Here is a 57,671-nt window from a genome sequence, read left to right as displayed (position 1 = left end):
AATTAGTAAGAAACAAAATATCAAATAATAATGATTCTTCATTGCTTTCAATTCATTTTAAGGAAAAAGAGAATTTAATTTAAAACGACAAATCCCTCCTCTCAAAAGAGAGGAGGAATAAGATGATTTATCGTGTAATAACATTATCACTGTTCATTGTGGCCTTCCACCAATCATCAGAAGCATGATTTCCACCATACCATGGCATGAACCAACTCCACTTTGCATTTTGTTTCCACTGATTTGGGATATCCGTTACCGTTCCACATTCTGTTAGTGAAATCATCTTCTTGGGGTAACGATATGCTAAAGTATTAAATCTATCAGCCATTTCTTCTGCAGAAAGTGGTACATTTTGTTGACCATAAGCGTCTGTACCGATGACATCTACATATTCATCACCTGGATACCAGTTCGCATCGGCCTTCTCGGAAGTCCATACCCAAATGAGATTATTTAGTCCTTTTTGTTTGAAATAATCATACATATAACGCCAAAGCTTTACGTAAGATTCAGCAGAACCATTGCCCCACCAGAACCATTTACCAGCAGCTTCGTGTAGAGGACGCCATAAAACAGGTATTCCTGCTTGTTTCAGTTGCATCAAATAAGGAGTCAACTTCTCTAAATCGGCCTTCATAAATCTATTTGCCCAGGTGCCATCTTTAACAGCATCATCGAGTGTAAACTCATTTTTTGCAGCATAGAAATCATATTTTACGCTACCAGCAGCTTCTACAGTGACTCCTGTTATGGTATAATCGTGTCCACCAAGTATTAATCCGTTAGCACGCATTTCATTAAGTGTTGTCTGATCAAGTGCCATTGAATAGCTATCACCGCTTATATTAAAGTAATCCCAATTCTTTCCACTTTCATCCACAAAGCCAGCCCAACTACTATTCTTTATAGAGCCTTGAGCACCTGGTTTAACGTTAGTAATTTTCACTATTAACTTACTTCCTATTGAAGCTTTAGCCAATATGTCTTTCGTAGCCTGTGTAGTTAGCTGTATATTACCGCTCCAATCACTCGGAATAACCTTATTCGGACCAGAATAAAGCGATACGGGAACTGCAGAAACATAAGGATTTGATGTTGGAACACTCCAGTGCCAACTTATTGTAACCATACCACCGGCATTGTGCCACGACTGGACCGGAGTGATGTTTGAATAATCAATCCATCCACCAGGAGTACTTGATTGCAGATGAATATAATCGTATCCATTAATTGCTGGGTACTTGCCTGTGAGCTGATGTACCTTTTCTGCATTTTCATTATTCCATGAAACATTTGCCATCGTAGCAGAAAACACCTTCTTACCATAGTTGTCAAGTAACTTCTGATAAAGTGCTTTTGCTTCAGTAGAGGCATTAGGATTAACTGGAGTTTTATCTATTTGCTGCGTCTGTGCTGTGAGATTAGCCTTTATCATAGGTGCAGCAACGCGATTAGGCCCTGTAACAACTCCTTCTGGAATAACCAATTCATAATTCTGATCACGGTCAATATTAGCCATAATCAATAACTGATTAGACGATCCTATGACATTAGCGCTAACAACAGGAGAACCATTTAGCGTGATCTTCGCATAATCTTCTGAGGCAAAGAAAACATTCTTGTCATAGCTAACTATAATGGAATCAAGTCCTGCTTTGATATTTGTTTGCGGAGAAACACTGACAAATTCAGGAGCGCCAACAGATGCAATATAATGTTCTACAGTATCACTACATGCAGAAGTAGCAAGTGATAGTAAAACCAACGCAGCTGTGTTAAATCTATTTTTGAACATATATACTTTTATTTTAGATAAAAAGAATGATGAAATTAAATTCTCCTCCATTTCTGAATGAGGATTAAGCTGGAATACTTTTAATGTATAGCATTAGATGTATTCCAAGCTTATCTTATTCCATTACAGAGGAGTTAGCTATTTGATTGGTACAACTCTGACATTATCTATATCCAATTCGGGAGTACAATCAGTTCCTTCTATACCACCACTCCATAAGAAGAAAGTAAAACCTGTCAGCATATCTTTCGTAATTGTCTTTCCTGCAGCTTGTCCTTCATAAGTCTTATTGAAAGCAGAAAGTGGAATTGTAACTGTAGTCCAATGGCTTCCAGTATAAAAAGAACCAGAGTTCTGCCATGGCAACCATAAGCCTCGTGGAATATCTGCATTGTAATATTGGCTATTTGCAGTTTGAAAAGTAACATTATTGTTCCCTGTAAAAATCATCTGTAAAGCAGAAGCACTCCATGGAGAAGAAGCTGGTACACGACACTCAAACTTCAAAGCCATATCATTGATATCGCAAGTGTCGAGTAACTCTTTAAAACTTGTGATAGAAGATAATTCAGGGAAGCCTGCAGAAGGCTCGGGCCAATAGTTCATTGCAAAGTCATCTTCATCCCAAGTGGCACCTACTTTTCCTAACATATTAGCTCCTCCAAGATAAAGATAGCTTCCATCTATGCCATTATTACGTATGCGTCCGGGACGCCATCCATGCCCTGCAGTTAGTCCACCATGTGAACCATCGAAGTCAAATAATATGTTTCGCGTGTCTTTATAAACGAATTGAGACTTACTTTTACCATAAACACTCTCCACATACACCCGTCCAGATGTTGCTCCTACAGGCACGATAAAGGTTAAACTGTTTTTACTAATCGATTTAATCTCAGTTACAGGCAACTCCCCGTCGTTGAATGTAACCTGTAAAGGCTTATAGGGGTCTTGTATTAAGTAATCTCCTGTAACCGTCACTTCATCACCCGCCGCAGCGTATTCACAGCTCATTGACGAAACAACTGGTGGCGGAACAATGACATGGAAATCATAAGTTGTTGTATCACCAGCACCATTAATCATATAAATCTTATCCGTTACAGCTGATGGAATGTTCTTAGGGATATCAACTAATAACGTGTTATCAGTGATAAAACTTGTATTCAACACAGCCTGCTGATCATTGAACAAGATCTTATGTATACTGCGAAGGTTCTTTCCAACCAAGCATATTGTCTTCTGGAGATAACTCTTTGTGATAATAGAATCTGCACTTTGAGGTAGTCGAATATATTGAACTTCAGGCTTTCCACTTGTTGATTTATATTCATCAGGTTGGTCTTTACATCCCGTAAAGCCCATTGTGGCAAGGCTTGTTAAGGCTACCAACGCGATATGTAAATTCTTGGAACGTTTCATGTCCGTATAATTTTAAATGTTATATATTTAATAAGCGTAAGTTGAACGAACGTCAACATGTACAGGAGTCTTTTGAAGATTTCCATTAAACACTACATCTTGACTTGGGAATGGCAAAGTAAATGTCTGCTCTGACACATTAGGAGCCAGTGTTTCTGTAGCATAATGCATTGTTGAAGCATCTACATTCCACGACTTACTCTCATAATAGTTCTTATATAGCGTATTAAGTCCATAATAAGCTCCTCGTTTTTGCTGTTTCAACTCATTGATAGCACCACTCATATCATAATAACTGCGACGCACAAAGTCATACCATCGGTCACCTTCCATAGCTAATTCAAGCCGGCGTTCTTTCCAAACATCATTCCAAGTGATAGATGTTGGGCGCGCAGCTGATTTAATAGCGCGGCTGCGTACTTTGTAGAAAGCATCTATTGCACTTGCATCCGTGGTACTATTATTATTTCCAATCACAGCCTCTGCATAGACAAGATAAACATCTGAGAGTCGTAATACAGGAGTAGCCAAGCTACTATGCATGTTAGACGCAGAGATTCCATCTACAGCATGTGTCTTATGATCGTAAGCATCGCCATAAAGATGCTTCACACTATTAACACCTGTCGCACTTTGTAATGTCCCAGGACCACCTGAACCATAACCATTACTATCGTAAAGGAATTGTAAGAAATTAAAGCCTTTACGTCCCTGTTCATCTGTTTTGTCTTCCCAGAAGTAATCGTAGAAGTCACCTGCCATCATCATGGTTGCTTTACGACGCTCATCTACATCTGTTCTTGTTGCAGGATCATCTAATGGTGAGACACCAAAGGCTTCCTGTAAGTCGACAGAAGGTCCACTATATCCGCCCCAACAGTCACCAAACTCATCAAAACCTTGCATTGCAAGATCACTCTGAAGCGTATTCTGTACTGTCCAAATACTGGTATCTGCAGTCCAAAGCCAAGAGAAAAGACACTCACGATTCAGTGCATTCTGCAAACGGAAAACATCAGAATAATTCGCCATTAAAGTGCGTCCGCTATGTTCAATTACATCTTTAGCGTATGAAGCAGCTTTATTGAGGTCGTCAGAATTACGTTGTCCATGACCATTTGCATTCACACCACTTTTATAAAGGTACACTTTTGCAAGCAGACCTTCTGCTGAATAATAATCTATACGACCAGGGTTACCAGACTTAGGCAAAAGCTCCATCGCCTTTTCCAATGTCATAATGATATAGTCATATACATCAGACTTCTGAACTCGACTGACATTGCTATATGAACCATCTGCTAACATCGTTGAGTTGTCATGAACAATTGGCACATCTCCAAAAGACCGCACGAGAAAGAAATAAGCCATAGCTTTCCAAGCAAGACACTCTCCCATACATTGATTCTTTACCGACTGTGAAGCTGAGGCATTTTTAAGGTAATTATACACCGTATTAGCATGTCCTATGACTGCCCAAAGAGAGTTAGACATATTCATCAAGTCGGCATCTGTACTATTAACAGTTAGTGTCATATATGGACTTGAGCCCCAGTAATAGTTTCCAGACATCACCTCTCCTACCTTTATAAAGCCTCTTTGAAAGTCATACCATGGAGAATTATATAGATAATTGACCCCTTGTACACATTGACTATCATCTTTGTAGAAATTACCTGCATTGTAAGAGTCCTCAGCTGGCCTATCTAAAAAGTCACCACAAGATGTTGTGAGGATTGCACTTGTAAAGGCGAATGCAATATATAGATATTTAATATGCTTCATTGTAATATAGATTTTATGTTAGAATGTAAGATTCAAACCAAAGGAATAAGTCGTAGGAGAAGGATAACGACCATTGTCTACACCATAAGTATATCCATTAATATCGGCAGTACTTGCTCCAATTTCTGGGTCATAACCATCATATTTGGTTATAGTGAACAGGTTTTGGATATTCATTGATACACGAATATTTTCAAAACCCCACTTCGATATCCACTTCTTAGGCAATGTATAACCTAAAGCTATATTTTTGAAACGGATATATGAACCATCTTCTATATACCTATCACTAATAACATCATTATCATTTGGGTCTGTAATTGTTGCGCGTGGGATACTCGTTCCAGGGTTGGCCACACGTACATTGCTAATATCCGTGTACCAATAATTACCTGCGGCATAGGTCTTTGACGGATCAATAGCTTCTAAACGAGCCCTTCCTGTCACATCTTTTAATTGATTACTCCATAGTGTATTCATGTGAGTAAGTTTCATTTTCATGTAATTATAGACCTTATTGCCATAAGTTCCATTAATGAAGATATTTAAATCGAAGTTCTTATAACGGAAGGTATTAGTCCAACCAAATGTGAATTTGGGCATAGGAGAACCAATATTTGTCTTATCATAATCATCAATTTTACCATCAGGCTTACCATCTGGGCCACTAATATCCTTAAATTTCAAGTCTCCAACCCAAGGAGTTGTATTGCGTTCGAAACTTTTCCCGTCAGCAGGATATTTTGAAGTCTTTGGTGAAAGCTCAAGGTCTTTTAAATCTTTATATACCCCATCTGTAACAAAACCATAGAAACCATAAAGAGATTCGCCTACATTTGAAACACTAATCACATCACTCCATTGTCCATATCCAACAATTGCTGCATTCTTTGTGCCCGAGAGAGCAACTAATTTATTCTTGTTCCATGAAATTTGGAATTCAGAATCCCATTGGAAACGACCAGTTATAGGATGAGTATTTACCGTAAGTTCAACACCGGTATTGCGGATTGTGCCATAATTTCCATAGGGAGGAGCAAGAACAGAAGACACATTGCCAGATGTTCCCATATAAGAAGGTAGTTGAAGTGGCATAAGCATATCCTTAGACTCTTTGCGATACCAATCCAATGTTATATTAACACGTTCATTTAGCAAACCTAAGTCAAGTCCAATATTCCATTGTTCTTGGCTCTCCCATTGTATATCAAGATTAGGAATATTATCAGGACGATAGGACTTTCCTAACAAAGTAGGCATCGCTTTCATGAGCGTTCCCCATTTATATGAACCAATTGCAGAGTTACCTGTTTGTCCCCAACCAGCTCTCAACTTTCCATTGCTGACATATTTACTAAGGACGGATTTCTGGAAGAAACTCTCATTCGTAAATCTCCACGAAGCTGCGAATGAATGGAATCCAGCCCACCGTTTATTAGGACCAAAGTTTGAACTTCCATCATAACGATAGGTGTACGTTGCATTGTAGCGATCATTGAAGGCATAAGTTAGTCGTGTAAAGACAGATGACATGGCCGAACTGCCAAAACCAACTTGAATTGCAGGCGTTCCTGTACCTAAAGCAGGATTGTTTACTGCGTTAGATGGGAGGTTAGTATTTTCCGTTCGATTATTATCATATGTACTTTCCCACATCTCTTGGCCAAGCATAGCCGAGAAATTATGTTTACCAATCGAATTAGAGTAAGTTACATAGTTCTTTAATTGCCAAAACGTTCCCGTTCCTTTTTGTACAGACGCTGCGTTTATTTTACGCTTCCAGCTGCCGAGATCAACTGTTGGCAGGAAACGGCGGCCACGATTCTCACTTAAATCATAACCTAACTCTGCATGCCAGACTAAGTTTTTGATTGGAGTAATTTCAAAGAAAAAGTTACCATTTAGCTTACGACGATCCAATTTAATTTGGTTCAACATCGCCATAGCTATAGGATTTGGATTTGTAAAACCTTCTTTTGATACCGACGAGTAGCTGCCATCTATATTATAAATAGGAATATCAGGCGGCGTTGTTAGCGAATAGTTAATGATTCCGGCATCACTATCTGCGAGCTTAAGATCATCGTGTGTCGTCGAGAAGTTTGCACTCAAACCTAATTTGAGCCATGATTTCAGCTTTGCATCCAAGTTTACGCGCATGCCCAATCGATCGAAATTACTTCCGATAATCGTACCTTGTTGGTTCATATAATTTGCCGAAACATAATACTGAACTTTATCAGAACCGCCCTGTGCTGCAATCTGATGTGAATGCATTAACGCTGTTCTGAAGATAGCATCTTGCCAATTTGTACCTTTACCAAGCAAAGAGGGGTCTGCGAAATGAGGATCTGCAGTTGACGAATTAATTTGACCTGTTGTCACGAAGTCATTGTAGTAATCTGCAAATTCGCGCAAATCCATCACATCTAATCGGCGGTTTTGACGACTTACTGCCATCATTCCGTCGTAAGTAAACTTCGCTTCGCCCGCTTTGCCACGTCGTGTGGTGATTAATACCACACCATTTGCGCCTTGAGCACCGTAGATTGCGGTGGCAGAAGCATCTTTCAAGATTTCCATTGAAACGATATCGTTTGGATTTATCGTAGAAAGTGGGGAGATTGTTGACACCTTACCATTACCTAAAGCATCGCCTAAACCAAACGAAGCCCCACTTGAACCACTACCCTGCACGATAACGCCATCAATTACATAGAGAGGTTCGGCGTTTGCATTGATGGTTGCTTGGCCACGAACGCGGATACTCGTCGAAGTGCCCGGCGCTCCAGAAGTACTTACAGCAGTAACCCCCGCCGCACGTCCTTGCAATGTTTGGTCAAGGGAGGTGACGATAGAACCACGCAATTTCTTCTCATCCATCGTAACAGATGCACCTGAGACATCACTTTTCTTCATCGACCCATAGCCAACGACAACCACTTCGTTGAGCGTTGCATTGTCTTCTGACAAAGTGATCACATAAGAATTTTGAGCAGAGATCTTAACGTCTTTCGACGCATAACCGATATAAGACACTTCAAGCGTGCAGCCCTGTGGAACTGAAAGCGTAAAATTACCATCTAAATCGGTAATTGTTGCGTTATTCGTACCTTTTTGTTTAACTGTTGCGCCAATAATCGCATCTTTACCATCGGTTACTTTTCCCGTAATTTTCCGGGCTTGCTGTGTCACGGCATACACGGTGTTCCCCCCTGTAGCCCCTACTTGTGGAGAATAACTGAGCATTGTCAGCGTCAGACATCCAACAAGTAATGTCGTTTTACTGTTATTTAAATCCATGGGTATTGGGTTAGATTGTTTTCTGCTTTGAGACTTCTGTTGCTGAGCATTTTCAGCCTTCAGTCACATGTTTCGTAATTGGTTTTTATCTGCTTCCAAACACAGCTGCTTTTCGGCCTGTGTTTTTTCGCATATCATTTAGGTAATTTGATTAATGTCATTCCATTTGAGAATGAATCTGGTGCAAAGATAAACATTATCTTATGAAACAAACAATGTTTTTTTATTATATACTGATACTATGTTGACAACAAGCAGTTTTTTATCAAATTCTAAATATCGGCGTCAAATGCTCATCAGCCCACAATGTCGTTCTACAAAAAGATTCAAGCAAAACTGCAGCTTAAGTTTGAGGCTGCAAATCTTTTTGCGAAAATAGTCAAAACCAAACTCTTTTTGCATTAGAAACTGCTATACACTATCAGAATTTGATGCAAAATAACATTAATACAAAAGGAGATGTCCACAAAGACACCTCCTTCTGCATTTCGCTCCATGTTACCAGGCAGCCTAAGACTCCTGAACCTGTTTCAGCTTCTGTTTCCAACGAGAATAGGCTTCCAAATACTGCTCACGACTATTAAAATCAGCTTCTATGACTGCCAATCTCTTTAATGTCGAGAATGCCTCATCCCTATTTTGATAAATTCCGGCTCCCAACCCTGCTCCCTTGGCAGCCCCTATGCTACCATCGGTTTCGAAGAGCTCGATTGAGGCCCCACTGACATTGGCCAACGTTTCGCGAAACAAAGGACTCAGAAACATGTTCGCATTTCCTGCGTGAATCTTGTTGATTTCCATCCCCATTTCCTGCATGACTTCCATCCCATAGCAAAAACTAAAAACGATGCCTTCTTGAGCTGCCCGCAACAGGTGGGCTTGAGAATGTTTGTTAAAATCCAACCCATGCACCGAGCAACCCACAGCCTGATTCTCAAGCACACGTTCGGCTCCATTGCCAAAGGGGATAATAGTCACGCCATCACTTCCGACAGGGATTTTCGACGCCATTTCGTTCATTTCTGCATAGCTCACATTGGGGGTGACATTCCGATGCATCCAGGCGTTCAAAATCCCAGTTCCATTGATACACAGCAACACACCGAGACGATCTTCCGCTGTTGTATAGTTGGCATGAGCAAAGGTGTTAACGCGGCTCTTTGCATCATAGTTCACAGCGCCCAAAACTCCATAAACCACTCCAGAAGTGCCCGCCGTACTGGCTATTTCTCCGGGATTAAACACGTTTAAGCTCACCGCGTTGTTGGGTTGGTCTCCGGCACGATAGCTTATTGGCGTACCAGCCTTCAATCCTAATTCTAAACCGGCTTCTTTCGACACCTCACTCTGAAGGGCGAAGGTCGGCACAAGTTTAGGCAGTAATTCTTCACTAAATCCGAAATAATCCAGCAGGAAATTGGCAGATTTTTTCGTTTTGAAGTCCCACATCATTCCTTCTGACAAGCCACTGATGGTGGTTTGAATTTCGCCACTTAATTTCATGGCAATATAATCGCCGGGGAGCATAATCTTGTCAATCTGTTCAAAAATAGCAGGCTCGTTGTCTTTCACCCATGCCAATTTGGCAGCCGTAAAGTTACCGGGCGAATTGAGCAAATGAGTTAAGCAGCGTGTCTCTCCGAGTGACTTAAAAGCTCGGTCGCCATACGGAATTGCACGCGAATCACACCAAATAATGCTTGGGCGCAACACTTTTTGTGATTTATCTACACAAACGAGGCCGTGCATCTGATAAGAAATGCCGATGGCTGAAATATGCTCGCCGTCAATCTGCGCCTCAGCCATCACTGCCTTCACCGCCAATTTAAGATTGTCCCACCACATCTGCGGTTCCTGTTCTGCCCACCCGGTTTTTACAGCGATGATGCTCGCTTCGCACTTCGGATAGAATGCCGATGCAGCCACGCTCCCAGACTCAACATCGACCAATGAAGCTTTAACAGAACTGCTCCCAATATCAAGTCCTAACAAAAATTTTTTACTCATGGAATTAAAATTTGATTTGTTGTTCACCTTATATTATATATACGATAGCAAAAGTAATGAAAAAACTCAAGTTTAGACACAAAATTGAGAACGTTTTACATTTTATACGCTTGTTGGAAACCAGAAATCATGATGTTTCTGCTCAAACACCCGGGGTAAATGGTCAGAAATTGCTGTTTTTCTGCAAAATACCCGGGGTAAATAAGCAGAATTTGCCAATTTTGTATAAAACACCCGGGGTAAATGAACAAAAATCGCGTGATTCTGACAAAACACCCGGGGTAAATGACCGAAAATCGCGTGATTCTGATAAAACACCCGGGGACAATGAACAAAAATCGCGTGATTCTGACAAAACACCCGGGGTAAATGAACAAAAATCGCGTGATTCTGATAAAACACCCGGGGTAAATGAACAAAAATCGTGTGATTCTGATAAAACACCCGGGGACAATTGCAGTTTTCCGCGAAATTCTGCTCAGGAACAGGGTACAATTATCAGATTTCACGAAATTCTGCTCAGGAACGGGGTACAATCATCAGATTTCGCGAAATTCTGCTCAGGAACTAAGGACAATCATCAGTTTTTAAGATAAAAGCGAACTTTTACCGATGATTTTAATCAGAAAAGCGCATTATGCTGATGCGTGGCGTTGGATTCTATGCAAAACGAAGGCCCATTCTCCCCTATTATTAATGATTCCATGCACCGCAATAAGGACAGCGGCCTTTACGCCGCAGTGCATGGCCACAATTTCCGCAAATGAAGGTTGTGCGGTTTTTTGTAGCATAGCGATAGAGGGCAAAGAAGACATAGGCCACTAACAACAAATAGCCAATGTAATAGAGTGAAAGGATGCTGAAAACAATATAGTCAACGGCACACACGCCGACCAATCCGCAGATGTAAAGCACGGCCTCGCCTGCTGGCAGCTTATGGAAGGTGTCATCTACGGCGGCAATTCCAACGATGAGCATCGCCCACACCGACGAAAGGAAGATGGAGAGCAGCGGTGGAACCGAACAAGGGTTTAACGTCGGATGGAAGTAAAAATGTCGCCATACATCGGGGGCGAAATTCTGAATGCTGGCATAGAATGTCGCTGCCGTTGCAACAATGATTGCCAACAGCGTGGGATAGAACGAATCTATGTCGCGAAAATGAACGAGGTGGGCATTTTTGCGCATCAACTTGCGGATAACATATCCGGCGAAAATCAAGGCGACGATAATCAAGGAGATTAATACATGAATGTCTGAAAAAGTGGAGATAAACTGAGAGATAGGATCATCAGGCACTACTTTTGACAACAAAACCGACTCACGCTGCCAGCCAAACGTGTGTTGGTCACGAGCAACCTGCACCCAAATGGAGTCTATTGAGTCGGAGGGCACAGTGCGAATATCTGCAACCACAAGATGATCGTGTTTGTGAATATAAATCGTGTCGATGGGCAGTAATGCCGACACTTCTTCAGGTTGCTGGCGGATTAAAGCGAAAGAATCGGCCTTGACTATAAAGTTATAGTTGTTTGTGTAATGATGTTTGGCTTGAAATGACAAAGAATCAATTTGTTTTGCACTATAATTGACCACGGCGTCGTGTGTCTTTGGTTTCTGATGATAACATGAGGTCATCATGAAAAAAACCGCTATCCCATAGAGACAGCTAAGAAAATAGATGCGAAACTCTTTTATATAATGATTCATTTGACAATGATTTTGATTATTCAGCGTAGATATTCATCTGACATTCCTTGCAGTCGAATTCCAACCGGAAGCGACGGCCGTCCCCAAGTCTCAGGAAGAGAGGTTCATCCCACGTTGGTCGCTTTCCGCCTCGTTTCTCACAAAAACCTAAGGCAAATCGAATGCAATGGCGGCATTGCATGACTAATGGATTGGCCGAAGCAGACAATTCGAGGGCAGGCTGAACAGAAGTGAGTCCGTGAGTCTTGTAAAACTGCTTTGACAGATGATTTGAAATGTTATAAAGGTAGGAATGTGCTTTATAGGCCTTCGGAACGATGTTTTCAACGTTGGAAGAAGGTTGGTTGTGAACATTTGCTTCAGGCGCAGTTTGCTTTGCTTGCTTCAACTGACTTTCAAGCTGGTCCACTGCTGTCCTGCGCAGCTCAGCTAACAAGCTGGAGGGGACAAAATATTCGTCAGCGTGATTTTCTATCTTGATTTCTTGGCATTCAAAGATAGTATTCCCCAATTTTGCAAGTTGCTTGATGATATTCTCCCGCTGCGACTGACGTGCTGCCTGGTGCTCAAACACAATGTTTGCAGTGGCCTTGATTTCTGCTTCGTGGATTGAGGCACAAAGATAAAAGCCGTCGGCTGTTGCACCGAAACGCATGGCGAGCTGCAGCCTGCGCTTGGCTGTGACGTTAGCCAGCAGCCGAGAGAAAGCCACATCGTTGTTTCGATAAAGCGCCGTTCCCGGCCTTAATCTCTTGGGGAGTTTCAGCGGATAAAGTCTGTTTCCTTCGGCCTTATTGATGCGAAAGCCCTCAAGTTCGTGCGCATCATTGATGAAACAAAGTCCGTCGCCATTTTCAAACGCGGCCGTTCCTAAGACATTAAAGGAGTTTCCACGAATTTCTTTGACTTTTCCAACGTATTCACCCATAGCCTTCGGAGTGTCGAAGTTCGCAATGTTAGACTGATGTCCATTTAGGAAATATGTGGTAAAACCTCGGTTGAAAGTCTTTCTGAGATCAGGTTCGAAGGCGTAATCTACCCTGCCATAAGACGCGCGTGAATATAAATCAGAGTGGGAGTTTACAATCTTGTTCAGTTCTTTATTGTATGCGCTGACAACATTCTTAACGTATTCAACGTCTTTCAATCGCCCTTCGATTTTGAATGAACAAGCACCGCTTTCTGCAAGTTCCTGTAAATGTTCAAGCTGACACATGTCGCGCATGGACAAAAGATGGCGTTGATGTTCAACTTCATGTTGATTGCTGTCGAGTAAATCAAATTTCATTCGACAAAACTGCGCACATTCGCCTCTATTCGCACTACGATGAAAGCAATGTTGCGAAGCGTAACAAACGCCGGAGTAACTCACGCACAATGCGCCATGGACAAACACTTCCAGATCCATTTCAGGCACAGCGTGGTGGATTCTGGCAATCTCGCGAGCAGAAAGTTCACGTGCTAAGACAGCGCGCTTAAATCCCACCTCCTGCAACCACCTTACCTTCTCAGCTGTACGATTATCTGTTTGAGTCGATGCGTGTAGCTCCATTCTGAATGGAACTTTCGCGTCCCAGTGTTCAATCAGTTCTAAGATGCCCATATCTTGCACCAGAAGCGCATCCACACCAATTGTGTTCAACGCCTCAAGCATTTCTTTGGTGGCAGCGAGTTCATCTTCATAGATAATCGTGTTTATAGTCACATAAACTCGCGCGCCGAACTGATGCGCATATTCACAGAGTTGCTGTATGTCGTCGAGAGAATTGCCCGCAGCCGCCCGTGCGCCAAAGCGTGAGGCACCAATATATACGGCATCAGCACCATGAGAAATTGCTGTCATGCCACATTCAAGGTTTTTCGCCGGAGCCAAAAGTTCTAATTTCTGCATCTATTTGATTTCATCAATGTTGTAAGGAGTCTCTTGGTAAACATAATAATTTATCCAATTGCTGTAAAATAGATTGGCATGCGCGCGCCAAGTGACAATAGGCGGTTTAGCTGGATTGTTGTTCATATAATAGTTTACGGGAACATCCACGTCGTCACGCTTACCTTTATCGCGCTTATATTCGCGGTCAAGCGTGTCAGGCGCATATTCTAAATGGCCAGTAATGAAAAATTCTCGTCCGCCCCTCGCCATGACAATACTCACTCCACTTTCAGGTGACTCGGCGATAATTTCCAACTCTTTATGCGCTAAAATGTCTTCCTTTCTCACCTCCGTATGCCTACTCTGTGGCATAAAGAACGTGTCGTCGAAACCTCTGAATATCGGAAGAGCAGGATTTAGTGTCTGCTGCTGAAAAATGCCAAACATCTTTTTGGGTAGTGGATATTTTGGAATTCCATAGAAATGATAAAGTCCAGCCATTGCTCCCCAACACAAAAACATTGTACTTGTGACGTGGGTACGCGACCAATTGAAAATAGCCTGAATCTCCTCCCAATATTCAACAGCTTCGTAATCCATATTCTCTATCGGCGCACCTGTTATAATCATGCCGTCAAACTTCTGAGAAGAAAGTTCTTCAAAAGACTTGTAGAACATCATCATGTGCTCTACAGGAGTATTCTTCGGCGTGTGACTTTGCAATTTCATGAAACAGATATCCATTTGTAATGGAGTGTTTGAGAGAAGACGAATCAAATCGGTCTCTGTCGTAATCTTAAGTGGCATAAGATTGAGAATGACAATCCTCAAAGGCCTGATTTCTTGATTATGGGCACGTGTTTCGTCCATAACAAAGATATTTTCTCCTTTGAGAATGTCAATTGCGGGGAGTCTATCGGGTAATCTTAATGGCATTTTATCAATTCATTAATACTGCAAAGAGATTTAACGCAGTTTGTAACCTTTGAAGGCATAGAACACGATGTAAGCGAAACTTACCAAGCAAATGCTATACGCCAATTGAATGCCTGCAATATCTTTGAGTAAACCAAACAAAACAGTAATCACCGCACCACCGATAAGGCCCATGGTAAGCAGCGAAGAGCCTTCTTTGGTAAACTTTCCTAAATCCATCAACGCTAATGGCCAAAAAGCTGGCCACATCAATGAGCAACCTAAAGCCATGATACCGATGCAATAGATGCTCAATGTTCCTGGCAAGAATACAACGAGGGCTGTTCCAGCCAAAGCAACCAATGAACAAATTTGCAACGCACGGGTTTGTGAGAGATACTTTGGAATAAAAATAATACCTGAGAGATATCCAACACTAATACAGATTGGCGCTATCCACGAATAGTTTTCTGGATGGCTAAGACCTAATTCATTTGCATAATCAATCAAAGTTCCCAACACAATGGTTTCTGCACCAACATAAAAGAAGATTGCCAAAGAGCCAAGAACCAAATGTGGAAACTGGAAGATAGAATGTTTGCTGTTGGCATAAGCTGACACCTTTTGGCTTTCAGCATCCTCTTCTTTGTTATCCTCACCAACCGCCTTAACTTCTGGCAGCGGCGCAAAGAAAGAAATAACGCCCAACAGAACAAAGAGCCCGATAATGACAGCAAATGGCTTTGTTAGGTCGGCTACTGCGATATGATCTGAATTACCGACAACAAATGCAATGAATAGTGGCGACACAGGCCAAGCTAATTTATTAATCATGCCCATGATAGAAATGCGTCGAGCAGCACTTTCCGTAGGACCTAATATCGTTACATAAGGATTAATAGCGGCCTGTAAGAATGTATTTGCTGCACCACAAGCAAACGAGGCAACCAAGAATAAAATAAAACTTTCTTCTTTTGCTGACAGAATAAATACGGCAAAAGCAAGAGAAAACATTGCAAAAGCCGATGCCATCGTATGCTTATAACCTATTTTGCTAATCAACATTCCTGCGGGATAGCCAAAGATAAGGAATGGCAAAAATGTAGCTCCAATAAGCATGTAGGCCTTCATCGAAGTTACCTGCAACGACACTTTAAGCACTGGAACCAACAACGAGTTGATGCCCAAGGCAAATCCACAAGTGAAAAACATTAATCCTATAAACGCCATAGGAATAAGAAAGTTCTTTTGTTCTTTCATAAATTACATTTGCAACACAATTTTGGTTAAAGTTCTCATAATATTTTAGGCAACAACAAAGCTGCATTTCTGTTTAGTCTAATCAAAAAACAAGCTTAACTTGTGTTGCAATAATTATTAAGTTGTTCTCAAACAAGACGAAGCAAAGATACGAAAAAAATAAGAACAAACGGCGTATAGAAATATTCTTTAATACACTCATCTCAAATTTTATCAATATTTCAAGGCGAAAAGAATAGAAAAGTAGTAATTGCGTGGCGCGGAAAGACCTAAAAGCAATTTTTCATGCTTCCGCGTGGCGCGGAAAGGCCAAAAAGCATTTTTTCATGCTTCCGCGTGGCGCGGAAAGACCAAAATTCGTTTTTTCGTGCTTCCGCGTGACGCGGAAAGGCCAAAATTCGTTTTTTCATGCTTCCGCGCGGCGCGGAAAGACTAAAATTCGTTTTTTCGTGCTTCCGCGTGGCGCGGAAAGACCAAAATTCGTTTTTTCATGCTTCCGCGTGACGCGGAAAGACTAAAATTCGTTTTTTCGTGCTTCCGCGTGGCGCGGAAAAACTAAAATTCGTTTTTTCGTGCTTCCGCGTGGCGCGGAAAGACGAAAAAGAAGAGGAGAAAGGCCATCTAAAGCAGATGAACCTTTCTCCTCTTTATTCAAATCAATTGTGAGTGCGTATTACCAAAGCTGCAAGCGCTCGCTTTCTGGCAAATACATCTTATCACCCTTTTTCACATTCCATGCTTTATAGAAAGCATCAATATGAGGCAGAGCACCATCAACGCGCCACTTGCCCAATGAGTGTGGGTCGCGTTTTACACGATTACGAATCTCTTTGTCAGTGATGTTTTGTCCCCAAACGCCAGCATAAGCCAAGAAGAAACGCTGAGCAGGAGTAAAGCCGTCTTTATCTTTCAAAGGCTTCTTGGCTGTAGCATTCAAAAAGGCATTGTAGGCTACTTGAAGACCTCCGTGGTCAGCAAGATTCTCACCTAATGTGAATTTGCCATTAGCATGCAGTCCTGGCAGCACTTCAATGCCATCGAAATAATCAGAATAGAGCTTAGCTCGCTTATCAAAGCCCTTAGCATCATTGGCTGTCCACCAATCTTTCATGTTTCCATCAGCATCATATTGACGACCTTGATCATCAAAGCCGTGAGTCATCTCATGACCAATGACAACACCGATTGCACCATAGTTGAAAGCCTTGTCAGCCTTAGGATCGAAGAAAGGATATTGGAGAATACCTGCAGGGAAACAGATTTCGTTGGTTGTTGGGTTATAATAAGCATTTACCGTTTGCGGAGTCATTCCCCACTCGTCTCTATCAACAGGCTTACCCGCTTTATCTGCAATTTCTTTATCGTGCGCAAACTTTCGGCATGCCATTACATTGTCATAGAAACTCTTCTTTGGGTCGATTGTCAAACGGCTATAATCAGTCCATTTATTAGGATAGCCCACTTTCACATAAAAGCGATTAAGCTTTGCATGTGCATTGGCTTTGGTAGAATCGCTCATCCATGTTTGTGCATCAATACGCTGACCAAGACTCACTTGTAGATTCTTAACGAGATCCATCATCATCTTCTTAGATGATTCGGGGAAATAGCGTTTTGCATAGATACGACCCAAAGCTTCTCCCATTTGAGCCTCAACCTGATTCGTAGCACGCTTCCAAAGAGGATAGTCTTCTTTTCGTCCACTCATGGTTTTGCCAAAGAAATCAAAGTTTGCTTCGCGGATAGCATCAGTCAAATAGTTTGCGCTGCTACAAATAACATCCCACTCCATGAGAGCCTTGATATCATCAGCAGTCTGAAGTGACATCAGTTTGTCAAGTCCTGTCATAAAAGCAGGCTGACCAACAATCATCTTCTGAATGTAAGAAGACTTAATTCCTTCTGCATTAGCAAGCTGCTCGATTGGGATGTTTGGATAATTTTCTTTCACCTCAGCCAATGTCATCTTATTGTAATTTGCCTGAGGATCGCGCAACTCGGTCATACTTTTAGAAATCAAAGCAATCAAAGTTTCCTGACGAAACACCTCGTCACTCCTTTTTTGTGCTTCGGCTTCATTGAATCCGTAAAGTACAAACATTTGCTTGATATACTTCTTATAAGCATCACGAATGGCAACAGTTGCCGAGTCGTTATTCAGATAATAATCCTTTTGTCCAAGCGTAAGACCACTTTGATAGATGTTTAGAATGTTGTTTTTAACATCCTTCTCATCTGCGCCAAAGCCTGAGCTGAACTGCACACCATAGCCTTGTGCCGCATACTTCAATTGCAGGTCACGGAGTGCCTTTACGCTCTTCGCTCCTTCAATTTCATCTAAGAGATTCTTAACAGGCGCAATCCCGTCCTTATTTCTTCTATCAACATCAAGAGCCAACTTATAAAAATCAGAAAGCTTTTGCTCAATCGTTCCATTCTTATACTGCTTTTTCTGCAACTCACTAAGAATGGTATTGATACGCTTGTTGTTGTCTTCTTGCAACTGGTCAAAACTTCCAAATCGGCTATAAGCGGCTGGAAGAGGATTGTTTTTCTGCCATCCACCAGTAGCAAACTGGTAGAAATCATCTTGCGGACGAACTGAACGATCAAAGTTCTTTTCGTAAAGTCCTGATTGATTTTGAGCAACTCCTGCAACAGGAACGGCTGCCATCATCATCATCGGAATGATTTTTTTCATTTTCATATTAATATGTTTTTGTTGTTAAACCTTATTTTTAAGTTCAGACAATGATTCAGAAAGCATGAACCATTGGTCGTTTTCTTCATCTAAATTCTGCTTAATCGTGGTGTACTCTGTAACAAGTTCCATATTCGAAGCGTTCTTAGGATCGGCCAAAAGCGCATCAAGTTCTTTTATTCGTTGCTCCATCTTGGCAATACGATTCTCACATTCCTTCACTGCTTTTTCAGCTTTATTGAGTTTCTTCTGCCATTCTTTGCGCTCTAAATAACTCTGTTTGCTATCAGCGTTACTTTCACTCGGAGCACTTGTTTGCGTCACTTTGTCAGTCTTGTTGTCGATTGCTTCCTGGATGGTTGAAGCATTGCGCGCACGCAAATAATCATAGATGCCTCCCAAATGCTCAACAACCTTGCCACCTCCAAACTCATAAACCTTGTCAACTAAACCATCTAAGAATTCACGGTCATGGCTAACGATGATGGCTGTTCCATCAAACGCCTTGATAGCTTCTTTCAAAACATCCTTTGAAGGCAAATCAAGATGGTTGGTTGGCTCATCCAAAATCAGTAAGTTTACAGGCTCAAGCAAAAGCTTAATCATGGATAGTCGACTACGTTCTCCACCGCTAAGAAACTTTACTTTCTTCTCTGCAATCTCTCCTCCAAACATGAATGCACCAAGAAGATCATTGATTTTTAATCGCATATCGCCTGTTGCGACTTGATCAATTGTGTCATATATGCTGATAGAGTCATCAAGAAGTTGTGCCTGATTTTGAGCAAAATATCCAATCTGCACATTGTGTCCAATCTTCAGTTTGCCTGTATAAGGAATCTCACCCATAATACATTTCACAAGTGTAGACTTTCCTTCACCGTTTTTACCGACAAAAGCCACCTTCTCACCACGCTTTATTGTTAATGTGACATGGTCGAAAACAGTATGCGAACCATAATCTTTCCGTAAATCATCACATATAACTGGATAATCGCCACTACGCAAACAAGGAGGAAATTTCAGATGCATTGCACTGTTATCTACCTCATCTACTTCAATCGGAACTATCTTCTCTAACTGACGAATGCGTTGTTGTACTTGCACGGCCTTCGTCGCTTGATAGCGGAATCTCTCTATAAAAGCCTTTGTGTCTGCAATTTCTTTCTGCTGGTTCTCATAGGCACGAAGCTGTTGTTCGCGTCGTTCTTTACGCAACACTAAATATTCGTTATACTTTACTTTATAGTCTTCTACATGGCCACACACAATCTCTAACGTTCTGTTTGTCACGTTATTGATAAAAGCTCGGTCGTGACTTACCAACACAACTGCACTTGAGCTCTGCACCAAAAATTGCTCAAGCCATTGTATACTCTCTATATCCAAGTGGTTAGTTGGCTCATCTAACAAGAGCACATCAGGCTTTTTTAATAGTATTTTGGCAAGTTCTATACGCATGCGCCAACCTCCAGAGAACTCTTTTGTGGGGCGTTCGAAGTCGTCACGAGTAAAGCCTAACCCAGTTAAAGTGCGTTCAATCTCAGCCTCATAGTTCTCACCTCCCATCATCATGTAACGCTCATGCTCTTGCGAAAACTGTTCAACGAGCTTGCTATAACTATCACTTTCATAGTCTGTTCTGTCGGCCATCTCCTGCTCCATTTTCTTCAACCGAGCCGCAATTTTTGTGTTGTCGGCAAAAGCTTTGCGTGTCTCTTCACGCACCGTAGTATCATCCTGCAGTTTCATCACCTGGGGTAAATAGCCTATAGTGACATCATTTGGAACAGAAACCATTCCACTCGTGGGTTGTTGAAGACCACAAAGTATCTTCAACATTGTTGACTTTCCTGCGCCATTCTTCCCTACAAGTGCTATTCTATCACGGTCGTTCACCACAAAACTAACATCGGTGAACAACGGTTTCACACCAAATTCAACCTTTAAACCTTCTACTGATATCATCTTCTTTTATAATTTCGCGCATACAAAGGTAGGCAATATAATAAAATTACAAAAATAATTTCTATTTATTTAATAATAGTAGTACCTTTGTCTGCCAACGATTATTAACATGAACCACGAATATCAAATCATAGCAAAAGGCTTATCATTAACTGAAAAGCAGGTAAAAGACACCATAGAACTACTTGACGAGGGTTTCACAATCCCTTTTATTGCACGCTATCGCAAAGAACGTACAGGCTCACTTGATGAAGTGCAGATTGCAGCTATCAGCGAACAAGCCGAGAAAATGAAGGAGCTTGAAAAACGAAAGCAAACCATCTGCAAGACTATTGAGGCACAAGAGAAACTCACACCTGCCTTGAAACAGAAGATTGAAGCAACATGGGATGCTGCCGAACTCGAAGATATCTATCTGCCATTCAAACCTAAACGCAGAACAAAAGCACAGGTAGCACGTGAAAATGGACTCGAACCATTGGCTCAAATCATTCTTCTTCAACGCGAACGACAACCAGAGCAGGTAGCCAACTATTATATAAAAGGTAATATAAAGACCGCAGAAGAGGCCTTGTCTGGCGCAATGGATATCATTGCAGAAGTCATTAGTGAAGACGAAATCATCAGACAAAAAGTGAGAAATGTCTTCAAACGTGAGGCAATGATAACCTCAAAAGTCGTCAAAAGCAAACGAGACGAAGAAGAAGCACAAAAGTTTTCTGACTATTTTGATTTTACTGAGCCACTTAAACGGTGCTGCAGTCATCGCCTGTTAGCTATACGTCGCGGTGAGAAAGCGGGTTACTTGAAAGTTAGTATCGATGTAGAAGAGAAACAATGCACGGACCAAATACAAAAGAAATATATCCATGGATATGGCAAATGTCAACAACTTGTCGGCGAAGCGTGCATAGATGCCTATAAAAGACTTATCAAACCATCTGTTGAAACAGAATTTGCTAACTCCAGTAAAGAGGCCGCTGACAAAGAAGCAATTCATGTATTTACAGAAAATCTCCGTCAGTTGCTCTTAGCATCTCCTTTGGGTCAGAAGCGCGTTATGGCTGTTGATCCAGGCATTCGCACGGGATGCAAGGTGGTTTGTCTTGATGAACAGGGAAACTTACTGTATCATTCAGTCATTTATACACTTGGAAACAAAGTTCAACATGATGCACTCGCCGATTTTCATACACTCACACAACAATATCATATAGAGGCTGTTGCTGTGGGGAATGGTACAGCAAGTCGCGAGACAACAGACATTCTTCGTCGATTAGAAGGTATTCCTGTTTATGTAGTCAGTGAAGATGGGGCTTCCATCTATTCGGCTTCAGAGAACGCACGCAAAGAATTTCCTCAACTTGATCTTACGGTTCGTGGCGCAATTTCTATTGGACGCCGACTTATGGACCCATTAGCCGAGCTCGTAAAAATAGATGCCAAGAGTATCGGCGTAGGGCAATATCAACACGATGTGAATCAAACCTTGTTAAAACAAGCTCTTGACAGAACCGTAGAAAGTTGTGTAAATCAAGTTGGAGTTAATCTTAACACAGCATCTATCCACTTGCTTGCCTACGTCAGCGGGCTCGGAATGTCGCTTGCAAAGAATATTGTTGAATACCGAAAAGAGCATGGTGCCTTCACTTCGCGCAATCAATTAAAACGTGTTTCCCGTCTTGGCGATGCAGCTTTTCAGCAATGTGCAGGTTTCCTTCGCATCCCAAAAGCGCACAATCCGCTTGATAATTCAGCCGTGCATCCTGAGCGTTATCCCCTTGTTGAAGCCATGGCAAAAGAACAACATTGTGCAGTGAGTGACCTCATTGGCTGCCCTGACAAGCTAAAAAAGATTGAATTGTCTCGATTTGTCACATCAGAAGTTGGAATGCCTACCCTCAATGATATCCTTAAAGAGCTTGAAAAGCCCGGACTTGATCCTCGTAGTCAGCTTGAAGAATTCCGTTTTGATGAGCGCGTTCACACAATAGAAGACCTCTCTGTTGGAATGGAACTACCGGGCATAGTGACAAATATCACAAACTTTGGGGCCTTTATTGATATCGGCGTTCATCAGGATGGTCTTGTTCATATATCTCAATTGGCCGATAAATTCATAAAAGATCCCAATGAAATAGTAAAGCTCCACGAACATGTTTTCGTACGAGTGATTGAGATAGACCATAAGCGTCAGCGTATCGCACTATCCATGCGGAATCAAAAGAAATAGAAGAAAACAACATCATTTAGTTCTCATTATCATTGCTTTATCCCTTGATTGATAATAAGTTGATATTCGTCAAGAAATCACTTAGAATCAATACTTTCGATGACCAATCTCTTGCTGCCAAATAAATTTAGTATTAACTTTGCACAAAAATAAGGATAACAAGCGTTGGATAAACGCTTTAGATGTTTAGTTTAAGTAGAATTTAAAAAGTAAAAGAGATGGAAAATTTAATGAACATTATGAAGAGAGCTATCGCAAAGATTGTAAAAGCATACAAGAGATCAATGAAGCACTATGGTGAGGCCATGTTAAATGGAAGAGGTTATACTTGTGCATAAAAGCAAGAAACATAATAAAACTAAAGCCGGCTGGTTCATTCCAGCTGGCTTTTTTATTTCTATTTGAATGCTATGATAGTGTTAACATAAAAGCTATCCCTTTAATGTAGTTCACCATTAGCGTCAATTGATTACACAAAATGATGCAAACAAGACTACATTCTCTTGCATTTTACATGATGATTTGATGCAAACAGAAAAAGGAATTAAATGATGATATGAAATGCACCAATATAGATGAAAAAAGAGAAAGATTGAACAGCAAAGATATTTTTTGGCATAACGTTTGCAAACTTCAATGATAAAAGCTATTTTTATAAGTATAAATCAATCACGAACTAAAATAGGAGACATTATATATGACGAGTCAGTTTTCCCCAAAAGTATCAGAAATATTGGCTTATAGCAGAGAAGAAGCCAACCGACTTGCCAGTCGTTCGGTAGGACCAGAGCATCTTGTGCTTGGCATACTACGCGAAAAAGACAGTTTGCTTCATCTGCTTTTCCAACGAATGAATATCAATCTCGATGATGTTAAAAATGAATTGGAAGACAAAGTTAGGCAAGATGTTATCACAGAAGTCATCATTGACTCGGAGCTTGTACTCAATGAGCAGGCCAGCAACATTCTAAAGCTTGCTGTTCTTGAGGCTCGTATACAACACACGCAAATGGTTGATGTTCAACATTTGATATTGGCCATTCTGCACGACCAAGTGAATAATGGTGCGAAAGAAGTTTTAGAAGGAAATCACATGACGTATGAAGATACGCTTACTTATCTGAAAACTCAGAAAAGCAGCAATGCAAAACCTTCTGACAGCTTTGGTATGCCCGACGAAGAAGAGGAAGAAGAGGAGGCGATATCCCAAAACGGAGGTGGCAAAAACAATGCAACCACAAAGACTGTCAATGGCAATCAGAAAAAAGGTACACCCGTTCTCGACAACTTTTCAACGGATTTAACCAAGGCTGCTGCCGAGGGAAAGCTTGACAAAGTGGTTGGAAGAGAAAAGGAAATTCAGCGTGTCACAGAGATTCTTTGCCGCAGAAAGAAGAATAATCCTATTCTCATCGGTGAGCCAGGAGTTGGAAAGAGTGCGATTGTTGAAGGCTTGGCACAACTTATTGTGCAGCATAAGACGTCACCTGTTCTTTTCAACAAACGCGTGGTTAATCTTGATTTAACGGCGATTGTTGCTGGAACAAAATACAGAGGACAATTTGAAGAGCGCATTCGTTCATTGATAAACGAACTTGAAAAGAATCCCGATATCATTGTTTTCATTGACGAAATTCACACAATGATTGGTGCAGGAAGCACTCCCGGAAGCATGGATGCCGCCAATATCATGAAGCCGGCTTTGGCAAGAGGTGTGATTCAGTGTATAGGGGCAACGACAATCGATGAATATCGCAAGAGTATTGAGAAAGATGGAGCGTTAGAAAGACGCTTTCAAAAGGTCATGGTAGAACCTACAACGGCTGAAGAAACGCTGACAATTCTACATAATATCAAAGATAGATATGAGCTTCATCATCATGTAAACTATACAGATGAGGCGCTGAAAGCTTGTGTCAAATTGACAGAACGCTATATTTCTGATCGCTATTTCCCTGATAAAGCCATAGATGCCTTAGATGAAGTGGGGTCACGTGTACATCTTCAGCATGCCGAAATGCCAGAAGAATTGGTTGAAAAGCAAAAGGAATTGGAGCAAACAATACAGAAAAAGCAGCAAGCAGTGAAGAATCAAGACTTTGAACTTGCCGCTGCCTATCGTGATCGTCAAACCAATTTAGAACGACAAATCGATGAACTGAATCGCCAATGGACTTCAGATGACAACACTACGCGACAAACGATCACCGAAGATGAGGTTGCAGAAGTTGTCTCGATGATGGCTGGTGTTCCCGTACAACGCATTGCTGAAGCCGAAAATGTAAGGCTGAGAAACATGGGAGATGTGCTGAAAGCGCAGGTGATTGCCCAAGACAATGCAATTGAAAAGATGGTAAAGGCCATTCAAAGAAACCGAGTTGGCATCAAAGACCCCAACCACCCAATTGGTGTATTCATGTTCTTAGGGCCAACAGGTGTAGGCAAAACATATCTTGCAAAGAAGCTCGCTGAATATATGTTTGGCTCGGATGACGCCCTGATTCGTGTGGACATGAGCGAATATTCAGAAAGTTTCAATACTTCACGACTCGTTGGTGCACCTCCCGGATACGTAGGCTATGAAGAAGGAGGACAGCTCACTGAAAAGGTGCGCAGACATCCCTACTCTATCATTTTGCTTGACGAGATTGAGAAAGCTCATGGTAACATCTTCAACATGCTACTCCAAGTGCTCGATGAAGGGCGTCTGACGGATGGTAATGGAAGATTAGTTGATTTCAGAAACACCGTGATTATCATGACTTCAAACGCAGGAACAAGACAACTGAAAGAGTTTGGTCATGGTGTGGGCTTCAACGCAGGAGGAAACACGGGGATAAGTCTTAATGACAAAGATAAAGAATATGCGCGCAGCATCATTCAGAAAAGTCTCAGCAAACAATTTGCTCCCGAGTTCTTGAATCGTTTAGATGAGATTATCACTTTTGATCAACTTGATCTTGAAGCAATAAAGAAGATTATAGATATCGAACTAAAAGGGCTCTATAAACGAATTGAATCGCTGGGCTATCAGCTGACAATCACAGACAGTGCAAAAGAGTTTGTGGCAACAAAGGGTTATGATGTCCAATTCGGTGCACGCCCATTAAAGCGCGCCATACAGAATTATATCGAAGATGGTGTATGCGAAAAACTGCTGTCGGATGAGTTTCATGAAGGGGATACCATTGCGGTGAGCAAGATTCCCAATAAAGATGAGCTGCAATTCAAATGATAACCGACAGGGACAAAGAATAAACGTACATAAGCCCTTGAAAGTAAAACTTAGTCATGAGGTAACTCATAAGAATATCAAAGAATATAAATTGCAGAAGAAATAAATTTTTCTAAGAATACAATTTATAAGACATTAAAAGAGAACGAGAAATGATTCTATCCGTCGATAGCCTCTTTTTTTCGTTCTCTTTTCTTTTTTTGCCCCCTTCGGAGTCACTCAGAAGCATGATTTTTTCGTTTTTAGTGCTACATACATTGTATCTAACACGAAAATCTTCTATTTGGTGTTAGATACATCGTATCTTACGCGAAAATCTTCCATTTGGTGTTAGATACATCGTATCTTACGCGAAAATCCTCTTTTTGGTGTTAGATACATCGTATCTTACATGAAAATCCTCTTTTTGGTGTTAGATACGTTGTATGTAGCACGAAAATTCTCCATTTGGTGTTACATACGTTGTATGTAGCATGAAAAATCTCCATTTGGTGTTACATACGTTGTATGTAGCATGAAAAACCTCCATTTGGTGTTACATACGTTGTATGTAGCGTGAAAATCCTCCATTTGGTGTTACATACGTTGTATGTAGCATGAAAATCCTCCATTTGGTGTTACATACGTTGTATGTAGCGTGAAAAACCTCCATTTGGTGTTACATACGTTGTATGTAGCATGAAAAACCTCCATTTGGTGTTACATACGTTGTATGTAGCATGAAAATTCTCTTTTTGCTCTTAGAATCACGTATGCAAACACTCAAATAAACTTCTCTATATGCACCAACAAGATAACTATCTATAAACAAGAAAGAGAACTTTGTTTCCAAAATTCTCTTTCCTTGTAGTGGTGATTCCGTTGGGATTCGAACCCAAGACCCACAGCTTAGAAGGCTGTTGCTCTAATCCAACTGAGCTACGGAACCCCTACATATAAAACGTGTGCAAAAGTAATCTTTTCTATTGAGATATGCAAATCTTTTGAAAAGTTTTTCTAACTTTGCAAACATATTAGAATTAAAAAGATAACAAAATGCAATACTTTATTATTGAAAATGGTGCACAAGCAGGGCCTTTCTCACCAGAAGAACTTGTCAACACAAAGAATATATCTGCTGAAACTTTAGTTTGGACTGAGGGACTAAAAGATTGGACGCCTGCATGGCAAATTGAGGAGATAAGACAAGCCTTAGAGAATCGTATAAACACTCAACAGACTCCGCCACCTGTTCCCGAAGCAATACAAAATAATACAAAGGAGGAAAAGCCACAAAATGAAAAGAAATATCACAAAGCATGGTGGTTTATTCTCGCTACGATATTTGTATTTCTAATTATACTGATAGCTAGTAACCCAAACAAACAAGATCATAAAGAGGCTATTAAAACAGAAGTTACAACGGCTATCAATAAATTGGCAGATAAGGACAATGACGAAGATGACCTCCTCACAATGGGAGTTAAAACGCTAATGCGCTTATTTGCTGGCACAACTGTTGATGTAACACTCGATCAGATTCTTAATTATCACAATTATCTTATTTATTCTTCAACAGATGTTACTTTTGATGGAGAGCAACACAAGGTTTCTTATGGTATTCTTGGCCATGTATTCACATTCAACGCAGATGATGTGGTAAGGAGTTATGAAGACTATAGCAAGACAACGAATGAAGCTTCTTCAACCAACAATGATGAACAAACAACCAATAATATTGATAGCTTAAAGAGTAATATTGATAAAACAGTCAGCAAGGAAGCTGGAAAACTCGTAGATAAAGTTAGTAAAAAGGTTGAGGATAAATTAAACAAAGAGCTTGACAGCAAACTTGATGAGGTTTCTGATAGTGCAGAGAATGTTATTGACAAAATTATCAAGGCTTTAGGACTTTAATCTTTCACATATAATCGGAAAAGAATGATTGACAGTTCTGCTTTTCAAGGTAAGAAAGCAACATATTACACACTGGGTTGTAAACTCAATTTTTCAGAGACATCTACCTTTGGCAAGATGTTATCTGATATGGGAGTAGTCACTGTAGACAAGGGCGAAAAGGCTGATATTTGTCTTATCAATACGTGTAGCGTCACAGAAGTGGCTGACCACAAATGCAGGCAGGCCATCCACAGAATGGCACGTGAGAACCCAGGTGCATTCATTATTGTGACAGGTTGTTATGCCCAGCTTGAATCTGAGAAAGTAAGTAAGATTCCAGGTGTAGACCTCGTATTAGGCTCAAACGAGAAAGCAAATCTCATTCAATATCTAAACGAAGCCTTTACAAAAAGGGAAACAGGCGAAACGCTTCATCAATTCCATTCTGTAAAGACAAAAGACATCAAGACTTTTCAAGCTTCATGCTCGAAGGGTAATCGCACTCGATATTTCCTGAAAGTACAAGATGGATGCAACTATTTTTGCACTTATTGTACTATTCCCTATGCGCGTGGATTTTCAAGAAATCCTACGATTTCATCGCTAATTAAGCAGGCCGAAGAAGCTGCAGCAGAGGGAGGTAAAGAAATTGTTTTGACTGGTGTCAACATAGGTGATTTCGGAGAGACCACGCATGAAAGATTTATAGATTTAGTAAAAGCCTTAGACAAGGTTGAAGGCATCAAACGATTCCGCATCAGTAGTTTGGAACCAGATTTAATCGATGACGAGTTGATTGCTTTTTGCGCAGAAAGTCGGGCTTTCATGCCTCATTTCCACATTCCATTGCAAAGTGGAAGTGATACCGTTTTGAAACTGATGCACAGGCGTTACGATACAGCTTTGTTTGCGCATAAAATAAAACTTATTAAAGAATTGATGCCTGATGCCTTTATTGGTGTAGATGTAATGGTTGGTAGTAGAGGTGAAAAACCTGAATACTTCGAAGAATGTTATAATTTCTTAGAACAACTTCCCATCACACAATTGCATGTTTTTCCTTATAGCGAACGTCCAGGAACTTCTGCATTAGCAATTCCTTACGTTGTAAATGAGAAAGATAAGAAACTACGTTCAAAACGCTTGTTAGAATTAAGCGATAAAAAGACCCAGCTCTTTTATCAGAAGTTTATTGGCTCAGAACGAGAAATTTTGTTTGAAAAGGCACCACGCGGTAAAGCTATGCATGGGTTTACAGACAACTATATCCGTGTTGAACTTCCAGCATCACTTGCAAAAGAAGGGTATGACAACGAACTTATACGCGTTAAGTTGGGCGACTTCAATCACGACAAATCCGCTCTTAAAGTAGAACTTATTTAGACATGTAAGCATGAAACTTGCAATAGTGATTTTAAATTGGAATGGGAAAAAGATGTTAGAACAATATCTGCCAAGTGTAATCAAGTACTCTTCTAACTATGCAGATATATTTGTTGCAGATAATGCCTCAACAGATGATTCCATAAAATTATTGGAAAGCAAATTCCCTGAAATAAAAATCATTGCATTGAACAAGAACTTCGGTTTTGCGGAAGGTTATAATCAAGCATTAAAAGAAATTGAAGCAGAATACTTTCTTTTATTAAATTCAGATGTTAGGGTGACTGACAATTGGCTTGTTCCACTTATAGATTATATGGACAAACATCCTGATATTGCAGCTTGCCAACCCAAACTACTATCAATTCATCATCCTAATGAGTTTGAATATGCAGGTGCAGCAGGAGGCTTTGTGGATAAATTTGGATATCCTTTCTGTCGTGGAAGAATCTTTGATGTTATAGAAGAAGATAATGGTCAATACGATTCTATCATTGATATTATGTGGGCTACAGGCGCTTGTTTATTTATCCGATCAAAAGACTTTTGGGATGCAGGAGCCTTTGACGGACGATTCTTTGCACATAATGAAGAAATTGATCTATGTTGGAGACTTAGGCTTAAAGGAAAAAGAATCGTATGCATTCCTTATAGTAAAGTATATCATGTAGGTGGAGGCACTTTACCAAAGAAAAATCCAATGAAAACTTTTCTAAACTTCCGCAACAATCTCACTATGCTCTATAAGAATCTACCAGATAAAGAGCTTAAACAAGTTATGCGAGTCCGCTACTTTCTTGATTATCTTGCTGCGTGGCAAACTCTTATCTTCAACAGGAATATCGATGATTTCAAGGCAATCTATAAAGCCCGAAAAGCTTTTAAGAAATGGCGATATGACTTTGATGAAGATAGAAAGTCTATACAACAGCAAAGAGTTAACAAACAAATTAACGAACGAAAAAACTTCTCTATCCTCTCCCAATTCTACATTCATGGTCGTAGAACATACAATACCATCATGGATTTTTGCAAATAACATCAACGCGGATTGGATGAGCTAAAAGTTCTTTCCATCTTCTTAAATATGAAAACCAACTCTGAGCCTGGTGGAAGCCATAAGACTCCTTATCACTGGAATAAGTAAGATAATATCTCAAATATCCATTCTGAGGTGCTATAATAAAAGCGTCATTCAAACTATCACAAGGCATCTCTTGACACAAATATTCATCAGGAACAAATATCCCCATTCCTAACGTTTGAGCATGAGCCATAATCGAATCTGTTGGATTACAACTTTTCCCCCAATTGCCTCGTAATCCTTCATGATCAGAGTATTCCTTTCCATTCAAGAGGTGTTGTAAACCAGTAAAAAAACGAATACTATCATTCAAAGGATTTAACCACGCCTCAAAAACAACATCTCTACATCCCGCATATAATGTAAAACGTTCCTTAAGACTGATTCTGTTCTCTCCTTTCTTCCAAAGCCATCCTTTATCCGTTACTTCAACAATTGTTCGTATCGGACCTTGACATACAATACGCTGACCACGATATTCAACATCATCTAACAATTGTTCTTTACATTCTACCCATCCACGCAAAGCACCTAATCCTAAAGCATTGCCAGCCCAAAGAATATCATCTCCATACCCGTCCAATAGTTGCTGTTTATTTGGATAAAATTGTGTATCTTTAATTTCAAGACCTTTCCGTTTCTTTCCATATAAATCAAGAGTCTGGCGCTTATCAAAATATATTCTTAATGCAATCAATTTGTTTTCAAAAGCAACTCCATGATGATGCAGTAAATGGAAACTATCATCTAAATCTTTTCCAACAACAATCTGCTGAATAAATAAATCTTGTTTATTCTTCTCTTTAATCTTAGGATTCTTAAGTAATAACTCGGCATATGTATGTGGTGAATATATTTTTGGTTCACCATCCTTTTCCAAAATTACTTGAAATGAATATTTTTGTTTCTTCTTAACATTGGCAAAGAAACACAATTCATCATTTATGCCATCCTCATCAAGATCATCAAGTTGCGAAGGAAGCTCTGTATTATCAGAATAAACAATGCTCCTTGTTACTGAAGGATAGTCCTTCAGCGAAACAATTACAGGATAATCACCATCATAATCAAGCTTTGGACATGTGACCAACACTGTCAATGTATCAATAGATGGTTTACTCATACTCTCCAAACTTATAAATAAGTTTAGAACAATGAATAATAATAATCTTTTATTTGAGGGAACAAAGGCTAAACTAATCATGTAACAAAAATAAATATTTTTTTATTGATAAGTATTCCTTTTTATGAATTTTAGCTTAAAACTAACTTTTTACATCCTTAATTTTAAGTTTTTTAGCAAAACATTTGCTCTTGAAAATAAAAATTAGTATTTTTGCTTTGAAAACAAAAATCACCAAAACTTTTGAAAAAGATATACTATATATTATTTGCAGTAATGATGCTTTGTATAGCTTGTGAAATCAAGCTAAAGCCCAACGATAATGCACAGAGCAAAATAGAAGTTGTGCGTTATGATCGTCTGCAAAGTCGTTATCTTACAACAGGTGATTTCTCTGCTCTGCAAGAAATGAACACAGAGTATGCCATAGAGACTCGAACATTAATTGAAAATGTGCTTAAACTTGGTGCTGTTTATGAGCCAGATATTAATAGTAGATTCCTAAACTTCTATCAAGACACCTTATTACAAAGCGTTATCTCTGCTGCAGAAACTCAATATGCCAACATGGAAGACATAAATAAATCATTTACCAATGCTTTTAATAAAGCAAAAAAAACGCTTCCAGGTTTTATTGTTCCAAAAATTTATACGCAAATCGGTGCTTTTGATCAAAGTATTATTGTTGGTGACACCATCATAGGTATTTCTCTTGATAAATATTTGGGAGAAGATTATCCGGCTTATATTAAATTCTATTCAAAAGCTCAACGCAAGACAATGACGAGGGAATATATCGTTCCTGATTGCTTAAATTTCTATTTGTTAAGCTTATATCCTTCTAAAAACTTCGATAAAAAGACTCAATATGAAAAGGATATTCATATGGCACGTGTAATGTATGTTACAAACGAATTGGTTGGATACAAAGCTTTTTCTTCCCAATATATCAATCAGGTTGAAAAATATATGAATGCACATAAAGAGGTTAAACTTACTAATTTACTAAAACTTTAATACGTTAATATTGTATTCCACGAGCTGGGTACTCTTTACGAAGTCCCAACAACATTAAATTCAAAAGTATTCCTATTTCGTAATCTATGCTATTTGTAGAATAAAGATTCATTAAAGTTTCTTTATCAAGCAACATAATGTTAGAAACTTATTTTTTGTCACAAAGAAAAAAATTAGTAACTTTGCGCAAATAACAAAATAAAAAATTAAAAGACAAGCTATGCTTACACTTAAACTCATCAGTGAAGAAACTGAACGTGTGATTAAAGGCCTGGAAAAGAAGCACTTTGAAGGTGCTCGCGAGGCTGTTGAAAAAGTTTTAGAATATGACAAAATACGTCGTGAAGCCCAGCAGAAGCTTGACTCCAATAAGCAACAACAGAACCAATTAGCAAAGCAAATTGGCAGCCTGATGAAAGAAGGGAAAAAGGAAGAGGCTGAAAATATCAAAACTACTGTTGCCGACTTGAAGGCTGCTGACAAAGCACTTCAAGAGATAATGGATAAGGCACAGGCTGATATGACTCATGTCCTTCTTGACATCCCAAACATCCCAAACAAAGATGTTCCTGAAGGAAAAGACGCAAGCAGCAATGTTGTTATCAAAGAAGATTTAACCAATATGCCACAACTCGGCGATGAAGCACTTTGTCATTGGGATTTGCTTAAGAAATATAATCTTGTTGATTTCGATTTAGGTGTGAAAATAACAGGTGCTGGATTCCCCGTTTATATTGGTAAAATGGCCCGCTTTCAACGCGCACTTGAGGCATTCTTTTTAGATGAAGCACGCAAATCTGGCTATTTAGAAATACAACCTCCTTATGTGGTTAATGAAGCTTCAGGCTTAGGAACAGGACAGCTCCCAGACAAAGAAGGACAAATGTATCATGCCAACTTAGACAACCTTTTCCTTATTCCTACGGCTGAAGTTCCTGTCACAAATATATTCCGTGACGAGATACTTGATGAAAAGGACTTACCAATCAAGCGTTGTGCTTACTCTGCTTGTTTCCGCCGTGAAGCAGGTAGCTATGGTAAGGATGTGCGTGGTTTGAATCGTCTGCACCAATTTGACAAGGTTGAAATCGTTCGCATTGATACACCGGAACACTCTTATCAGTCATGGCACGAAATGCTTGATCATGTTGAAGGACTATTGAAGAAACTTGAATTACCTTATCACTTGTTGCTTTTATGCGGTGGAGACATGAGTTTTACTTCAAGCATTTGTGTTGACTTTGAAACCTACTCAGCTGCACAACACCGCTGGTTAGAGGTTTCTTCTGTTTCAAACTTTGAAAGCTATCAGGCGAATCGTTTGCATTGTCGCTATCGCCACTCTGAAGACAAGAAGATTGAACTCTGCCACACGCTTAATGGTTCTGCATTAGCATTACCTCGCATTGTTGCGACTATCTTAGAGAACAACCAAACTCCTCAAGGTATCCGGGTACCGAAAGTACTTGTTCCCTATTGTGGATTTGAATATCTTGATGATAAAAACGATTAATATATATAACATCAGTATTGACCGATTGAATGATTTGTCAATACTGATGTTTTCGTTTTAATTATTATTTCAACATACAAAAACATTATCTAATTTCCATGAACAAAATTATTTCAAAACAACAGTATTCAGAAAAAGTATTTTGTTTCGATATTGAGGCTCCTTTGATTGCACGGAGTCGACGGGCCGGAAACTTTGTCATCGTAAGAGTTGATAAAAATGGTGAGCGCATGCCGCTTACTATTGCAGATTCTGACAAGGTTCGAGGAACAATTAAACTTGTCGTACAAAAGGTTGGTCTATCATCGACAAAGTTTTGTAATCTCAATGAAGGTGACTTCATTGCAGATGTGGTTGGACCGCTTGGAAACCCTACTCACATTGAAAATTATGGTACGGTTATCTGTGCTGGAGGTGGTGTAGGCGTAGCCCCAATGCTACCAATCATGCGTGCATTGAAGGATGCAGGCAATCGTGTATTGGCTGTAATCGCAGGACGAAACAAAGAACTTGTCATCCTCGAAGACGAAGTAAAAGCTTCAAGTGACAAACTAATCATCATGACTGATGATGGCAGTTATGGAGAAAAAGGAGTGGTTACAATTGGCATTGAGAAGTTCATTCAACAGGAACACATTGATAAAGTATTTGCCATCGGACCTCCCATCATGATGAAGTTTTGTTGTCTTCTTACGCAAAAATATAACATTCCCACTGACGTCTCACTCAATACTATCATGGTAGATGGTACTGGTATGTGTGGCGCCTGCCGCTTAACTATCGGTGGTAAAACAAAGTTTGTATGTATTGATGGACCGGAATTCAATGGTGCTGAAGTTGATTGGGACGAGATGTTTAAGCGCATGAGCACGTTTAAAGCTGTGGAACAAGAAGACATGTCACAATTTCAGGCACATGTATGCAAAGATGAAGTTGCGCCAACTGCTAAGAATCAATCGGTAAATCCTATCCAACAACATTATCAAGAGGCACAAGTTGTAGACTTAAAAGCTAAAGATCGCATTAAGATTCCACGCGTTAGCATGCCTGAACTTGACCCTATTTATCGTGCAACGACTCGTTTAGAAGAGGTCAATCAGGGCCTTACTGCCGAAATGGCTATTCGCGAAGCACAACGATGTCTTGACTGCAAGAAGCCAACATGCGTGGAAGGATGTCCCGTTAATATAAACATTCCGGGCTTTATCAAGCAGATAGAGAAAGGTAATTTCTTAGAAGCAGCACGTGTACTCAAACAAACCTCTGCCCTACCCGCTGTTTGTGGCCGAGTTTGTCCTCAAGAAAAACAATGCGAAAGTCGCTGTATTCATCACAAAATGAAAAGCGAACCTGTCGCGATTGGTTATTTAGAGCGCTTTGCAGCTGACTTTGAACGTGAAAGTGGCCAAACAGTCTTGCCCGAACTTGCACCAAAGAATGGAATCAAGGTAGCTGTGGTAGGTTCTGGACCTTCTGGACTTAGTTTTGCCGGCGACATGATTAAAAATGGTTTTGAAGTTTATGTGTTTGAGGCTTTGCATGAGATTGGTGGGGTATTAAAATATGGAATCCCTGAATTTAGGCTCCCCAACAGAATTGTAGAGGCTGAGATTGATAATCTTCGAAAGCTAGGTGTACACTTCCAAACGGATGTCATCATCGGTAAAACCATTAGCATCGACGAACTAAAGGCTGAAGGCTTTCAAGGCATCTTTGTAGGCTCGGGTGCTGGTCTGCCAAATTTCATGGACATTCCTGGAGAGAATGCACTCAATATCATGTCGAGTAACGAATATCTCACACGTGTGAATCTCATGGATGCTGCCAATCCAAGCACAGATACTCCCATTAATTTAGGGAAAAAAGTGCTTGTTGTAGGAGGCGGAAACACAGCAATGGACTCTTGCCGCACTGCAAAGAGGTTAGGCGCTGATGTCACCTTGGTTTATCGTCGTAGTGAGGCAGAAATGCCAGCACGAATAGAAGAGGTGAAGCATGCAAAAGAAGAAGGTATTAAATTCCTGACCTTGCACAATCCAAAAGAATATCTAACGGATGAGAACGGAGCTGTTAAGGCTGCTGTGCTTGATGTCATGCAGTTAGGCGAACCAGACCAAAGTGGCCGAAGACGACCTGAAACTACAGGCGAAACAATTACGATAGAATGTGACCAAGTCATCGTTGCTGTTGGAGTTTCTCCAAATCCTTTAGTGCCTAAAAGCATCGAAGGACTGACTCTTGGGCACAAGAATACTATCGCAGTAAACGATCAGATGCAATCCAGCCGTAAAGAAATCTATGCAGGAGGAGACATTGTTCGTGGTGGTGCGACTGTTATCTTGGCTATGGGAGACGGCCGACGCGCAGCAATGAATATGAGTAAACAGCTCACAGAAGCATGAATTTACACTGCCTGACGAATAGAAAAGAACATTTCAAATTAATAAATCAGTATTCAACCAACTTCTTTATTAAAAGCAGAGAGTGTAAAGATTAGCTATAAAATCTGGAAGACGTGTTGAGATTATGTAATTTTGGCTCGGAAGAAAGGCTCCTCATCTGATCAACACGATTAAAACCATATCAGTTAGATGAGGAGCCTTGATAGTTATTTGGTAACTTTTGTTTAGCGTTCATCTTTTGGGACTTCTCAATCGTATCTTCCTTTATCGGTTATTACTATCGTTTATTTTGCAAAAATAGATATAACATCGTTACATTGCAAGTGATTTTGCACTTTCTTTTGTTTTTCTGTCGTGTGCAGAAGCATGAAAAAGTTTCATTTGGTGTTTCTGTCGTGTGCAGAAGCGTGAAAAAGTTTCATTTGGTGTTTCTGTCGTGTGCAGAAGCATGAAAAAGTTTCATTTGGTGTTTCTGTCGTGTGCAGAAGCATGAAAAAGTTTCATTTGGTGTTTCTGTCGTGTGCAGAAGCGCGAAAAAGTTTCATTTGGTGTTTCTGTCGCGTGCAGAAGAATAGAAATCCTCTTTTTTTAGGCTTTAGAAAGTCAATTTCTAACAATAAAAGAGGTTTTCAATCCTTTGTTGACGAGATTAATGAGAAAAACATATTTTTTCTTTCAAATCAAATAGTAAAATCAGAAATATTGTTTAACTTTGAGGGTGAATTCTGAAAATCAATAATTTTACAGATGGAAAAGCATAACTTTGTAACAATAGCCGATTTGAATAAGGATGATTTAATGTATCTTATTCAAATGGCGCATGAGTTCGAGCAACATCCAGACAGAGAATTATTAAAGGGAAAGGTTATTGCCACTCTTTTTTATGAACCATCGACTCGAACAAGACTTAGTTTTGAAACAGCAGCAAACCGACTCGGTGCAAGAGTGATTGGCTTTAGCGATGCAAAAGCTTCGAGTGTTTCAAAAGGAGAAACACTTAAAGACACCATCCTTATGGTGAGCAACTATGCAGACATCATCGTCATGAGGCACTACATTGAAGGAGCTGCACAATATGCGTCTGAAGTTGCCCCCGTTCCAATTGTCAATGCGGGAGATGGTGCACACATGCATCCCTCACAATGTTTGCTTGATCTCTACACCATCTATCAAACACAAGGCACTTTAGACAATTTGAATATCTATCTGGTGGGCGATCTTAAATATGGTCGTACAGTTCACTCGCTGATTATGGCCATGCGCCATTTCAATCCAACCTTCCATTTCATTGCACCAAAGGAACTTGCCATGCCGCAAGAATATAAACTCTATTGCAAGGAGAATGGAATCAAGTATGAAGAACATACTGAATTTACGGATGAAATCATTGCCGAAGCAGACATATTATATATGACTCGCGTTCAGAAAGAAAGATTTTCAGACTTAATGGAATACGAACATGTCAAGAATGTCTATATTCTAAAAGCAGAAATGCTGAAGCATGCCAAAGCGAATATGCGCATATTGCATCCACTTCCGAGAGTTAACGAAATTGCTTATGATGTGGACGATGACCCACATGCATATTATATACAACAAGCGCGCAATGGACTTTATGCACGCGAAGCGATCTTCTGTCACTGCTTAGGAATCTCGTTGGAAGATATTAAAAACGACAACACAATAATCAAATCTAAATTCTAAGATTATGGGAAAAAAGGAAATGCAAGTCTCTGCAATTGAAAAAGGAACGGTTATTGACCACATTCCTGCAGAGAAAACCTATGAGGTTGTTGATTTGTTAGGCCTAAAAAACTCTTTAGCTCCTGTTACGATTGGTTATAATCTCCCATCAAAGAAGATAGGAAAGAAAGGAATTATCAAGATAACAAATCGCTTTTTTTCTCAAGAGGAAATCAGTCGATTGAGTGTTGTTGCCCCCAAAATCGTGCTTAATATCATTAAAGATTATGAGGTAGCCGAGAAAAAAACTGTTGAATTGCCAGAAGAGCTTCGAGGAATCGTAAAATGTAACAACCCCAAATGTATTACAAATAACGAACCGATGCAAACGGTTTTCAATGTAATTGACAAGGCACAAGGAATCCTCAAATGTAGATATTGCGATAAAGAACAAGATATCAACAACATCAAACATTGTTAATGTATCTTGGAATGATACGGCTGCAGTCATAGTTAGCTTAAATAAACAGAATATATTATTGTCCATTAAAATATAATCCACAATGAAGAAAGACCAGCAACTCTTTGATTTAATTGCAAAAGAGCATCAACGCCAGCAGAAAGGAATAGAGCTTATTGCATCAGAAAACTTCGTAAGTGATGAAGTCATGGCTGCCATGGGGTCATGTTTAACAAACAAATATGCAGAAGGCTTGCCTGGAAAGCGTTATTATGGCGGCTGCCAGGTGGTTGACTTAATAGAAGATCTTGCCTGCGAAAGAGTGAAGAAACTTTTTGGAGCAGAGTTTGCGAATGTTCAACCCCATTCAGGAGCACAGGCAAATGCTGCAGTTCTATTGGCTGTTTTGAAACCAGGCGATACTTTCTTGGGACTGAATCTTGATCATGGTGGGCATCTTTCACATGGCAGTCATGTCAACACATCTGGTTTGTTATATCATCCCATTGGATATAATCTTAATAAAGAGACAGGACGGGTTGATTATGATGAGATGGAAGAACTCGCTCTCAAGCATAAATCCAAATTAATCATCGGCGGTGGCTCGGCTTATAGTCGTGAATGGGATTATGCTCGTATGCGAAAAATCGCTGATGAAATAGGAGCCTTACTCATGATAGACATGGCGCATCCAGCGGGATTGATTGCAGCTGGCTTGCTCGATAATCCTTTGAAATATGCACATATCGTCACCAGCACTACGCATAAAACTCTTAGAGGACCACGAGGTGGAATCATCTTAATGGGAAAAGACTTTGATAACCCATGGAAGCTTACAACCAAGAAGGGTGAGATTAAAAAAATGAGCACCCTACTCAATTCTGCCGTCTTCCCTGGCACGCAAGGAGGTCCGTTAGAACACGTGATAGCAGCAAAGGCTGTTGGCTTTGAAGAAAACCTTCAGGCTTCATGGAAAGAATATGCTTTACAAGTGAAAAAGAATGCTGCAACCTTGGCCAATGACTTAATACAACGAAATTTCAGCATTGTAAGTGGGGGAACTGATAACCATTCGATGCTGGTCGATCTCCGTTCTAAATACCCTGATCTGACAGGAAAGGTTGCAGAGAATGCTTTAGTTGCGGCTGATATTACAGTCAATAAGAATATGGTTCCATTTGATTCGCGCAGTGCTTTCCAGACATCAGGCATCCGACTTGGTACGGCAGCAATGACAACTCGCGGTGCAAAAGAAGATATGATGCATCTAATTGCAGAGTTGATTGAAGAGGTATTAAATCACCCTGAGGATGAACAAGTGATTAAACGAGTAAGAGAAAAGGTGAATGAAACAATGAAAGATTACCCACTTTTTGCATACTAAACCTTGTTTGAACAGATAAAAGAAACCCAAAAGTATTCCTACTTTTGGGTTCCTTTTATCTTATTATAGTTTCAAATCAATCTATAATACCGGCATCCTTCCATGTACCAACAAGCACATCAACATCTTTTCGTGCCGTGTTCTCATCCACTTCATATTCTTCGGTCAATAACTTTACTAAATCATCACACGTGAATTCTTTACCTTGAATATTCTCCCATAGATAAGCAGAAGTTTCATTCATGCTGATAATGTTACTGAAATCGATATTCGATTCGCCTTCTGCAACGATAATATATTCACCGCAAATGTTCCGAAGTTTAAATCCTTGTTTTGCTTTCATAATTAGTCAATACTCAATAAAATTAATAATCTATCATTACATTGGCCCCAAAAACCGAACCCAAACGCTTCTATAAAATCCAAGAAGATAGCGTCTGAGTGGGGACAATGCAAGCCAAATATGAGAATAAGTTCTCCACTTCCATCCCTCTATTCGTTCAAGTTTGTGACGACCTTTCCTATAGAAACCTATTACAGATGCTTTGACATCAGAAAGTGTACAATACTCATATCCTAAATTACCATCACCACGTAATGTGACATCATCATTCTGAATTGCAACAATCCGATGCAAGACATAAGCACCTGGACGTATCTCTGCCAAGACAGGGTCACCTATCTTAACCTTACCAGGCTTTGTCAACAACGCCATATCCCGTTCATCTTCTAAGAATGGACGCATACTAAAACCACGTAATGGCAATGTAACCGAATGTCCCTCCTCAAGCATTTTTATAACTTCAGGAATCAAAACACTATTTGCAAAAAGCTTTCTTACTTTATGGATATTGTTTGATGACATAACAATGCAGCCTCTTGATTAGGTTTACAATGGAGCGTAAATACAGGAGTCGATGCTATAATCTCACCGACAATATTACAGATTGAATCAGAAATATCATTATCCCATCTCATGGAAGAGCACGAAGGAAGGACTGAAGCAAAGGAAGCTACGACAGGGAGACGTTCAATGCTATTCTCTGAAGCACGAGCTATGCGGGTGATAGCACCCAAACGAGCTTTCACCTTGCGATAGCATGGTGTCTTTCCACTCCATGGACTTCCATAAATATAAGATACTCCATCAATCATTCTTATGATAGGGTTATCATCATTCATTAGATCACAACCCTCAATATAACGCAACCAAAGGCTCACCTGTGTGCTTTTACCAGTTCCACTCTTTGCAATGAATGCGTAACCATAATCTTTTTCGCGCACAAGTGAAGCATGTATCAATACGGTTTGACAATTACTACCAGCAAACGCCATTATCAACATCAATGCATTGTTTAATCCAAAGCTCTGCATATTTACATTTCCATTCAAAGCACAACTGCAATTGCGAAATGCCTTATCAGTAATGACTAACGCACATGACTTTTTATTGATGTCTTTGATCACATACTGATAACCTCCATCAGGTAATTTGTCAACAATAGTATCCCCATTTCCTGTATCGAATGTGCGGATATGGTGACGCTTTTCCTTATCAACAGCTCTTAAATCAGGATTCACGCACAAGCTAAAAAGAAGTCTATTATCTTCTACGGCATCACAAACAAAGGGCCGAAATGCAGGAAGAAGATTGAAAAGTGAGATGTTCTCATCGTGATATTCAATCTTTATAAAATGCTCCGCAATTTCAAAATAATAACTCATAGCCTGAAATACCTGATGTCAAAGATTAATTTAAAGGTTGGCGGAAGATAGTAAAACTAAAATTATTTCCGTTTACTTTTCTTCACTGGTGCCACAACCTGATTCTCATCTGGAATGACAGGTTGATACTTAAACTCATCCGTTGTAAGATATTTTACGTTATAAATTGGTTTCTTTGAGCCCTGCTTACCAGGAATAATAGCATATCTGTCTCTCAATTTCTGGAATTTCTTTTCAACGGCATCACGTTTTGTATCCCATAATGTAACGCATGTGGCATGTTCAAATCCTATTGATGCAAGATAATCCTTTAACTGATAAGAGTAACTATCGCGTCCATACAAGAACCCACTTCTATCAATAACAGCTGAATCTACCTCTTGAATATCGGTGAAATAAACTGTAGAATCATTGAATGAAGCGGCAAAACCATAAAGATACACCTTGTTATTTCCCGCAAAAGCAGTGGTGCACACAAAGAAAGCACACACTGTAACAAATAATGTTTTCAATCTCATTTACCTTTTAATTTTATTATTAATAACGCAAGAGTAAATTGTTTATTGTCCAAGATAGGCTTTTAAACTTTTATTCTTCGAGTTATTTCGTAACCTGCGTATAGCCTTCTCTTTAATCTGCCGCACACGTTCTCGCGTTAAACCAAACTTATCTCCAATCTCCTCAAGCGTCATTTCTGCTTGATTAATTCCAAAGAATGCCTCAATAATATTACGTTCTCGTTCGTTCAAAGACTTTAGAGCACTTGATATTTCATCACGTAAAGACTCCTGCACAAGTACATTATCGGCCATTTGTGCATTGGAATTTGGCAGTATATCTAAAAGACTGTTCTCCTCTCCCTCTGCAAAAGGTGCATCCACCGACACATGTTTACCATTCGATTTGATAGCATCTGCTACCTTTTCTTCTGGTATATCAACCTTCGCAGCAATCTCTTCGATGGTTGGAAAATGCTCATTCTCCTGCTCAAGCTTATTGAGAACACGCTTTATTTTGTTAACAGAACCAACTTGATTTAACGGTAATCTAACAATACGACTCTGTTCGGCTATTGCCTGAAGAATGCTTTGTCGAATCCACCATACAGCGTAAGAAATAAACTTAAACCCACGAGTTTCGTCAAACTTCTCAGCTGCTTTTATCAAACCTAAATTGCCTTCATTGATTAAATCAGGCAAACTCAGTCCCTGATTCTGATATTGTTTGGCAACAGAAACTACAAAACGAAGATTTGCGCGCGTTAGTTTCTCTAATGCACGACGATCACCACGCTTTATCTTCTGCGCCAACTCAACTTCTTCTTCAACAGAAATAAGGTCTTCATGACCTATCTCTTGCAGATATTTATCAAGCGAAGCACATTCACGATTAGTGATTGATTTTGTGATTTTCAGTTGCCTCATTAAGTGTTAAAAATCTTTCTCTTCGCAAAAATACAGTTTTTTTATATTCCATGCAAATTTTTTTTCGCTTTTATCTCTTAAAAAATGCTTTATATTTCAACTAAATAGGAACAAAAAAGATAATCAAAACATTTTCCATTATGATTTATACACATAATTAGAAAGGCCTACATTGAAACACATAACGACCTGTTGACATGATTAAACCACATGAAATAGAGTTGATAAATGTGCTTCCAAAGAAAAATAACAACCAACTTTATAGAAGAAAAACATGTAAATAAATCTTCTGAATGATAACGTTCGTTTAATGGAATTAATAAATTTGAGAAGTAAAGAAAATGAAGTTTATTAGACCATTCTAATTCAAGAAAAACAAGAAACAAGAGAACCACCCAAACAAAGTGTGTCAAATCAGTGAGTTATTTGAATCATTTTACACTGTAAAATGATAGCAAACAATCGCTAAACTCATTCAAAATACAAAAGGAAATTCAATAGATAAATTTATGGTTTAATAAAAAATAAATAATTATCTGACAATCAACAAGGAATCAAACACTATATTTACAAGTAACCATAGATATATATAATCCCATCCAAAAGAGAGAATACGAACTTTATCTCTATTATATAACAATATGACAAATATTTATAAGCAAGCAAACTTCACCCCAAAATTGATATAAATAAGAAGGGTAGGTAAACAAAGTATCATAATATACAATGTTTCCTACCCTTTTTCATCTTATAACAGATAAGGAACACCCTTCTCTGTTCTTAGAAACTATCCGAATGATAGTTAGTCTAAAGTCTTCAATTGATCTGCAACTTCGTCATTAATACGCTTTGCAAATTCCTCCATCTTCATGGTAGCTTGCTCACCTCCACCTTGTTTTCGCATAGAAACAAGGCCTTCTGCAGCTTCTTTTTCACCGACAATTACCATATATGGAATACGTTTCAACTCGTTATCACGAATCTTACGACCAATCTTTTCATTGCGATCGTCAATAACAGAACGTACGCCCACTGTATCAAAGTACTGCCCTACCTGCTTCGCATAATCATTATATTTCTCTGAAATTGGCAATATTGCCACCTGATCTGGTGTGAGCCACAATGGGAAATGACCAGCAGTGTGCTCTATTAGCACTGCAGTAAAACGTTCAAGAGAGCCGAAAGGAGCTCTATGAATCATTACAGGAGTCTTCTTTGTATTATCTTCTGCAGTATACTCTAACTTGAAACGAGCTGGTAAATTGTAATCAACCTGAATGGTACCCAGCTGCCATTTACGTCCAATAGCATCTTTAACCATGAAGTCAAGCTTAGGTCCATAGAAGGCAGCTTCACCTATCTCTTCGTGTGCAACAAGTCCTTTTTCCTTGCAAGCTTCCCGAATCGCATTTTCGCTTTCCTCCCAAATCTCGTCAGAACCAATATATTTCTCTTTGTCTTTTGGATCACGAAGAGAAATTTGTGCTTCATAGTTGTCGAAATGGAACGTCTTGAATACTTTCAAAATAATATCAATATTCGTCTCAAACTCAGATTTAACTTGATCAGGTCTAACGAATATATGCGCATCGTCTTGCGTGAAAGTACGAACTCGAGTCAATCCATGCAGCTCACCACTCTTTTCATAACGAAATACGGTTCCAAACTCTGCAATTCTTAAAGGAAGGTCTTTGTAAGAACGAGGCTTGCGTGCATAAACTTCACAATGATGAGGACAATTCATTGGTTTGAGCATATATTCCTCATCTTCTTCAGGAGTATGGATAGGTTGGAACGCATCTTTACCATAATGAGCATAGTGACCTGAAGTTACATATAGACTCTTTCCACCAATTCCAGGAGTAATAACTTCCTGATAATGATATGGACGTAAGAGGCTACGTAGTAATTCTTGAAGACGCAAACGCAATTGAGTTCCCTTCGGTAACCAAATTGGGAGTCCTTTACCTACACGGTCAGAGAACATGAAAAGTTCCATCTCTTTTCCAATCTTTCGATGGTCACGCTTCTTTGCTTCCTCTAACATTACGAGATATTCATCAAGCATTTTCTTCTTCGGAAAGCTTATACCATAGATACGAGTCATTTGTTCACGCTCGGCATCTCCACGCCAAAAGGCACCTGCTACGCTTGTTAACTTAACAGCTTTAATTGCACCTGTTGACATCAAATGAGGCCCTCTACATAGATCAGTAAAGTTACCCTGTGTATAAGTTGTTATTGTTCCGTCTTCAAGATCTTGTTCAATATGCTCACATTTATATGTCTGACCATCAGCCTTAAACTCTTTTAATGCCTCTGCTTTAGATACTTCTTTACGTACAACTGGTTCATCTTTCTTTGCCAACTCAAGCATCTTTGCTTCTATTTTAGCAAAGTCATTCTCTGAAATTACTTGTCCTTCTGCAGGCATTACATCATAAAAGAAACCATTTTCAACAGCAGGACCAAAGCCAAACTGTATCTGAGGATATAACTCTTGCAATGCTTCTGCCAAAAGATGTGCTGATGTATGCCAGAATGTTCGTTTGCCTTCCTCGTCCTCAAACTTATAAAGTGTGAAATTTGCATCTTCATTTATCGGACGATTTAGTTCTACAGTTTCACCATTAACCCCACAAGATACAACGTTGCGAGCGAGAGCCGGTGAAATACTCTCAGCGATTTGTAAACCAGTTACGCCCTGTTCATACTCACGAACAGAACCATCTGGGAACGTGATTTTAACCATACTACAAATTAGTTTTATAAATCAAATGTTATGGCAAAGTTACTTTAATTGTATGAAATGACAAAATAATGAAATACAAAAATCATTATTTATGCATAGAAATCTGTTTAATCAAAGCATAAGCATCATAGAGTCCAAGCTCGCCTGCAACACCTAAATCTCTTAAAGCCTCTGATTTATGATTCAAAGCCATATCGGTTAATCCACGATTATAATATACTTCAGCAATTTTACTATTGAGTTTAGTAGCTCTATCATAATATACCTTTGCCTTTGTATAATCTTTTAATAACGCATAAACAGTACCTAAATCATATAGTATATAAGCATTCTCTGTGTCAAGAGAGAGTGAACATTGTAAATCATCAATAATCTTTTTATAAGACAAGTCATTAGACAACGTTAAAGTTTTATTTTTTTGCATGGCCAAATTGCATACAGCACGCTGCCAATAAGCCAAAGATAAGGTTGAATCCTGTTCTAAACAAGCATCCAAATCATTCAAAGCAGCTTCATAATTATATATTGTAGAATAGGCAACTGCACGTTGTAAGAGTAACGTTGGTAAGACTGATGAATGAGAAGTGTTTTGAACTTGTGAATTTAATTGTTCTATTAACTGAAAGAAATGTTTTGTCTGATGCGCTTCAGAAGGAGAGATTCGACAAGAAATATATAATTTGGAGGAAACTGATTTGCGAAGATTGAATGCATCAACAGACTTATATGAAATCTGAAACTCACTGATTCCATTTGAATAAGACTGAAGAGATAAACCATAAAGAGGCATATAATCAAACGAGACCTCACGATTTTGAATGTATCCTCGAACCTTACTTGAATACTGAGGCGTAGATATTTCGTCGTTGAGTACTATCCATTGATCATATTTTTCAATATCAAAGTCATTCATTTTCCTTACCTGGCGCAGCTTTTCTTTACTCCAACGCTGCTGAATTCCCAAATGTTTATTCATTTGAGCCTTTAGTACTTGAAACTCATCAAGTTCGGCTTTAGCATTCATTCCTAAATGGCGATAGCATTTAGCTCGGCTGAGAAGACCAGACCAAAAATTAGGGAATTGCGCGATAACACGAGAATAATCAGCAATAGCACTACGATAGTCTCCTACTCTATCCAATAATAATGCACGATTATATCGAGCCTGAAGATTATTTGGTTCGAGTCGTAATACATAACTAAAGTCTTTGATTGCATTATTATCATCGCCTACTGTCATCCCCAAAAGTCCACGATTATAGTGTGCAAGAAAACTATTAGGATCCATCTCTATAGCCTTATTGAAGTCCTCCATTGCTTGCCGGAGCATATTCAAATTAACACGACACATGGCACGATAAGTGTAGTTATTCACCACGTTTGGAGTGTAATGGATTGCTTGACTAAATGCCTGTTCGGCCCTCTTCCAATTATTCTGTCTAAGATTCAGCCGTCCTAATATGGACCAAGAGTTACCATCATACGGATTAATCTTAAGCGTTTTTTCTACCCACTTACGTGCTTGTAAGGAGTCATTGGCACTCAAATAGGTCTCTGTCATCAATGCATAGGCGTTCGGTAAAGAAGGCCATCGCTTTAATATATAATAAAGGTCTTGACGTGTTTGTTTAATCTTATGTTGATAGAATCGGGCCAACGCACGATTAAACCAATATTCTTTATTATCAGGACTCAATTCAATTGCTTTGCCATAATCTTGATCTGCCTGTGAAAACAATCGTAGATTCATTCGATTATTAGCACGTTCACGTAACAATTCATGAACGTAAGGATTTAGTTTAATCGCATGATTAAAATCATCTTCTGCTCCAGTATAATCTCCTAAACTTTGCTTTGCGATACCCCGATAAAACCAAGCTTTATAAAGATAAGGTCTGTTAGATATGATATTATTACAATACTGAATGACTACAACATAATCTTTATTGTCCAAAGCTGTAGCACTAACATCAAGTAAACGTTCAGTATTATACTGTGAATATCCAGGAATACACACAATAAATATGAATGCAAATAATATCAACAGACGCTTATGCATTTACAATTTTATTTATGTGCCACCTTAGTTCGGTAAGCACAACGGAACTTACCCTTTAACATCGCTTTAAGTTTACTATAAATCATCTGTTTACGCAAAGGCGGAATACGATCTATAAACATCTTCCCTTCAAGATGATCAAATTCATGCTGCATCACACGAGCCAAATAACCTTCAACCCATTCATCATGTTCTACAAAATCTTCATCTTGATATTTTACATGAATTCGAGTTGGACGAGTAACTTTTTCAGATAACCCTGGCAAGGAAAGACAACCTTCTTCCAGTGTCTCTTTTGGTGAATCATCGTCAACTTCAAGGATATGCGCATTTATAAAAGCCTTTCTAAAGCCTTTATATTCTGGGAAATCATCACTTAATACATCAAGATCAATAACAACAACTCGAATATCTTTCCCAATTTGTGGGGCTGCTAAACCAACACCATTACTTGCCTCCATCGACTCAAACATATCTGATATTAGTTCTTTTAGTTGAGGATAATCAGGAGAAATGTCTTGGGCCACCTTCCTCAATACAGGCTGACCATATATATATATAGGTAATATCATTAATTAATCTTTTTGTCTATATAACATGGAACGTTTATACTGCATGAAGTCTTGCAAGATAATTGTTGCAGAAATCTCATCTACTAAGCCTTTCCTTTCTCTTCTTGCTTTCTTCTTTATACCACTATCTAAAACAACTTTATGGGCAATAACTGAGGTAAAACGTTCATCATAATATTCTATAGGAACTTTAGGCATGAGCTTACGCCATCGATTTACAAACTGTTCTACACGTGCTAGGTTCTCACTTGGGGTACCATCTGGCTTAACAGGCCGGCCTATAACTATCAACTCAACAGTTTCTTTTGCAATGTAGTCCTTAAGAAAATCAATCAATATTGACGTAGAAACAGTGGCTAATCCATTTGCAATAATTTGCAAAGAATCAGTCACTGCCAATCCCGTACGCTTTTTACCGTAATCTATAGAAAGTATACGCGCCATATAAATAGGTAATTCTCCAAAGAGAACTACAATTTATTATTTCTTAAATAGCAACCATGCATCAGCATATCTACTACGCAAAGCATCACGACTTCTTACCGCATCAGCTTTACTATTGAAAGAAGATGCAACAACTCGATACATGCTTCTTTCACTATTAAACACGATAGAAGCATCATATCCAGCACCCTTCAATGTTCTTTGCAGCCCTTCTGCATTAGCTTTCAAAGAGAAAGAACCAACAACAACACCAAAGCTCTTCACCTCAGGACCACTTACTACTGAGAAATTCTCTTGACGAACAACTGCATTATCAACATTATCCATAACAGTAGCTTCATTTGCTGACTTCTGTTCGAGAGGCGTTACAACCGGTGAAGTCGTTTCTGCTTCGTTTTGTTGTGATGCTTCTTGCGCTTTAGCTTTATCATACATTTTCCTATAAGCACTCTCACTTGACTTACAGCTTGTAAATGCTAAAGCTGCACTGAAACTTATACATAATACTAAAGTTTTTTTCATAATCCTCTTATTTATTAGAAATTAGACTTATTTTTCCTCATGCGAAAATATAAAATATATCACAAATACGCGAGACTTTTGTGCATAAAGTTTGTTAAATCAAACAAATCATCAATAATTAATAAAAATTGACAACGCTTTTCTTGTTCAATCAACAAACTTTCTCTATATTTGCGTATGTATTCAAGATGTTATTCAAAATACTTCAAGAAACATTTTACAATTGTATAATTTAATTTTAAGATTATGAAGACTTTAGGTTACATTGGAGCTTTCTTAGGTGGCGCAATTGCAGGTGCTGCATTAGGTCTATTAATGGCTCCGGAAAAAGGTACTGACACACGCTCAAAGATTACAGATGCTGTAGATGATTTCTGCAAAAGACATAACATAAAACTTACACGCAAAGAGGTAGATGACTTGATTGATGACATCAAAGATATCGCACCTGATGCTGTAGCAGAATAAGATATGTTCTCAAACGACAGAAATATTGAGACTATAGGGCAACTCGTTGAGGTGCTAAAACATTACATCGAGCTTCAAAAAGAATCTATGAAGCTTGATGTAGTGGAAAAAATTGTGCACCTTATTACAGCAGTTACAATCTCTGCTATAATCGTTGTATTAGTAATACTGGCCCTTATCTATCTCAGTTTTGCAGCCGCTTTTCTTTTAAGTAGCTGCGTAGGCACCGTTGCAGCATTCTCCATTGTTGGATGTTGCTATCTATTTATGCTTATCCTTTGCGTCATTTTCAGACATCAATGGATAGAAAAACCATTAGTTCGCTTCTTAGCTCAACTCTTTTTTAGCAAGTAATTTATGGAAACAATCAAAGAATGTCAATCACTTAACGATATAAAATTACGTAAAGAGATTATACGTAATGCTATATTAGAGGATGAAAAAAAATAGGAATACTATGGCATAGCCTATTCAAACCATCCGACATCTTTGACAGAAACTCTTCACCATCAAAAAGAATCACAAGCTTCATTAATACAGGAGCAGGCATAATTGATGGTGCAATCTTAGGCTGGAAGCTTTATAGGAAGTTTAGACGATAATCGTTTCTCCGTCAAAACCAAGTTGAATTCCTGAAGGAAGTAATAGGTTTGCCTTTGCATGTAGGCCTATTTCGTGTGTCATATGAATGAGAATCACTCTCTTAACCCCTAACTTTCTTGCGAAAGAAATGGCATCATCCACCAATTGATGACTATGATGTTCGCGTTTCCATCGCAATGCATTAATGACCAAAACACTAATCCCTGATAGATATTCAAGTTCCTTTTCTTCTATATTTTTCATGTCAGTGATATAAGCAAGTTTACCTATCCTATATCCCAAGATTGGTAATTTATCATGCATTACCGTTATCGGCATAACCTCAATATCACCAATACTAAATCTAACATGAGGTTTGATCTCATGTAAAATAAGCCTTGGTACTCCAGGATATAAATCTCCTTTCTCCGGAAAACAATACGGCATATTATGTTTTAAGCCATTAACGACATCAGTATTTGAATAGATATTGATATCTCCGAAACGACAAAAAGGTCTTAAATCGTCTATTCCTCCAACATGATCATAATGAATATGTGTTAACAGAACAGCATCAATTTTACGAAAAGGCTGTGCCAACATCTGCATTCTAAAGTCTGGTCCACAATCAATCAGAATTCGTGTTGAAGCAGTTTCTATTAAAGCTGAGGTTCGAAATCTATGATCATGAGGATTATTACTTTTGCAAACTTCACAATTACAACCTAAAACAGGAACTCCTTGTGATGTACCTGTGCCCAAAAGAGTTACTTTCATCGAATATTAACCTCAGGATTAATCCATATACCAAAGCGTTTTTGCACATCACGCTGAATGGTCTCACATAATGTTACAATATCTTTTCCCGTGGCTCCCCCAAGGTTTATCAACACCAAAGCTTGTTTGTCATGGACAGCAGCCTTTCCCAAAGCCTTACCTTTCCAACCGCATTGTTCTATCATCCAACCCGCCGGAATTTTATATTCATTTTGCGATACTCGATAAAAAGGCATTTGTGGATAATCAGAAAGCAACTGTTTGTATTTCTTTTCATCTACAATTGGATTCATAAAGAAACTTCCTGCATTCCCCGTCACCTTTGGATCAGGTAGCTTTTCTTGACGAATCTCAATAATAATATTACGCAATTGTTCTGCAGTTGGCTTCTCTATTTGCTTCTCTACAAGCTTGATCTTAATATTCCCATAATCTAAATGCGGTTCAAAAAGACTTGAGAGTCGATATGTAACAGCTGTAATGAGATACTTATCTCTCCATTCATGCTTGAATTTACTCTGCCTATAACCATACTGACAATCTTCATTTGAAAAACAAATGAGTTTCCCTGACTCTATTTCTACAGCTTCAATCGAATGTATAAAGTCTTTTATCTCAACACCATAAGCACCGATATTCTGAACAGCACTGGCCCCTACTTCGCCAGGAATAAGTGATAAGTTCTCTAAACCATAGTATCTATGCGCAACAGCATAAGCCACTATGTTATCAAAAAGCTCTCCAGAACCACAACGAAGGAAATAATCATTGCCTGTCTGTTTAACTTCAATACCATGTATAGCCGAATGAATAACTGTTCCAGAATAATCACCTTTTAATAAAAGATTACTCCCTGCACCTATTATTAATAATGGCCTATCCTCTTCATTCAATTGAGAAACTAAGTCAACAGCCTCTTGAATAGAAGAATATTCCAGAAACCTTTTACAAGAAGCAGCTATTCCAAACGTATTATGTTCTAATAAACCATAATCCCTTATATCTTTCATAACAGACTCCTTACATTGAAAGTTTAGTCAACATCCATTTTCCTTTATGGCGCTTAAATGTCAACTCTGTTTCCAATCCATTTGCAATTCCTCGCATAACAAAAATCTTTTGGTCACTCTCCGTGTACTTCTGACCATATATAATATTATATATCAAGCCATGAGGAAGCTGTGGTGCGAAAGAAGGCCATTGCTCTGGGAGTAACGTTCCAGATGTTGTCGTAAAATCATTATCAGGATCTGGGCCAACAAAAATTAAAGGATCATGAACACTCTTCACCTGGAATGCAGAATCAACAGCAAAACGTTGATAAAACTTCAAGAATGAAGCATTAGAGTTTTGATACATATGTTTATAGTTGATTGAAGTCAACATCCACTCACCATTGATGCGATTAAAAAGATATTGTTTAACGTTTTTCGTCTTAAAATATATTTTTTCAACAACAACATGGCTAATAGTTGTATCCTTAACTACATGCATTTGTTTGATATTATCAAAGATTAAAGTATAGAAATCCTGCCTCATGAAGAAGTTATCTATCTTCCATTCATTCTTTGCAATCGTTTTAATGACTTTCCCATCTGTATATACTGGCAAAGGAAAATGAATTCGTTTACGTTGTAGTTTCCTATTTGCTGCAAAGTTAAAAAAGAAGTCATCAAAAAGTTCATCGGCAGCTTTTGGCATAGGTTGTTCTATCATTAAAGCTTCCATTGTATCAGCAGATGTTGAGTCTTTCTGCATAGAATCAATCGTAGTACTATCCGTTGGAGATGCTTTTTTGTCTGTACATCCCGTGGTAGTAATACAAGCTGTTATCACAACAAATATAAAAACAAAAGCTAAAGTAAACCTTCTCATACCTATTTTAATTATGTCTAAATTTGTTAAATTACAAATTCAATGCAAAAATACAACTTTATTTCGATTATAACAACAAACAAAGATAAAAATAAAAAGCAAGTACAAAAATATCATTTTGCACTTTTTTTTTCCCAATAAAATACGTAACTTTGCGCTGTGTTGAATGAATTAAAAACGTTTTTAACAAGTATATGCTTTTAGAGAAAATAGAAGAACTTCTCAAAGAAGTTAGCAATTTGTCTGCAAAGAATGCAGAAGATGTTGAGCAATTGCGATTAAAATATCTCAGTAAGAAGGGAGAAATTAATGCTCTTATGGCTGATTTTCGCAATGTTGCAGCTGATGAAAAGAAGAATATCGGTATTAAAATTAATGAGTTAAAGAAGACTGTTACCGATAAAATCAATAGTTTGAGAGAACAACTTGACGAAAATCAGACTGAAGGGGCTGACATTGACCTAACAAGAACAGCCTACCCTATTCGCTTAGGGACACGACATCCTCTAACAATTGTTACGAATAAAATTATTGATATCTTTCAACGCATGGGCTTTGTCATGGCAGATGGCCCTGAAATTGATGATGATAAGCATGTATTTACCATGTTAAATTTCGCCGCAGATCATCCTGCACGCGACATGCAAGACACTTTCTTCATCGAACAAAGTGATCCGAATGATGTAACAAAGAACATTCTGTTGCGTTCCCATACTTCTGGAGATCAGTCACACTTTATGGAGACTCACAAGCCTCCTTTCCGTATTCTTTGTCCAGGACGTGTATATAGAAATGAAGCTATCAGCGCTCGTGCGCATTGTTTCTTCCATCAAGTTGAAGGATTGTATGTTGATAAAAATGTCAGCTTTACAGACCTTAAACAAGTTCTTCTCACCTTCGCTCGTGAGATGTTTGGGCCAGAAACCAAGATTCGTCTACGCCCAAGCTACTTCCCTTTTACTGAACCAAGTGCAGAAATGGATATCTCTTGCCATATCTGTGGAGGAAAAGGGTGCAGCTTCTGCAAACAAACAGGTTGGGTAGAAATCTTAGGTTGTGGAATGGTTGACCCCAATGTACTTGAAGCTTGTGGAATAGACAGTAAAGAATATACAGGATATGCCTTTGGAATGGGAGTTGAACGAATAACCAATCTCAAATATCGGGTGAGTGATCTAAGGCTATTCTCTGAGAATGATACACGTTTCTTAAAAGAATTTGAAACTGTACATTAACATAGAAATTAGGTATTTGACAGAATATTGTCAAACACTATAAGACATAATATAAAAGAATAATCCTCATCAAAGGGTTATTCTTTTTTATGATTCCATGAATCTAAACGGATAGAATATGTCAAAAGAATGATGCTTTGAAAACTAATAATGCACAAAAATACAACCATTAATACCAATAAATAATCCACACTTTACATCAACTACATCTTATTGAAATTTTAAAACGATAGAAATTGTATAGTAAAGTAATAGCATTCACTCAGTCATTTAATAGAGATTATCATGCAATCTCAATGAGTTTATTATTTGATTCAATATAAAAAATATAACTTATTGAATTAAAGCATATTACATACATTCGCTAATTGTATAGATTAAGCGCTAAATACTCTTTGCAATAACTATGATTTATGTTTTAAAAGCCATAGTACATAGACTCTACATCATGCATCTAACACTTAGAAATCGTCTGTTTGACAATACAAAATTTATAAAAACAACATCCTACTCCAAAACAAGCAACACTTAAATGAAGAAAAATATTCGGCATATTTACTTGAAGTTAACAAAGTAAATAATACAAGGTATATCCTATAACAAATTGACTTTCCCAGTTAATAAATTAAAAAAAAGAAATGATTTTTTATATTTACCAAATCAAAATATTTAATTTTGCACAATAATGAGGCGTATGCTATCCATCATCATGCTGCTGTTTTTCCTGATGAGTGTGTCGGGAGTAAACGTGAATATTCACTATTGCGATAGTGAACTGGTAGGCATGACCGTGAATGGCATTCATTTTAAGACCGAAGCCGGACAGAAAATGGCTGATTGTTGCAACGAGAACACTGGCTGTCCGATGTGTAAACATGTCGCGCATCATTACCAGCTGCACCAGCAATTCATGCAAAGCAGCACGCCACAGGTACATCCTTTGCTCCTGGCCAACGATTGGTTTCATGGCGTAACCATCAACTTTGATTACTTATTATTTAATTTTATACCTGCAGAGGAGGGCAGCAACAGCAACGCTTATGCGTATGTTAACTCCTACTTGGGCTGCCTTTACCTTCCGTATGGCGGACTTCGGGCACCTCCTACGATGAAACGGATTTCGTTTCAACATTTATCTATGGTATAATTTGACCGAACCGAAAGTTTGATTTTCACAAGAAAAGAGACAAATCGTGCAGATACGATTGGGCGATGCTTTTCTTTTGATGAGTCTTTAGCACGGGTGAGGTCGTTAAATAACAAGTACATTCAATGCAAAAAATTATTGGATACTTTCTTCACAACCGTTTAATCACGGCGCTTGTGTTGATATTAATTATAATAGGTGGGCTGTCTACTGTCCCCTTTAACTGGCATAGCGGTCTCATTCCACGCAATCCTGTGGCTGTAGATGCTATCCCTGACATCGGTGATAACCAACAGATTATCGCAACAGATTGGATGGGACGCTCGCCTAAAGACATTCAAGAGCAAGTCACATACCCCCTAACAACGGCATTGTTAGGAATTCCCGGCGTCAAGACCATTCGGTCATCGTCGATGTTCGGCATGTCGTTTATCTATATTATCTTTAATGAGGATGTCGACTTTTATTGGAGCCGGTCACGCATTTTGGAAAAACTTAACTCGCTTCCTGCCGGTTTATTGCCCGAAGGAGTGAAACCAACACTCGGGCCAGATGCCACGGCATTAGGCCAAATTTATTGGTATACGCTCGAAGGACGAAACCCCAAAACGGGGAAACCTGCCGGCGGTTGGGATCCTCAGGAATTGAGAACCATTCAAGATTACTATGTAAGATACCAATTAAGTTCGGCCGAAGGGGTCAGCGAAGTGGCCTCAGTAGGTGGTTATGTGAAAGAATATCAGGTTGATCTTAATCCCGAAGCCATGCGCGCTTACGGCCTGAATCTCGTACAAGTCATGTTGGCTGTGAAGAATTCGAATATCGATGTAGGCGCGGGGACAATGGAAGTGAACCGCGCAGAATATTTGATTCGTGGCCTCGGCTACGTCAAAAAGCTGAAAGATTTGGAAGAGGCCGCCATCACAGATCGCCATGGTGTGGCCGTGAGAGTTAAGGATGTGGCTAAGGTTTCGTTTGGCCCTGGTGACAGACGTGGCGGACTTGACAAGGAAGGGCAAGAGGCTGTGGGCGGCGTTGTCGTGGCACGTAACGGCAGTAATCCCATGGAAGTTATCAACAATGTGAAAGCAAAGATTGCCGAAATGCAAGGAGGCATGCCTGAAAAAACGTTGAAAGACGGTTCTACATCACGCGTCACCGTCGTGCCTTTTTACGACCGTACCAGATTGATTAAAGAGACGATTGGCACACTCGAAAGCTCACTGATGCACGAAATCCTCATCTGTATCATTGTTGTTCTTATCCTGGTGCTCAACCTACGCGCCTCTTTCGTGATTGCAACTATGCTGCCTTTGGCGGTATTAACCACGTTTATCGTCATGAAACTCTTAGGGATTGAGGCCAATATCGTGGCACTCAGTGGTATCGCTATAGCCATTGGTGTGATGGTTGACGTAGGGGTTGTGTTCATGGAAAATGTGGTTCGTCATCTGAGTACTGCTCCCCATGCCCGCGGTAAGCAATTAGAAGCATTGATTTTGAATGCTGTTCATGAGGTTTCGGGGGCGGTTATGACGGGCATGGGCACTACGATTATCAGCTTTCTACCCGTATTTGCCATGCAGGCACAAGAGGGAAAGATGTTTCATCCGTTAGCTTTCACAAAGACTTTTGCACTATTATCGGCCCTGCTCTTAGGCATTTTAATCCTCCCGACGTTAGCTTACTGGATTTTCTCACTAAGGATTCCAAAACGATGGGCATTGAAAGTCTTCAAAAAGCGAGTGCCGCGCACTTTCAAAATCAGGCATTGGACGGTCAGCACCAACATGCTGATTATCACCATTGTGGTGCTTTTAGCTACCTATGAGCTTTCAAGTGTTTGGCTTCCTTTAGGCCCACAGAATGGAATGTTACTCAATTTACTGTTTGTTATCGTTACGGTGGGGGCTATCCTATCTATCCTTTGGCTTCTGGTGCTCAAGTATGAG

The 57,671-nt window shown here is 39.2% G+C and carries 43 protein-coding genes, 1 tRNA gene and 1 pseudogene (2 of these 45 cut by a window edge); 18 read left to right on the top strand and 27 right to left on the bottom strand.

Annotated elements, in window-relative coordinates:
- From HMPREF9145_RS11390 to HMPREF9145_RS11365, 6 genes are all read right to left on the bottom strand, one after another.
- Positions 1-42 carry the beginning of a sialate O-acetylesterase gene (locus tag HMPREF9145_RS11390; RefSeq protein WP_231369798.1) on the bottom strand. Its footprint begins 1,380 nt before the window's first position, so the window shows 42 of its 1,422 coding nt (coding positions 1-42); its start codon is at positions 40-42; its stop codon lies off the left edge, out of view.
- A gap of 85 nt (positions 43-127) precedes the next feature.
- Positions 128-1,798 (bottom strand): glycoside hydrolase family 26 protein, encoded by a 1,671-nt coding sequence (locus HMPREF9145_RS11385; protein WP_021826414.1) that lies wholly within the window; start codon positions 1,796-1,798, stop codon positions 128-130.
- A 138-nt stretch (positions 1,799-1,936) separates the two neighbouring features.
- Positions 1,937-3,220: a glycan-binding surface protein gene (locus HMPREF9145_RS11380; protein ID WP_021826488.1), complete on the bottom strand. Its 1,284-nt coding sequence runs from the start codon at positions 3,218-3,220 to the stop codon at positions 1,937-1,939.
- 27 nt (positions 3,221-3,247) lie between these two features.
- On the bottom strand, positions 3,248-5,005 hold the full coding sequence (locus HMPREF9145_RS11375) for a RagB/SusD family nutrient uptake outer membrane protein (protein ID WP_021826569.1): 1,758 nt from the start codon (positions 5,003-5,005) through the stop codon (positions 3,248-3,250).
- 18 nt (positions 5,006-5,023) lie between these two features.
- Complete coding sequence (locus tag HMPREF9145_RS11370) at positions 5,024-8,308, bottom strand: SusC/RagA family TonB-linked outer membrane protein (protein ID WP_231369797.1); 3,285 nt, start codon at positions 8,306-8,308, stop codon at positions 5,024-5,026.
- 510 nt (positions 8,309-8,818) lie between these two features.
- Positions 8,819-10,315 carry a xylulokinase gene (locus HMPREF9145_RS11365; protein WP_021826430.1) on the bottom strand — a complete coding sequence of 499 codons (1,497 nt, stop codon included), beginning with the start codon at positions 10,313-10,315 and terminating at the stop codon, positions 8,819-8,821.
- Between the two features lie 56 nt (positions 10,316-10,371).
- Between HMPREF9145_RS11365 and HMPREF9145_RS12535 the strand changes: the two genes are divergently transcribed.
- Positions 10,372-10,911 (top strand): hypothetical protein, encoded by a 540-nt coding sequence (locus HMPREF9145_RS12535; RefSeq protein WP_021826554.1) that lies wholly within the window; start codon positions 10,372-10,374, stop codon positions 10,909-10,911.
- Positions 10,912-11,008: 97 nt separating this feature from the next.
- Here the strand turns inward: HMPREF9145_RS12535 and HMPREF9145_RS11355 are convergent, their stop codons facing one another.
- The 6 genes from HMPREF9145_RS11355 to HMPREF9145_RS11330 form a co-directional block, all read right to left on the bottom strand.
- Positions 11,009-11,956, bottom strand: a complete 948-nt coding sequence (locus tag HMPREF9145_RS11355) for a hypothetical protein (RefSeq protein ID WP_021826434.1) — start codon at positions 11,954-11,956, stop codon at positions 11,009-11,011.
- Between the two features lie 85 nt (positions 11,957-12,041).
- On the bottom strand, positions 12,042-13,916 hold the full coding sequence (locus HMPREF9145_RS11350) for a peptidase U32 family protein (protein WP_021826514.1): 1,875 nt from the start codon (positions 13,914-13,916) through the stop codon (positions 12,042-12,044).
- Positions 13,917-14,834, bottom strand: coding sequence for a homoserine O-acetyltransferase MetA (metA, locus tag HMPREF9145_RS11345; RefSeq protein ID WP_021826413.1), 918 nt, complete (start codon positions 14,832-14,834; stop codon positions 13,917-13,919).
- A gap of 30 nt (positions 14,835-14,864) precedes the next feature.
- Positions 14,865-16,073 (bottom strand): MFS transporter, encoded by a 1,209-nt coding sequence (locus HMPREF9145_RS11340; protein WP_021826460.1) that lies wholly within the window; start codon positions 16,071-16,073, stop codon positions 14,865-14,867.
- 673 nt (positions 16,074-16,746) lie between these two features.
- Complete coding sequence (locus HMPREF9145_RS11335) at positions 16,747-18,780, bottom strand: M13 family metallopeptidase (protein WP_021826445.1); 2,034 nt, start codon at positions 18,778-18,780, stop codon at positions 16,747-16,749.
- Between the two features lie 18 nt (positions 18,781-18,798).
- Positions 18,799-20,742: an ABC-F family ATP-binding cassette domain-containing protein gene (locus HMPREF9145_RS11330; protein WP_021826461.1), complete on the bottom strand. Its 1,944-nt coding sequence runs from the start codon at positions 20,740-20,742 to the stop codon at positions 18,799-18,801.
- Between the two features lie 109 nt (positions 20,743-20,851).
- Between HMPREF9145_RS11330 and HMPREF9145_RS11325 the strand changes: the two genes are divergently transcribed.
- Positions 20,852-22,975: a Tex family protein gene (locus HMPREF9145_RS11325; protein WP_021826580.1), complete on the top strand. Its 2,124-nt coding sequence runs from the start codon at positions 20,852-20,854 to the stop codon at positions 22,973-22,975.
- Between the two features lie 697 nt (positions 22,976-23,672).
- On the top strand, positions 23,673-26,210 hold the full coding sequence (locus HMPREF9145_RS11320; RefSeq protein ID WP_021826529.1) for an ATP-dependent Clp protease ATP-binding subunit: 2,538 nt from the start codon (positions 23,673-23,675) through the stop codon (positions 26,208-26,210).
- Between the two features lie 850 nt (positions 26,211-27,060).
- Here HMPREF9145_RS11320 and HMPREF9145_RS11310 read toward each other — a convergent pair.
- A tRNA-Arg gene (locus tag HMPREF9145_RS11310) sits at positions 27,061-27,138 on the bottom strand.
- 107 nt (positions 27,139-27,245) lie between these two features.
- Between HMPREF9145_RS11310 and HMPREF9145_RS11305 the strand changes: the two genes are divergently transcribed.
- From HMPREF9145_RS11305 to HMPREF9145_RS11295, 3 genes are read left to right on the top strand one after another with little or no spacing between them, the layout of a single operon-like run.
- A complete protein-coding gene (locus HMPREF9145_RS11305) occupies positions 27,246-28,106 on the top strand; it encodes a GYF domain-containing protein (protein ID WP_021826477.1) in 861 nt (286 codons plus the stop codon).
- Between the two features lie 24 nt (positions 28,107-28,130).
- The gene (gene mtaB, locus HMPREF9145_RS11300) at positions 28,131-29,471 is read left to right on the top strand and encodes a tRNA (N(6)-L-threonylcarbamoyladenosine(37)-C(2))-methylthiotransferase MtaB (protein ID WP_021826432.1); all 1,341 of its coding nucleotides are present in this window, start codon (positions 28,131-28,133) and stop codon (positions 29,469-29,471) included.
- Between the two features lie 10 nt (positions 29,472-29,481).
- Complete coding sequence (locus tag HMPREF9145_RS11295; RefSeq protein ID WP_021826458.1) at positions 29,482-30,510, top strand: glycosyltransferase family 2 protein; 1,029 nt, start codon at positions 29,482-29,484, stop codon at positions 30,508-30,510.
- Here the strand turns inward: HMPREF9145_RS11295 and HMPREF9145_RS11290 are convergent.
- Complete coding sequence (locus HMPREF9145_RS11290; RefSeq protein WP_021826511.1) at positions 30,491-31,678, bottom strand: DUF4861 domain-containing protein; 1,188 nt, start codon at positions 31,676-31,678, stop codon at positions 30,491-30,493. The genes HMPREF9145_RS11295 and HMPREF9145_RS11290 overlap by 20 nt on opposite strands.
- 243 nt (positions 31,679-31,921) lie before the next feature.
- Between HMPREF9145_RS11290 and HMPREF9145_RS11285 the strand changes: the two genes are divergently transcribed.
- The 6 genes from HMPREF9145_RS11285 (at position 31,922) to glyA (ending at position 40,137) form a co-directional block, all read left to right on the top strand.
- A complete protein-coding gene (locus HMPREF9145_RS11285) occupies positions 31,922-32,695 on the top strand; it encodes a gliding motility protein GldB-related protein (RefSeq protein ID WP_458693789.1) in 774 nt (257 codons plus the stop codon).
- Between the two features lie 220 nt (positions 32,696-32,915).
- Positions 32,916-34,208 (top strand): serine--tRNA ligase, encoded by a 1,293-nt coding sequence (serS, locus tag HMPREF9145_RS11280; protein ID WP_021826537.1) that lies wholly within the window; start codon positions 32,916-32,918, stop codon positions 34,206-34,208.
- Between the two features lie 98 nt (positions 34,209-34,306).
- A complete protein-coding gene (locus tag HMPREF9145_RS11275; RefSeq protein ID WP_021826564.1) occupies positions 34,307-36,610 on the top strand; it encodes a bifunctional dihydroorotate dehydrogenase B NAD binding subunit/NADPH-dependent glutamate synthase in 2,304 nt (767 codons plus the stop codon).
- A 747-nt stretch (positions 36,611-37,357) separates the two neighbouring features.
- A complete protein-coding gene (pyrB, locus tag HMPREF9145_RS11265) occupies positions 37,358-38,314 on the top strand; it encodes an aspartate carbamoyltransferase (RefSeq protein WP_021826549.1) in 957 nt (318 codons plus the stop codon).
- 4 nt (positions 38,315-38,318) lie between these two features.
- Positions 38,319-38,774 carry an aspartate carbamoyltransferase regulatory subunit gene (gene pyrI / locus HMPREF9145_RS11260; protein WP_021826455.1) on the top strand — a complete coding sequence of 152 codons (456 nt, stop codon included), beginning with the start codon at positions 38,319-38,321 and terminating at the stop codon, positions 38,772-38,774.
- Between the two features lie 82 nt (positions 38,775-38,856).
- Positions 38,857-40,137, top strand: a complete 1,281-nt coding sequence (gene glyA, locus HMPREF9145_RS11255) for a serine hydroxymethyltransferase (RefSeq protein WP_021826465.1) — start codon at positions 38,857-38,859, stop codon at positions 40,135-40,137.
- Between the two features lie 76 nt (positions 40,138-40,213).
- Here the strand turns inward: glyA and HMPREF9145_RS11250 are convergent, their stop codons facing one another.
- The 10 genes from HMPREF9145_RS11250 to HMPREF9145_RS11205 all read right to left on the bottom strand — a co-directional run bounded on the left by HMPREF9145_RS11250 (position 40,214) and on the right by HMPREF9145_RS11205 (position 49,635).
- Positions 40,214-40,480, bottom strand: coding sequence for a PqqD family protein (locus HMPREF9145_RS11250; protein ID WP_021826466.1), 267 nt, complete (start codon positions 40,478-40,480; stop codon positions 40,214-40,216).
- A gap of 36 nt (positions 40,481-40,516) precedes the next feature.
- The gene (locus HMPREF9145_RS11245) at positions 40,517-41,002 is read right to left on the bottom strand and encodes a hypothetical protein (protein ID WP_021826568.1); all 486 of its coding nucleotides are present in this window, start codon (positions 41,000-41,002) and stop codon (positions 40,517-40,519) included.
- Complete coding sequence (locus HMPREF9145_RS11240; RefSeq protein WP_021826435.1) at positions 40,975-41,862, bottom strand: hypothetical protein; 888 nt, start codon at positions 41,860-41,862, stop codon at positions 40,975-40,977. Before HMPREF9145_RS11240 ends, HMPREF9145_RS11245 begins: the two co-directional genes overlap by 28 nt.
- Before the next feature lie 62 nt (positions 41,863-41,924).
- Complete coding sequence (locus HMPREF9145_RS11235; RefSeq protein ID WP_036907574.1) at positions 41,925-42,380, bottom strand: hypothetical protein; 456 nt, start codon at positions 42,378-42,380, stop codon at positions 41,925-41,927.
- 42 nt (positions 42,381-42,422) lie between these two features.
- Entirely contained in the window at positions 42,423-43,286 is an 864-nt protein-coding gene (locus HMPREF9145_RS11230; protein WP_021826509.1) for a sigma-70 family RNA polymerase sigma factor, read from the bottom strand.
- A gap of 802 nt (positions 43,287-44,088) precedes the next feature.
- Positions 44,089-46,038 (bottom strand): threonine--tRNA ligase, encoded by a 1,950-nt coding sequence (thrS, locus tag HMPREF9145_RS11225; protein WP_021826416.1) that lies wholly within the window; start codon positions 46,036-46,038, stop codon positions 44,089-44,091.
- An 85-nt stretch (positions 46,039-46,123) separates the two neighbouring features.
- Positions 46,124-48,097 (bottom strand): tetratricopeptide repeat protein, encoded by a 1,974-nt coding sequence (locus HMPREF9145_RS11220; RefSeq protein WP_021826463.1) that lies wholly within the window; start codon positions 48,095-48,097, stop codon positions 46,124-46,126.
- 8 nt (positions 48,098-48,105) lie between these two features.
- Positions 48,106-48,669 carry a peptide deformylase gene (gene def, locus HMPREF9145_RS11215; RefSeq protein ID WP_021826545.1) on the bottom strand — a complete coding sequence of 188 codons (564 nt, stop codon included), beginning with the start codon at positions 48,667-48,669 and terminating at the stop codon, positions 48,106-48,108.
- 3 nt (positions 48,670-48,672) lie between these two features.
- Complete coding sequence (gene ruvX / locus HMPREF9145_RS11210; RefSeq protein ID WP_007133722.1) at positions 48,673-49,113, bottom strand: Holliday junction resolvase RuvX; 441 nt, start codon at positions 49,111-49,113, stop codon at positions 48,673-48,675.
- A gap of 36 nt (positions 49,114-49,149) precedes the next feature.
- A complete protein-coding gene (locus HMPREF9145_RS11205; protein WP_021826520.1) occupies positions 49,150-49,635 on the bottom strand; it encodes an SPOR domain-containing protein in 486 nt (161 codons plus the stop codon).
- A 246-nt stretch (positions 49,636-49,881) separates the two neighbouring features.
- On the opposite strand from HMPREF9145_RS11205, the gene HMPREF9145_RS11200 reads away from it, so the two are divergent.
- The 3 genes and pseudogenes from HMPREF9145_RS11200 (at position 49,882) to HMPREF9145_RS14060 (ending at position 50,705) form a co-directional block, all read left to right on the top strand.
- Positions 49,882-50,103 (top strand): YtxH domain-containing protein, encoded by a 222-nt coding sequence (locus HMPREF9145_RS11200; RefSeq protein WP_007133724.1) that lies wholly within the window; start codon positions 49,882-49,884, stop codon positions 50,101-50,103.
- A 3-nt stretch (positions 50,104-50,106) separates the two neighbouring features.
- Positions 50,107-50,457 (top strand): phage holin family protein, encoded by a 351-nt coding sequence (locus HMPREF9145_RS11195; RefSeq protein ID WP_036907571.1) that lies wholly within the window; start codon positions 50,107-50,109, stop codon positions 50,455-50,457.
- 3 nt (positions 50,458-50,460) lie between these two features.
- Positions 50,461-50,705 (top strand): annotated as a pseudogene (locus HMPREF9145_RS14060) (hypothetical protein).
- Here the strand turns inward: HMPREF9145_RS14060 and HMPREF9145_RS11185 are convergent.
- The 3 genes from HMPREF9145_RS11185 to HMPREF9145_RS11175 are packed head-to-tail and all read right to left on the bottom strand — an operon-like array spanning position 50,695 to position 53,337.
- Complete coding sequence (locus tag HMPREF9145_RS11185) at positions 50,695-51,462, bottom strand: MBL fold metallo-hydrolase (protein ID WP_021826484.1); 768 nt, start codon at positions 51,460-51,462, stop codon at positions 50,695-50,697. The pseudogene HMPREF9145_RS14060 and the gene HMPREF9145_RS11185 sit on opposite strands and share 11 nt — an antisense overlap.
- Positions 51,459-52,472, bottom strand: coding sequence for a UDP-N-acetylmuramate dehydrogenase (gene murB / locus HMPREF9145_RS11180; RefSeq protein WP_021826566.1), 1,014 nt, complete (start codon positions 52,470-52,472; stop codon positions 51,459-51,461). Before murB ends, HMPREF9145_RS11185 begins: the two co-directional genes overlap by 4 nt.
- Before the next feature lie 10 nt (positions 52,473-52,482).
- On the bottom strand, positions 52,483-53,337 hold the full coding sequence (locus HMPREF9145_RS11175) for a DUF4348 domain-containing protein (protein WP_021826475.1): 855 nt from the start codon (positions 53,335-53,337) through the stop codon (positions 52,483-52,485).
- Between the two features lie 194 nt (positions 53,338-53,531).
- Here HMPREF9145_RS11175 and pheS point away from each other — a divergent pair, with 194 nt between their 5' ends.
- The 3 genes from pheS to HMPREF9145_RS11160 form a co-directional block, all read left to right on the top strand.
- A complete protein-coding gene (gene pheS / locus HMPREF9145_RS11170; RefSeq protein WP_007133731.1) occupies positions 53,532-54,572 on the top strand; it encodes a phenylalanine--tRNA ligase subunit alpha in 1,041 nt (346 codons plus the stop codon).
- Positions 54,573-55,257: 685 nt separating this feature from the next.
- Positions 55,258-55,719: an HYC_CC_PP family protein gene (locus tag HMPREF9145_RS11165; RefSeq protein WP_036907565.1), complete on the top strand. Its 462-nt coding sequence runs from the start codon at positions 55,258-55,260 to the stop codon at positions 55,717-55,719.
- A 125-nt stretch (positions 55,720-55,844) separates the two neighbouring features.
- On the top strand, positions 55,845-57,671 hold the 5' portion of the coding sequence (locus tag HMPREF9145_RS11160) for an efflux RND transporter permease subunit (RefSeq protein WP_021826436.1). It continues 1,734 nt past the right edge of the window; only the first 1,827 of its 3,561 coding nucleotides appear in the window; the start codon lies at positions 55,845-55,847; its stop codon lies off the right edge, out of view.

This window comes from Segatella salivae F0493 (assembly GCF_000477535.1).
In the GTDB taxonomy this organism is placed as follows: Bacteria; Bacteroidota; Bacteroidia; order Bacteroidales; family Bacteroidaceae; genus Prevotella; species Prevotella salivae.
Note: the sequence above shows the minus strand (reverse complement) of the source record. Positions and strands in the feature narration are given on the sequence as shown.

Coding starts and splice junctions, on each gene's coding strand:
- HMPREF9145_RS11305 (WP_021826477.1), top strand. CDS start 27,246: ATGCAATACTTTATTATTGAAAATGGTGCACAAGCAGGGCCTTTCTCA.
- HMPREF9145_RS11185 (WP_021826484.1), bottom strand. CDS start 51,462: ATGAAAGTAACTCTTTTGGGCACAGGTACATCACAAGGAGTTCCTGTT.
- HMPREF9145_RS11240 (WP_021826435.1), bottom strand. CDS start 41,862: ATGAGTTATTATTTTGAAATTGCGGAGCATTTTATAAAGATTGAATAT.
- HMPREF9145_RS11385 (WP_021826414.1), bottom strand. CDS start 1,798: ATGTTCAAAAATAGATTTAACACAGCTGCGTTGGTTTTACTATCACTT.
- HMPREF9145_RS11380 (WP_021826488.1), bottom strand. CDS start 3,220: ATGAAACGTTCCAAGAATTTACATATCGCGTTGGTAGCCTTAACAAGC.
- glyA (WP_021826465.1), top strand. CDS start 38,857: ATGAAGAAAGACCAGCAACTCTTTGATTTAATTGCAAAAGAGCATCAA.
- HMPREF9145_RS11245 (WP_021826568.1), bottom strand. CDS start 41,002: ATGTCATCAAACAATATCCATAAAGTAAGAAAGCTTTTTGCAAATAGT.
- HMPREF9145_RS11165 (WP_036907565.1), top strand. CDS start 55,258: ATGAGGCGTATGCTATCCATCATCATGCTGCTGTTTTTCCTGATGAGT.
- thrS (WP_021826416.1), bottom strand. CDS start 46,038: ATGGTTAAAATCACGTTCCCAGATGGTTCTGTTCGTGAGTATGAACAG.
- HMPREF9145_RS11340 (WP_021826460.1), bottom strand. CDS start 16,073: ATGAAAGAACAAAAGAACTTTCTTATTCCTATGGCGTTTATAGGATTA.
- HMPREF9145_RS11205 (WP_021826520.1), bottom strand. CDS start 49,635: ATGAAAAAAACTTTAGTATTATGTATAAGTTTCAGTGCAGCTTTAGCA.
- def (WP_021826545.1), bottom strand. CDS start 48,669: ATGATATTACCTATATATATATATGGTCAGCCTGTATTGAGGAAGGTG.
- HMPREF9145_RS11375 (WP_021826569.1), bottom strand. CDS start 5,005: ATGAAGCATATTAAATATCTATATATTGCATTCGCCTTTACAAGTGCA.
- metA (WP_021826413.1), bottom strand. CDS start 14,834: ATGCCATTAAGATTACCCGATAGACTCCCCGCAATTGACATTCTCAAA.
- pyrI (WP_021826455.1), top strand. CDS start 38,319: ATGGGAAAAAAGGAAATGCAAGTCTCTGCAATTGAAAAAGGAACGGTT.
- HMPREF9145_RS11250 (WP_021826466.1), bottom strand. CDS start 40,480: ATGAAAGCAAAACAAGGATTTAAACTTCGGAACATTTGCGGTGAATAT.
- HMPREF9145_RS11320 (WP_021826529.1), top strand. CDS start 23,673: ATGACGAGTCAGTTTTCCCCAAAAGTATCAGAAATATTGGCTTATAGC.
- HMPREF9145_RS12535 (WP_021826554.1), top strand. CDS start 10,372: ATGAAAAAACTCAAGTTTAGACACAAAATTGAGAACGTTTTACATTTT.
- HMPREF9145_RS11235 (WP_036907574.1), bottom strand. CDS start 42,380: ATGAGATTGAAAACATTATTTGTTACAGTGTGTGCTTTCTTTGTGTGC.
- HMPREF9145_RS11295 (WP_021826458.1), top strand. CDS start 29,482: ATGAAACTTGCAATAGTGATTTTAAATTGGAATGGGAAAAAGATGTTA.
- HMPREF9145_RS11325 (WP_021826580.1), top strand. CDS start 20,852: ATGAACCACGAATATCAAATCATAGCAAAAGGCTTATCATTAACTGAA.
- ruvX (WP_007133722.1), bottom strand. CDS start 49,113: ATGGCGCGTATACTTTCTATAGATTACGGTAAAAAGCGTACGGGATTG.
- murB (WP_021826566.1), bottom strand. CDS start 52,472: ATGAAAGATATAAGGGATTATGGTTTATTAGAACATAATACGTTTGGA.
- HMPREF9145_RS11365 (WP_021826430.1), bottom strand. CDS start 10,315: ATGAGTAAAAAATTTTTGTTAGGACTTGATATTGGGAGCAGTTCTGTT.
- mtaB (WP_021826432.1), top strand. CDS start 28,131: ATGATTGACAGTTCTGCTTTTCAAGGTAAGAAAGCAACATATTACACA.
- HMPREF9145_RS11230 (WP_021826509.1), bottom strand. CDS start 43,286: ATGAGGCAACTGAAAATCACAAAATCAATCACTAATCGTGAATGTGCT.
- serS (WP_021826537.1), top strand. CDS start 32,916: ATGCTTACACTTAAACTCATCAGTGAAGAAACTGAACGTGTGATTAAA.
- HMPREF9145_RS11175 (WP_021826475.1), bottom strand. CDS start 53,337: ATGAGAAGGTTTACTTTAGCTTTTGTTTTTATATTTGTTGTGATAACA.
- HMPREF9145_RS11195 (WP_036907571.1), top strand. CDS start 50,107: ATGTTCTCAAACGACAGAAATATTGAGACTATAGGGCAACTCGTTGAG.
- HMPREF9145_RS11200 (WP_007133724.1), top strand. CDS start 49,882: ATGAAGACTTTAGGTTACATTGGAGCTTTCTTAGGTGGCGCAATTGCA.
- HMPREF9145_RS11330 (WP_021826461.1), bottom strand. CDS start 20,742: ATGATATCAGTAGAAGGTTTAAAGGTTGAATTTGGTGTGAAACCGTTG.
- HMPREF9145_RS11350 (WP_021826514.1), bottom strand. CDS start 13,916: ATGCAGAAATTAGAACTTTTGGCTCCGGCGAAAAACCTTGAATGTGGC.
- HMPREF9145_RS11290 (WP_021826511.1), bottom strand. CDS start 31,678: ATGAGTAAACCATCTATTGATACATTGACAGTGTTGGTCACATGTCCA.
- HMPREF9145_RS11275 (WP_021826564.1), top strand. CDS start 34,307: ATGAACAAAATTATTTCAAAACAACAGTATTCAGAAAAAGTATTTTGT.
- HMPREF9145_RS11220 (WP_021826463.1), bottom strand. CDS start 48,097: ATGCATAAGCGTCTGTTGATATTATTTGCATTCATATTTATTGTGTGT.
- HMPREF9145_RS11335 (WP_021826445.1), bottom strand. CDS start 18,780: ATGAAAATGAAAAAAATCATTCCGATGATGATGATGGCAGCCGTTCCT.
- HMPREF9145_RS11370 (WP_231369797.1), bottom strand. CDS start 8,308: ATGGATTTAAATAACAGTAAAACGACATTACTTGTTGGATGTCTGACG.
- pyrB (WP_021826549.1), top strand. CDS start 37,358: ATGGAAAAGCATAACTTTGTAACAATAGCCGATTTGAATAAGGATGAT.
- HMPREF9145_RS11355 (WP_021826434.1), bottom strand. CDS start 11,956: ATGATGACCTCATGTTATCATCAGAAACCAAAGACACACGACGCCGTG.
- pheS (WP_007133731.1), top strand. CDS start 53,532: ATGCTTTTAGAGAAAATAGAAGAACTTCTCAAAGAAGTTAGCAATTTG.